60 protein-coding genes and 5 pseudogenes (1 of these 65 running past the window's edge) are annotated in these 57,671 nt (G+C 44.8%); 52 read left to right on the forward strand and 13 right to left on the reverse strand.

Annotated elements, in window-relative coordinates; translation table 11 throughout:
• Positions 1–190 precede the first annotated feature (190 nt).
• From JCM12259_RS05095 to JCM12259_RS05170, 15 genes and pseudogenes are all read left to right on the forward strand, one after another.
• Positions 191–682, forward strand: a complete 492-nt coding sequence (locus tag JCM12259_RS05095) for a helix-turn-helix domain-containing protein (protein ID WP_025065658.1) — start codon at positions 191–193, stop codon at positions 680–682.
• 467 nt (positions 683–1,149) lie between these two features.
• Positions 1,150–2,679 carry a DUF7833 domain-containing protein gene (locus tag JCM12259_RS05105; RefSeq protein ID WP_025065659.1) on the forward strand — a complete coding sequence of 510 codons (1,530 nt, stop codon included), beginning with the start codon at positions 1,150–1,152 and terminating at the stop codon, positions 2,677–2,679.
• A 38-nt stretch (positions 2,680–2,717) separates the two neighbouring features.
• On the forward strand, positions 2,718–3,743 hold the full coding sequence (locus tag JCM12259_RS05110; RefSeq protein WP_025065660.1) for a toprim domain-containing protein: 1,026 nt from the start codon (positions 2,718–2,720) through the stop codon (positions 3,741–3,743).
• A 10-nt stretch (positions 3,744–3,753) separates the two neighbouring features.
• On the forward strand, positions 3,754–4,371 hold the full coding sequence (locus tag JCM12259_RS05115; RefSeq protein WP_025065661.1) for a hypothetical protein: 618 nt from the start codon (positions 3,754–3,756) through the stop codon (positions 4,369–4,371).
• A 169-nt stretch (positions 4,372–4,540) separates the two neighbouring features.
• The gene (locus JCM12259_RS05120) at positions 4,541–5,119 is read left to right on the forward strand and encodes a hypothetical protein (RefSeq protein WP_025065662.1); all 579 of its coding nucleotides are present in this window, start codon (positions 4,541–4,543) and stop codon (positions 5,117–5,119) included.
• An 11-nt stretch (positions 5,120–5,130) separates the two neighbouring features.
• Positions 5,131–5,643, forward strand: coding sequence for a hypothetical protein (locus JCM12259_RS05125; RefSeq protein WP_025065663.1), 513 nt, complete (start codon positions 5,131–5,133; stop codon positions 5,641–5,643).
• Between the two features lie 179 nt (positions 5,644–5,822).
• Entirely contained in the window at positions 5,823–6,053 is a 231-nt protein-coding gene (locus JCM12259_RS05130; protein ID WP_234396551.1) for a hypothetical protein, read from the forward strand.
• A 22-nt stretch (positions 6,054–6,075) separates the two neighbouring features.
• Positions 6,076–6,678, forward strand: coding sequence for a MerR family transcriptional regulator (locus JCM12259_RS05135; protein WP_004345409.1), 603 nt, complete (start codon positions 6,076–6,078; stop codon positions 6,676–6,678).
• On the forward strand, positions 6,675–6,998 hold the full coding sequence (locus tag JCM12259_RS05140) for a hypothetical protein (RefSeq protein ID WP_025065664.1): 324 nt from the start codon (positions 6,675–6,677) through the stop codon (positions 6,996–6,998). The genes JCM12259_RS05135 and JCM12259_RS05140 overlap by 4 nt, the downstream gene beginning before the upstream one ends.
• 10 nt (positions 6,999–7,008) lie before the next feature.
• Positions 7,009–7,359: a hypothetical protein gene (locus JCM12259_RS05145; RefSeq protein ID WP_025065665.1), complete on the forward strand. Its 351-nt coding sequence runs from the start codon at positions 7,009–7,011 to the stop codon at positions 7,357–7,359.
• Positions 7,359–7,571 (forward strand): hypothetical protein, encoded by a 213-nt coding sequence (locus JCM12259_RS05150; protein WP_007410651.1) that lies wholly within the window; start codon positions 7,359–7,361, stop codon positions 7,569–7,571. The genes JCM12259_RS05145 and JCM12259_RS05150 overlap by 1 nt, the downstream gene beginning before the upstream one ends.
• Before the next feature lie 3 nt (positions 7,572–7,574).
• Positions 7,575–9,169: pseudogene (locus tag JCM12259_RS13930) on the forward strand (DNA cytosine methyltransferase).
• Positions 9,170–9,208: 39 nt separating this feature from the next.
• A complete protein-coding gene (locus tag JCM12259_RS05160; protein WP_025065666.1) occupies positions 9,209–9,661 on the forward strand; it encodes a hypothetical protein in 453 nt (150 codons plus the stop codon).
• Between the two features lie 388 nt (positions 9,662–10,049).
• Positions 10,050–10,829, forward strand: coding sequence for a ParA family protein (locus JCM12259_RS05165; RefSeq protein WP_021590301.1), 780 nt, complete (start codon positions 10,050–10,052; stop codon positions 10,827–10,829).
• A gap of 10 nt (positions 10,830–10,839) precedes the next feature.
• Positions 10,840–11,199 carry a hypothetical protein gene (locus JCM12259_RS05170; protein WP_004345402.1) on the forward strand — a complete coding sequence of 120 codons (360 nt, stop codon included), beginning with the start codon at positions 10,840–10,842 and terminating at the stop codon, positions 11,197–11,199.
• Positions 11,200–11,315: 116 nt separating this feature from the next.
• Here JCM12259_RS05170 and JCM12259_RS05175 read toward each other — a convergent pair whose 3' ends face one another.
• A complete protein-coding gene (locus JCM12259_RS05175; RefSeq protein ID WP_025065667.1) occupies positions 11,316–12,344 on the reverse strand; it encodes a toprim domain-containing protein in 1,029 nt (342 codons plus the stop codon).
• A gap of 100 nt (positions 12,345–12,444) precedes the next feature.
• A complete protein-coding gene (locus tag JCM12259_RS05180) occupies positions 12,445–12,978 on the reverse strand; it encodes a hypothetical protein (protein WP_025065668.1) in 534 nt (177 codons plus the stop codon).
• A gap of 741 nt (positions 12,979–13,719) precedes the next feature.
• Between JCM12259_RS05180 and JCM12259_RS05190 the strand changes: the two genes are divergently transcribed.
• The 23 genes and pseudogenes from JCM12259_RS05190 to JCM12259_RS17205 all read left to right on the forward strand — a co-directional run bounded on the left by JCM12259_RS05190 (position 13,720) and on the right by JCM12259_RS17205 (position 33,067).
• The gene (locus JCM12259_RS05190) at positions 13,720–14,247 is read left to right on the forward strand and encodes a hypothetical protein (RefSeq protein WP_004345395.1); all 528 of its coding nucleotides are present in this window, start codon (positions 13,720–13,722) and stop codon (positions 14,245–14,247) included.
• Between the two features lie 3 nt (positions 14,248–14,250).
• Positions 14,251–14,607, forward strand: a complete 357-nt coding sequence (locus tag JCM12259_RS05195) for a DUF4134 family protein (protein WP_004345392.1) — start codon at positions 14,251–14,253, stop codon at positions 14,605–14,607.
• A gap of 51 nt (positions 14,608–14,658) precedes the next feature.
• Positions 14,659–15,047: pseudogene (locus JCM12259_RS13935) on the forward strand (DUF4134 domain-containing protein).
• Positions 15,048–15,057: 10 nt separating this feature from the next.
• On the forward strand, positions 15,058–15,354 hold the full coding sequence (locus JCM12259_RS05205; RefSeq protein ID WP_004345388.1) for a DUF4133 domain-containing protein: 297 nt from the start codon (positions 15,058–15,060) through the stop codon (positions 15,352–15,354).
• 33 nt (positions 15,355–15,387) lie between these two features.
• Positions 15,388–18,303 (forward strand): TraG/VirB4 family ATPase, encoded by a 2,916-nt coding sequence (locus JCM12259_RS05210; RefSeq protein ID WP_021590360.1) that lies wholly within the window; start codon positions 15,388–15,390, stop codon positions 18,301–18,303.
• Positions 18,304–18,316: 13 nt separating this feature from the next.
• Positions 18,317–20,950 (forward strand): coiled-coil domain-containing protein, encoded by a 2,634-nt coding sequence (locus JCM12259_RS05215; RefSeq protein ID WP_025065670.1) that lies wholly within the window; start codon positions 18,317–18,319, stop codon positions 20,948–20,950.
• Positions 20,951–20,986: 36 nt separating this feature from the next.
• Positions 20,987–21,799, forward strand: coding sequence for a hypothetical protein (locus tag JCM12259_RS05220; RefSeq protein WP_025065671.1), 813 nt, complete (start codon positions 20,987–20,989; stop codon positions 21,797–21,799).
• Positions 21,792–22,571 (forward strand): DUF5045 domain-containing protein, encoded by a 780-nt coding sequence (locus tag JCM12259_RS05225; RefSeq protein ID WP_036888580.1) that lies wholly within the window; start codon positions 21,792–21,794, stop codon positions 22,569–22,571. Before JCM12259_RS05220 ends, JCM12259_RS05225 begins: the two co-directional genes overlap by 8 nt.
• A gap of 52 nt (positions 22,572–22,623) precedes the next feature.
• Positions 22,624–23,804: pseudogene (locus JCM12259_RS13940) on the forward strand (hypothetical protein).
• A 12-nt stretch (positions 23,805–23,816) separates the two neighbouring features.
• Complete coding sequence (gene traK, locus JCM12259_RS05235) at positions 23,817–24,434, forward strand: conjugative transposon protein TraK (RefSeq protein ID WP_021590309.1); 618 nt, start codon at positions 23,817–23,819, stop codon at positions 24,432–24,434.
• A 20-nt stretch (positions 24,435–24,454) separates the two neighbouring features.
• Complete coding sequence (locus tag JCM12259_RS05240; RefSeq protein WP_004345368.1) at positions 24,455–24,778, forward strand: hypothetical protein; 324 nt, start codon at positions 24,455–24,457, stop codon at positions 24,776–24,778.
• Positions 24,779–24,932: 154 nt separating this feature from the next.
• Positions 24,933–25,757 (forward strand): conjugative transposon protein TraM, encoded by an 825-nt coding sequence (traM, locus tag JCM12259_RS17845; RefSeq protein WP_441294694.1) that lies wholly within the window; start codon positions 24,933–24,935, stop codon positions 25,755–25,757.
• Positions 25,730–26,002, forward strand: a pseudogene (gene traM / locus JCM12259_RS17850) (conjugative transposon protein TraM); the annotation flags it as partial. The gene traM (JCM12259_RS17845) and the pseudogene traM (JCM12259_RS17850), both read left to right, overlap by 28 nt.
• A 123-nt stretch (positions 26,003–26,125) precedes the next feature.
• Positions 26,126–26,974 (forward strand): conjugative transposon protein TraN, encoded by an 849-nt coding sequence (traN, locus tag JCM12259_RS05250; RefSeq protein WP_004345365.1) that lies wholly within the window; start codon positions 26,126–26,128, stop codon positions 26,972–26,974.
• A gap of 13 nt (positions 26,975–26,987) precedes the next feature.
• Entirely contained in the window at positions 26,988–27,521 is a 534-nt protein-coding gene (locus JCM12259_RS05255; protein WP_025065673.1) for a hypothetical protein, read from the forward strand.
• Positions 27,522–27,533: 12 nt separating this feature from the next.
• On the forward strand, positions 27,534–28,307 hold the full coding sequence (locus JCM12259_RS05260; protein ID WP_025065674.1) for a hypothetical protein: 774 nt from the start codon (positions 27,534–27,536) through the stop codon (positions 28,305–28,307).
• A 14-nt stretch (positions 28,308–28,321) separates the two neighbouring features.
• On the forward strand, positions 28,322–28,924 hold the full coding sequence (locus JCM12259_RS17180) for a hypothetical protein (RefSeq protein ID WP_234396552.1): 603 nt from the start codon (positions 28,322–28,324) through the stop codon (positions 28,922–28,924).
• Complete coding sequence (locus JCM12259_RS17185; RefSeq protein WP_234396553.1) at positions 28,921–29,658, forward strand: hypothetical protein; 738 nt, start codon at positions 28,921–28,923, stop codon at positions 29,656–29,658. Before JCM12259_RS17180 ends, JCM12259_RS17185 begins: the two co-directional genes overlap by 4 nt.
• 33 nt (positions 29,659–29,691) lie before the next feature.
• Complete coding sequence (locus tag JCM12259_RS17190) at positions 29,692–30,231, forward strand: M23 family metallopeptidase (RefSeq protein ID WP_234396554.1); 540 nt, start codon at positions 29,692–29,694, stop codon at positions 30,229–30,231.
• A complete protein-coding gene (locus JCM12259_RS17195) occupies positions 30,222–30,542 on the forward strand; it encodes a hypothetical protein (protein WP_234396555.1) in 321 nt (106 codons plus the stop codon). The genes JCM12259_RS17190 and JCM12259_RS17195 overlap by 10 nt, the downstream gene beginning before the upstream one ends.
• Positions 30,542–30,826: a hypothetical protein gene (locus JCM12259_RS05275; protein WP_004345359.1), complete on the forward strand. Its 285-nt coding sequence runs from the start codon at positions 30,542–30,544 to the stop codon at positions 30,824–30,826. Before JCM12259_RS17195 ends, JCM12259_RS05275 begins: the two co-directional genes overlap by 1 nt.
• Positions 30,827–30,836: 10 nt before the next feature.
• A complete protein-coding gene (locus tag JCM12259_RS17200) occupies positions 30,837–31,916 on the forward strand; it encodes a hypothetical protein (RefSeq protein WP_036888581.1) in 1,080 nt (359 codons plus the stop codon).
• Between the two features lie 35 nt (positions 31,917–31,951).
• Positions 31,952–33,067 carry a hypothetical protein gene (locus JCM12259_RS17205; RefSeq protein WP_234396556.1) on the forward strand — a complete coding sequence of 372 codons (1,116 nt, stop codon included), beginning with the start codon at positions 31,952–31,954 and terminating at the stop codon, positions 33,065–33,067.
• Between the two features lie 140 nt (positions 33,068–33,207).
• Here the strand turns inward: JCM12259_RS17205 and JCM12259_RS05285 are convergent, their stop codons facing one another.
• From JCM12259_RS05285 to JCM12259_RS05320, 9 genes are all read right to left on the reverse strand, one after another.
• Positions 33,208–33,657, reverse strand: coding sequence for a hypothetical protein (locus JCM12259_RS05285; protein WP_025065675.1), 450 nt, complete (start codon positions 33,655–33,657; stop codon positions 33,208–33,210).
• 64 nt (positions 33,658–33,721) lie between these two features.
• Positions 33,722–33,871 carry a hypothetical protein gene (locus tag JCM12259_RS16915; RefSeq protein WP_004345356.1) on the reverse strand — a complete coding sequence of 50 codons (150 nt, stop codon included), beginning with the start codon at positions 33,869–33,871 and terminating at the stop codon, positions 33,722–33,724.
• A gap of 43 nt (positions 33,872–33,914) precedes the next feature.
• A complete protein-coding gene (locus JCM12259_RS05295; protein ID WP_025065676.1) occupies positions 33,915–34,160 on the reverse strand; it encodes a hypothetical protein in 246 nt (81 codons plus the stop codon).
• Positions 34,161–34,182: 22 nt separating this feature from the next.
• Positions 34,183–34,542: a helix-turn-helix domain-containing protein gene (locus JCM12259_RS05300; protein ID WP_025065677.1), complete on the reverse strand. Its 360-nt coding sequence runs from the start codon at positions 34,540–34,542 to the stop codon at positions 34,183–34,185.
• Positions 34,539–34,850 (reverse strand): type II toxin-antitoxin system HigB family toxin, encoded by a 312-nt coding sequence (locus JCM12259_RS05305; RefSeq protein ID WP_025065678.1) that lies wholly within the window; start codon positions 34,848–34,850, stop codon positions 34,539–34,541. Before JCM12259_RS05305 ends, JCM12259_RS05300 begins: the two co-directional genes overlap by 4 nt.
• A 142-nt stretch (positions 34,851–34,992) precedes the next feature.
• Entirely contained in the window at positions 34,993–35,343 is a 351-nt protein-coding gene (locus JCM12259_RS17515) for a DUF4942 domain-containing protein (protein ID WP_262499171.1), read from the reverse strand.
• Entirely contained in the window at positions 35,310–36,425 is a 1,116-nt protein-coding gene (locus tag JCM12259_RS17520) for a class I SAM-dependent methyltransferase (RefSeq protein ID WP_262499172.1), read from the reverse strand. Before JCM12259_RS17520 ends, JCM12259_RS17515 begins: the two co-directional genes overlap by 34 nt.
• 16 nt (positions 36,426–36,441) lie before the next feature.
• Complete coding sequence (locus tag JCM12259_RS13975; protein ID WP_036888582.1) at positions 36,442–36,906, reverse strand: MutS N-terminal domain-containing protein; 465 nt, start codon at positions 36,904–36,906, stop codon at positions 36,442–36,444.
• Between the two features lie 18 nt (positions 36,907–36,924).
• On the reverse strand, positions 36,925–37,161 hold the full coding sequence (locus JCM12259_RS05320) for a hypothetical protein (protein WP_004345345.1): 237 nt from the start codon (positions 37,159–37,161) through the stop codon (positions 36,925–36,927).
• A gap of 747 nt (positions 37,162–37,908) precedes the next feature.
• On the opposite strand from JCM12259_RS05320, the gene JCM12259_RS05330 reads away from it, so the two are divergent.
• The 6 genes from JCM12259_RS05330 to JCM12259_RS17225 all read left to right on the forward strand — a co-directional run bounded on the left by JCM12259_RS05330 (position 37,909) and on the right by JCM12259_RS17225 (position 47,070).
• Positions 37,909–42,354 carry a zincin-like metallopeptidase domain-containing protein gene (locus JCM12259_RS05330; RefSeq protein WP_025065680.1) on the forward strand — a complete coding sequence of 1,482 codons (4,446 nt, stop codon included), beginning with the start codon at positions 37,909–37,911 and terminating at the stop codon, positions 42,352–42,354.
• A 43-nt stretch (positions 42,355–42,397) separates the two neighbouring features.
• A complete protein-coding gene (locus JCM12259_RS05335; protein ID WP_007411850.1) occupies positions 42,398–43,852 on the forward strand; it encodes a glucosaminidase domain-containing protein in 1,455 nt (484 codons plus the stop codon).
• 29 nt (positions 43,853–43,881) lie between these two features.
• Complete coding sequence (locus JCM12259_RS05340; protein WP_004377499.1) at positions 43,882–44,493, forward strand: hypothetical protein; 612 nt, start codon at positions 43,882–43,884, stop codon at positions 44,491–44,493.
• Between the two features lie 105 nt (positions 44,494–44,598).
• Positions 44,599–45,507, forward strand: a complete 909-nt coding sequence (locus JCM12259_RS17215) for a hypothetical protein (protein ID WP_234396557.1) — start codon at positions 44,599–44,601, stop codon at positions 45,505–45,507.
• A 13-nt stretch (positions 45,508–45,520) separates the two neighbouring features.
• A complete protein-coding gene (locus JCM12259_RS17220) occupies positions 45,521–46,081 on the forward strand; it encodes a hypothetical protein (RefSeq protein WP_234396558.1) in 561 nt (186 codons plus the stop codon).
• A gap of 83 nt (positions 46,082–46,164) precedes the next feature.
• Entirely contained in the window at positions 46,165–47,070 is a 906-nt protein-coding gene (locus tag JCM12259_RS17225; protein WP_234396559.1) for an ArdC-like ssDNA-binding domain-containing protein, read from the forward strand.
• A gap of 146 nt (positions 47,071–47,216) precedes the next feature.
• Here JCM12259_RS17225 and JCM12259_RS05350 read toward each other — a convergent pair whose 3' ends face one another.
• Positions 47,217–47,819: a hypothetical protein gene (locus JCM12259_RS05350; protein WP_021590339.1), complete on the reverse strand. Its 603-nt coding sequence runs from the start codon at positions 47,817–47,819 to the stop codon at positions 47,217–47,219.
• Between the two features lie 17 nt (positions 47,820–47,836).
• Positions 47,837–48,598: a DUF4099 domain-containing protein gene (locus JCM12259_RS05355; RefSeq protein WP_021590365.1), complete on the reverse strand. Its 762-nt coding sequence runs from the start codon at positions 48,596–48,598 to the stop codon at positions 47,837–47,839.
• Positions 48,599–48,812: 214 nt separating this feature from the next.
• Here JCM12259_RS05355 and JCM12259_RS05360 point away from each other — a divergent pair, with 214 nt between their 5' ends.
• The 8 genes and pseudogenes from JCM12259_RS05360 to JCM12259_RS05390 all read left to right on the forward strand — a co-directional run.
• A complete protein-coding gene (locus JCM12259_RS05360) occupies positions 48,813–49,826 on the forward strand; it encodes a glucosaminidase domain-containing protein (RefSeq protein WP_025065681.1) in 1,014 nt (337 codons plus the stop codon).
• A gap of 57 nt (positions 49,827–49,883) precedes the next feature.
• Positions 49,884–50,375, forward strand: a complete 492-nt coding sequence (locus tag JCM12259_RS17230; protein ID WP_234396560.1) for a hypothetical protein — start codon at positions 49,884–49,886, stop codon at positions 50,373–50,375.
• On the forward strand, positions 50,324–51,073 hold the full coding sequence (locus JCM12259_RS17235) for an OmpA family protein (RefSeq protein WP_234396561.1): 750 nt from the start codon (positions 50,324–50,326) through the stop codon (positions 51,071–51,073). The genes JCM12259_RS17230 and JCM12259_RS17235 overlap by 52 nt, the downstream gene beginning before the upstream one ends.
• 22 nt (positions 51,074–51,095) lie before the next feature.
• Complete coding sequence (locus tag JCM12259_RS05370) at positions 51,096–53,642, forward strand: hypothetical protein (RefSeq protein WP_025065682.1); 2,547 nt, start codon at positions 51,096–51,098, stop codon at positions 53,640–53,642.
• A gap of 20 nt (positions 53,643–53,662) precedes the next feature.
• Positions 53,663–54,159 (forward strand): annotated as a pseudogene (locus tag JCM12259_RS16110) (PH domain-containing protein).
• Positions 54,137–54,880, forward strand: a complete 744-nt coding sequence (locus JCM12259_RS05380; RefSeq protein WP_025065684.1) for a hypothetical protein — start codon at positions 54,137–54,139, stop codon at positions 54,878–54,880. Before JCM12259_RS16110 ends, JCM12259_RS05380 begins: the two are co-directional and overlap by 23 nt.
• Positions 54,877–55,596 carry a hypothetical protein gene (locus JCM12259_RS05385; RefSeq protein ID WP_004345326.1) on the forward strand — a complete coding sequence of 240 codons (720 nt, stop codon included), beginning with the start codon at positions 54,877–54,879 and terminating at the stop codon, positions 55,594–55,596. The genes JCM12259_RS05380 and JCM12259_RS05385 overlap by 4 nt, the downstream gene beginning before the upstream one ends.
• A gap of 5 nt (positions 55,597–55,601) precedes the next feature.
• Positions 55,602–57,671, forward strand: partial view of a type IV secretory system conjugative DNA transfer family protein gene (locus JCM12259_RS05390; protein ID WP_025065685.1) — the 5' portion only. Its footprint extends 174 nt past the window's final position; only the first 2,070 of its 2,244 coding nucleotides appear in the window; the start codon lies at positions 55,602–55,604; the stop codon falls past the right edge of the window.

Raw genomic sequence — 57,671 nt, forward strand, 5'->3', positions numbered from 1 at the left:
GGCCGATGTTCAAGTTAGAAGTACAATTTGTTAAAAGTGTTAATTGCGCGTTTGGACAATAGACTTTAAAACATTGATAATCAGTAGGTATTGAAGTCCTAAAACTTCAAGAAAGACACAACTGTTGATGCACAAAAAATAGAGGGAAAGAAGAGATTCTGACCCGTTTAACACTTTTTGCATCAACAATATGGGAAAGCAATTAGATTCCAAACAGCGGCAAGAAATTGCCAAGCTCCTTCAAGAGGGGAAGAATTTCAGGGAAATTGCTGAAGTTCTAAAGGTTGACCGTACCACGATATTGCGAGAGATTAACCGCAATGTCGGAGACAACGGCGTGTATGATCCTGAATTAGCCGAAACCAAGAGACGAAGGCGAAAAAAACTCCAATCCGTATCTCCCGGTGCTGTTGCGCAACTTCCTCCCAATGTCAGGGAAGAAGTTGAGAAGGTATTGGCTTTTGAGACTCCGCCTGTCAAGCGAAGGCAATTAATCGTGGATAAGTACATAAACGAATATGGCCCGGTAATAGAGAAAAAACTTATTTCTCCAATGGCAGCCATGCGTGCGCTTGCAAACGAGTTCTACATGAGTGTAAGTACAGTGTACTATCTTTTGAAAAGGGAGGGTATCTACCGAGATAGAACCAACCCTGTCTGTATGCCTTCTCCTAAAGGATAACCTTTAAAAGCGGATTTTCATGTATTACATCGTAAAAGAAGTCCATGTGCGCAAGAAACCACTATGGTTGGTTGACTTGCTCTTTCAGATAACCCCATCCTTGTATCGGGAGAAAGGGTCAAAGGAAACGGTTGTTGGTAAATTCAACACAATTCTCTCTCTCATCTTAGATGCCCGGGTAAGGTGGCATCATGGTAAATCCTTGTTATCATCTATTCAAACCATTACCCACGATGAGACATGTATTTGGATCAAAGGAAACCGAGGCTCAAAGTTTCTTTCCTTTCGAATAGAATCAGACAATTGACTTTTAAAAGAACAGCAGTATGGAAATAGATAACAGTAGAAAGACAATTACAACATTTGTCCTCGTAGATCCAACCGGTAAGATCTTTGACGATTTCGAGAACATCAATGAGAATATAGAAGTAAGGGCGATAGCCATTGAACCCCAAAATAGCTGACCTATGGGAGATTACAAATGGATTTGTCTTATCAGAAAGTTCTATAATTGTTCTTTCTATAATGACAGCAACGCCGTGCAAATGTTCCTGCACATTTTTTTGAATGCTCAAAGGGAGGATAAGCCTTACTTTGACAAAATTACGATGAGAGGGCAGTTTCGCACCTCAATTAAAGACATCATGGGTTTTTTGGAGATAAGCCGTAAATCCGCCCGGCGTTCTTTAGATAAGCTGAAGGCGGCAGGCATTATCCATGTTGCCTCTCTAAGACGTAACGGTGTTCTCATCACCGTTCGTGAATTTTCAAAGTTCCTGTCTTTGGAAAATGTGAGAGGTGGCTGGGTGAAGCTTTATTACGATCTTGACTTCCAAGATTTCTTTGTGAACGCACAGGTTCTTCATATTTACCTTCATTTACTTCTTCATACTTACTCGGAGAGTGAAAACTATGAGGATCCGCTATGGTTTGACATGAAGAAGATCAGTGCTTCAACCGGCATTCCTGTAGAAGGCATTAAAGAGGCCCTCCAGAAGCTACGCAAGCTGGGCATCCTGAATATTGGTTATAACGGTCAGAAGAAACTTTCTTCCGTTCGTTTGATAGAGTTCTCCGATTATGTCAAGGACACCTGCCCGGTAACATCAATAGGTCCCTCTGCCAGTCATGTCACATCAGTCGAAAGTTTCTCTGATTTGGAAAACTCCTCATCTAATGGAGCTGCCATTATAAGTTTCGAAGACGGGGGGATAAAAACTGAACAAAAGGAGCCAAAAGAAGGGCCAAAAGATGCCCAACAAAATTCTGTACGAAACAGTTACGAAATGTCTACCAAGTCTTTTGTAAATGACGGAAATACAGCTACTTACAAACCAAAAGGTCAAAAAGAGGGCCAAAAGAGGGAACAAAACCGTCCAAAAGTTGAAGCCACCAAAATGCTACCAAACAGTCATGGGGGCGGCTACGCGCGTGATCCTATTATAAAAGAGAATAAAGATAAGAGAATAGAGAATCTTCATTATTATAATTATTCGTCCGCACGAAAATTTTCGTCAATTGAAGAATTGGTCTTTGATGACGAATGGGTGCGCTCGATGCAGCTGCTTTATGGCTTCCCGGATAAGGAAACGCTCTATAATGCCCTGACTTTGTTCTTGGCGAACTTGAAGTGTCGCAAAGAAGAAGTTCCAAAAGGACTGGAGGGGTTCCTTGACTATTTCTGCAACTGGTATAAACGAAATGAAAAGAAGCTGCTGCATAAACTGAAGGCGCAAACACCGTCTAAAGACTATGCAAAAGTTCTTTGGGACAAGTGTATGTCTGCCTTTGCCAAGATTGTAAGCGAACGTGCTTTTGCATCGGTTTTCCAACAAGTCTCTTTTGAGTCCTTCGACAATGTGGCCAAGACGCTGACACTTGTTCTTCCGAATAAGCGAATATTTGAGATATTGGAAGCTGATTACCTTGATACTGTTAGAACGGTGTTACACAAGTTTTTCGGTGCAGGGTTACGGCTTCAATACCGCATTGCATAGGGTCAGAACTACAAACCATTTAAGATTGAATTACGCTTATGAATGAAGCTCAAAGAATATTGCAGATGACCGATGGGGGCTTGGCAGTGTTCATTCACTACCTTGGTGAAAAGTGCCTTGCCCGGACTTTCCGTAACCCTTTCAGGGAGGACAGCCGCCCTTCATGCCACCTGTATGCCAACAGAGGCGGATATGGCAACGGCCAATACTACCTCCAAGACTTCGGAGACAGCAGCTTCTGTGGCAACTGCTTTACGATAGTGGGAAGGCTGTGTAATATCAACCCAAAAACCAACTTTCGCGAAGTGCTTCAAGTGATAGACAGAGACCTTGGACTTGGCATTTTTGATGAACAACGAAGTGAGCACTATGTGTTGATGAAAAGAAAAGCCACACCCTCACAGAAGTACAAATGTTCTTCCATAGCGAGTTTTGAGGTCGTGACACAGCCTTTCATGCCATGGGAGGAAGAGTATTGGGGGCAATATGGCATTGGACTTTCAACGCTGGAACGTTACAACGTAAAGAGCATCAGCAGTTGTACATTCAAGAAATCGTCCGGTGGAAACTTTGCCGTTTACGGTTCAAAGGCTATTCCGACCTACGGATATTTCTTCGATGACGGACGTAGGCTGAAGATTTACAGGCCTAAGGCAAAGACACGTTTCATGTATGCCGGTCACTTCCCAAAGCCCTATATCTTCGGGCGTGAGCAACTGTCTGAAGAAGGATCACTCGTTTTCGTCACAGGTGGCGAGAAAGATGTCATGTCGCTGTCGGCGCATGGATTTCCGGCCTTGACATTTAACAGCGAGACGGCCAACATTCCCGAAGATGTAATGGATGAACTTTCCCAACGATTCCGTCGAATCATTTTTCTCTATGATACAGATGAAACCGGGCAAAGGGAATCTGCTTTGCGGATACAACAGTACGGCGAGAAATACAACGTTCAGAAACTTGACCTACCGCTGTCCGGAGAGAAATCGGAAAAGGACATCAGTGATTTCTTCCGTCTGGGGCACACCGCAGAAGAACTGCAAGCAATGATAGAAAAGCTATAATTATCGAAAAATGAAATTAGAAAAAATAAGTAAACCTATATTCAGGCACGCAGGAGGAAGCTCCGATAATATTCGGATCAGAACCTTGACAGATGCTGCCACGCCAAGTATAATGGGCATTGATGTTAAGGAGTTTCCGGAGGTTCATTCGGTCTCCTACCGTTTTCTCTCCAAGACCTATCACGGGGTGGGTGTCATAAACCAGAACAACGGGATAGAATTTGTTGGCCAAGACCTGACGGACTCCCCCATGACGTTGAATAGTTCCGGCGTGACTTTTCTTCCCATGGAGAAAGAGCACAGGAGCGACAAGTTGTGTATGTTCGCAGACATGATGGATTATTTGGCCTACCAGACCTTGCAGAAGAATGGCTTTGTCAGGCTGCCTTCAGACTGTGATTTCATGATTATGTCGGATGTAAGGAATTTCATCCATATCTCGGTCGAAGGAGATGACTATGATATGGTTTATCTCTACTTTCCCAATGATGTCATGGGCTGCACCATAACCAAGACATTAAAGGATCGGTATGGCAAGCATGCCATTGAGTGTAATCCCCTGTACAAAGGTTATAACAACCTGTTGCAGTTCGTAAAAGCCATTGAGATCACCACAAACAGCAAATAGAGCCGTATGGTATATGTCATAATCATCCTTGTCTTGCTGATAGCTTTGGGAGTAGCTTTCTATTATGAAATCACCCATAGCTACGACGATGACAAGTTCAGGAAATGAAAGATAAAGGGATTGATGTAAGTGCATCCTTTCCAAATATAAAACGCTAACAAGTAAAAGTATGATTAATTATGTTTTAAGTATTGAAACCGGAGTTACGGATCTAGTCCGTACCCCCGAGTACTATCAGACAGCCACTTTTGTGCAAAAGAAAGAAGAGCTCTTGGCTCTGATTTATCAAAAGAAGAAACTCAAGCCTTTTGCCAGCATGAAGCTCATAAGGAGTATCAGTTTCTTTATCAAGCGCTCCATCAGCCTTTGGCAGTTACAAGGTCTTGCAAACAAGATAGAAACGATGTTCGGCCCATCTTGTTTCCAAATCTCCATCGACAGAGAGAACAATACCGTTCACATGCTCTGTGGCTGGATAGATAAAGAGACAGGTGAGTGCATCGTGCTGAACCGTACAGAACAAAAGAGGCTTTCCGTCCTGATCCTGGATTATTTGGACTTGCCACGTCCCCGGTGCGCCGACATGTGGTTGAGATACTTTCTGCTGAACAAATTTGACAATGACAATTCTGTCTTCAGCAGACAGATAGAGTTTCTTGAAAGGTCTGAATATGAGAGTTTAAGTTATCCGGTATTACGGGATAGTCTCAAATACGTGGAGATGGTATGTAAAGGATTACTGAAATAAAAAATACACTTATGAGATTTTTAAAGATTTATTTGGCCAGCAGCTGGCGGAACAAGCATTTCGAGAATTTATTGAACGTCCTACGGATTCAGGGTTACTATACCTATGACTTCAAGCATCCCGAGGACAATGAACTAAGCGGATTCAGTTGGGAGAAAGTCGATAAGGACTTCAAGAAGTGGACTTGTAGGGATTTCAAGGAAGGGCTTCACCATCCCGAGGCTGTCAAAGCATTTGAAAAAGATTTTCACGCCATGCAGGAAGCGGACTATTGTGTCCTCCTCTTACCGTGTGGCCGCTCTGCCCATTCTGAAGCCGGTTGGATGAAAGGGCAAGGCAAGAAAGTGTTTGTCCTTGATATGTCCGAGAAACCAACGCCCGAGCTGATGTACCAGATGTTTGATGCGTATGTGACGAGACCGATTGATTTGGTAGAACACATTGAAGCAGCATTCCATAAGGACAATATGCTACTTAAAGAAAATTTCAGCACACATGGACAGAGTGACAAAGAGACGGACTAACCTCTTGTATAATTTAAGAAAGAAAGGAGTCAGATGTTTGACCAAGGAGCGTATGATTTTCTTTCCCTATGGAGAGGACCCCAATGAAGTCAGGCAAATTGTCTGTTTATGCAACGAGTATCATTTCCATGTACAATTGGAACTTCAATAGCACATTTAATATTAAAAGTATACACAGAATGAAAAAGATAAAGGATTTAACCGTAACAGTAACCTATACTGTTGGTTTGCATGACGTAGAAGTCAGCGAAAAGGTTTATGATGATCTAAACGCCTTGGCAGATAAAGGGCGTGTAAACTGTGATCTTATGAATTTGGACGAGCAAGTATGTACTGGTTTCGAGTGGCTTTCTGATCATATTCACGAAAGTGACGCTTGTGATTGGAATTATGAAGTTGATATGGAATAATCTTAAATGTGGCCAATAGAAAATGAAACATATATATCTTTTTATAGGTGCTGCCATTATTACCTACCTCTTAATATCGCTGGCAACATTGGATTTGATGTGGTGTGTGCACAACACTCCTTGGATATGGATAGCGGTAATACCACTCTTTCTATTCTTATATTTCTTCGTATTCATGTGCTTTCATGAAGAAATGGGATTTAGGGAAGATCGCGCAATGCAGCAGACTCTCGCGGTAGCCAAAGCCAACAAGCTGATAGAAAAGTTGCAAGAGCAACTTCCAAATATGTTCCAAGGATTGGTTGATATGTCAATGGCAGAGATTAGAGACAGTCTTAGAGCGGTGAATGAAGAGCAAGCTCGCAAAGTTGCTACCCTTTCAACTGATATTTACAACGTGCTGGAACGACGTCAAAAACTTCTCGACCTGGAACGTAAGGTCAAGCAACATAAAGGACAGCCTATGCTCTTGACAAAAAGAGAAACAGCGTCCTTGTTACTTGTTGATTATTCTACCCTTAGAAAATGGGCAAGGAAAGGATTTCTTGTCCCCACAAGGATTACTCCCCACCGTGAGTTATATCGTTATAGTGATGTTCTAAAAATATTGGAGGGCAAGGTATGAAAGATATACTTAAAGTTTTAAAGAAATATCCCGATTATACGGTGATTGCACATGCCACGGGCTTATGCTGTCCCGAAGGCGACATGGATTTCATGAGAGACAACCCCCTTCTTGTAGGGTGGTGCGAAACGAACATTGGCCACATGATGGTCATGGAGTGCCCCAAATGCTTCACGAAATTCAGATACCACGCAACAGGACATTGGGACGACACCCTTGACGAGTTCAGGGAGAGCATAGAGGACAAACTGTATCACGACAGTCTGTCGCCTGTGCACTTTGCCAACGCAGCCGAATTGTGGAAAATGATTACTAAATAGATTAAAGATTATGATACAGATTTGTACAACGAAAGAGCAGTCACAACGACTGTTGGATTTAGGAATACAGCGTAAAACCGCCGATATGTTTTGGCCTTTGAAATCTTCTTTCCCCGAGGTCTGCAATGATGGAGACCAGTACCAAGCCGACTATCCTGCATGGTCACTTGGATCATTGATAAATCTGCTTCCAGATGTAATTTTTGCTCCCAATCGCACATTTAGATTAGAAATAAGGAATAGAAGTATTTCTTATGTAAATGGAGATTCCCTTTTTAAAATAGAGGAAAATAAAGGTGTCTTTGAAAACTGTTTCTCCATGATAGAGTGGCTTGTTGAACATAAATATTTAAAACCATGATGAATAAGGGATTAGAACACGAGTTTGAGCAATTAGGTAGGACAAAGAAATGCAAGTTCATATCGCAGCATGTAGATTTGGCTTCTCCTGAAGCTATTGCCAAGTATGTAAAAGGGTATCTTTTTGACGTACTTAAAGATGTTGGTGATGATGAGTATATCGCCACATATCTTCGGAATAAAGGTTACAAGGTAGAGGGTAATATAGAATAGCAAATGGAAAACATCAAATTACTCTATATAGACTTGTTCTGCGGAGCCGGTGGAACTTCCACCGGTGTTGAACATGCAAAGTTAGATGGAACAAAGTGTGCGAGGGTAGTCGCCTGTGTCAACCATGATGCGAATGCAATCGCATCGCATCAGGCAAACCACCCCGACACATTACACTTCACCGAGGATATTCGCACACTTGACCTTACCGGTCTTACAGCCCATTTGAATCGAATGAGAATGAAATATCCATCAGCTTTAGTTGTCCTATGGGCTTCACTTGAATGCACCAACTTCAGCAAGGCCAAAGGCGGCCAGCCACGCGATGCAGACAGCCGGACGCTTGCAGAGCACCTTTTCCGTTATATCGAGCAGCTGGCCCCAGACTATATACAGATTGAGAATGTGGAAGAGTTTATGAGCTGGGGGGACATGGACGATAAAGGACACCCTATCTCAAAGTTAAAAGGATGCAGCTATGTTCGTTGGACAAATAAAGTTATCTCTTACGGCTATCATTATGATTGGCGTTTGCTGAATGCCGCCGATTTTGGTGCATATACCTCACGCAAGAGGTTTTTCGGTCAATTTGCGAAGAAAGGCCTCCCCATAGCTTTTCCTGTTCCAACATTCTCGAAGAATGGTGACAGTGGCATGTTTCATGCTACAAGAAATGGAAGCCTGTTCGTGAAGTGCTTGACATGGATGATACTGGCCAAAGCATCTTTGATAGGAAGAAGCCACTATGCGAGAAAACCTTGAAGCGAATTTACGCAGGCCTAATCAAATTCGTCGCCGGTGGAAGGGAAACGTTTCTTGTTAAGTATAATTCAATGAACCAGACAGGAAAATACACAGCTCCAGGAATTGACGAGCCTTGCCCAACTGTCGCTTGCCAAAACCGTCTGGGTATTGCCAATGTCAGCTTCATGTCCAAGGCATTCAGTGGAGATCCGTATTCCAAGAACCAATCGATAGACATTCCTGCCGGAACTGTCACCACTAAGGATCACCATTTCTTTATTACTGCTTACTATGGTAATGGAGGGAACCATTCTGTTGAATCGCCATGCCCTACGCTTACCACAAAAGACAGGCTGGGATTGGTTTCAAGTCGTTTTTTGGCAAATGAATATTCCGCTGGTGGTCAACTTTCCAGCATTGATTCACCTTGCCCTGCAGTATTGACAACACCGAAGCAAAAAGTAGTTGACTGCTTCTTGATGAACCCACAGTTCAACTCTGCAGGTGGAGATATCAATAAGCCGTGCTTCACTTTGATTGCCCGGATGGATAAGATGCCCCCTTACCTTATCTCCACAGAAAAAGGTATCGGTATAAGGATATTTGAAACGGACAGTGAAATGACTTGCAAGATAAAGGAGTTCATGGCCATGTACGGAATCATAGACATCAAGATGCGCATGTTGAATATAAATGAGCTGAAACGCATCATGGGTTTCCCTGACAATTATATCCTTGTGGGAACCCAGGCCGAACAGAAGAAGTATATCGGCAATGCCGTTGAAGTGAACATGAGCAGGGTACTCTGCGAGTCGCTTTGCGCAGCTCTTATTTCTAAGGCAATAGCAATATAGAACTAACATCCGAAAGATAAGACAACCAAAAGAATAGATATGAAAAGAACTATTTTCACACATCACTTAAAAAAATATGCAAAAACCATTCAGGGAAAATCCAACAACCAATTAAGAGGATACATGGATGGTTATATCAAAGCTTTGGAAGTTGTCGAAGGCAAGCTTCTTGGGCTTGCCCCCCAGACAGTTGATCAAGATTTTCAATCCAAGGCCTACAAGTGTTTTTTTGAAGAAATACAACATATGGTTAATCTGGAGGCTTGTGTCGTAAAGGATGTAGAGAAGTTTGTTAAAACTTACAAAGTTCCTACCGTAGGTGTCAAAGAATTGTCCACAAGGGAATGCTTGGATATTCTCTACGAAGTTGAAGATTACTTTTGGGGAGACCGTAGTGGTTTTGATAAGATAATGCACGCTCAAATGGTATTCGCAAAGGAACTCCGTAAGAGAATAGCAGCACTACAACCAAATATTAAAACTCAAAAATAGATCGTTTATGAATCCAGAATGTAAACTTTCCTCTTCAGGAGTCAACCAATCGCAATCAGGTAAAACTTTTTATTATGTTGCCACATGCCTATTGCTCTTGCTGATGGTCAATAAGCCATACAAAACCTCTGCAAAGGGTTTCCGTCTATATCTACGAAAGTGCAGGAGAGTCAGCAAGCTGCTCCTTGCTCAAATACTTTGTGGAATCTTCAAGTTAATAGATAAATATATAAAATCCCATAAGACAAAATAATTAAGCATAAAAGTTTTGTAAAACAAAATATATTATGTATCTTTGCAGGCGTATAGCCGTATATACAGCTATACGTATATAAGTCAATAAAGGAATACGATAATACGTATATATAAAAAATATAAATCAAACGGTATGGAAAAGCAAGCAAATATTATCTCATTTGCCAACCACAAAGGAGGGGTTGGCAAGACTACCACTACTGCCAGTGTAGGTTCTATCCTTGCCTCTATGGGAAACAAGGTGTTGTTGGTGGACATGGATGCCCAAAGCAATCTTACTACCTCCCTGTTAAAAGATAATCAAGTTGATCAGACCATCTATGATGCTCTTTCCGCCTCTTGCAGGGGTACGGCTTACAGCCTGGCAATCTATCCGATAGCAGAAAATCTTGACATCGTTCCATCTTCATTGCGTCTTGCATCTGCCGACCTTGAACTATCTTCTGTCATGGCGAGAGAACACATCCTTACAGACATATTACAGGAAAAGAAGGCTGATTATGACTACATCTTAATAGATTGTCCCCCATCTTTGGGGCTTCTTACTCTTAACGCAGTTACAGCATCAGATTTGGTTGTCATACCTCTGCTTGCAGAAGTACTGCCTTTCCAGGGTCTTACTATGATCAGCGATTTTGTCAGAATGGTAAAGCAGAAGCTAAATCCAAAGATTGAGATTACCGGTATTCTCCTCACTCGTTGGGAAAAATCCAATTTGAGCAGACAGATCGAGGATGGTCTTAGGGCCAAGCTTGGCGATAAAGTGTTCCAAACCAAGATCCGAAAGAACATCAAGATTGCCGAAGCTCCTCTGGAAGCCGTCAATATTGTTGACTATGATCCGAAGAGCAACGGAGCTGCTGATTACAAGGCTTTCGTAGGAGAACTTTTAGACAGGACAAAGAACCTATAAATTTACATTTATGAGCAAAGGTATTAACAAAAACTCCATGAGCAGTCTTTTGGAAGGACTTACTTCTGTCAGGAGTACAACTCCGGAAGATAATCACCAGCCAAATCCAAGCTCCAATTCAAAGGAGAAAGTAACATCCATCCCAGGGGATAAACCGATATCTAAAGGTGGTTCAAAGGAAAGAATATGTACCTCCGTCGATAAGAACGTCATGAATAAGATACGTACCATATCAGAAACAGAGGGTATTCAAATCAATGAACTTATTACCTTAGGTCTTGACATGGTTATATCTAAATATGAAGAGACGCATGGGGCGGTGCGACCTAAAAAGATTAACAAAGGCAATATAGACAATATCTTTCGTTAAGGCTGGAAGTCCATACTACCATCTTTAGTACACATAGGAAGGACGAGCAATCAGTAATGGTCACTCGTCCTTGTATGTTTATGCAAGCAGAAACACCGGAATACATAATATGGAATTTATAGTCTTTCACTATTCAGGATAGTAGCTAATTGTTCTGCGGTGTGCCCCAGACGGAAGAAATCACTGATGTCCTTTTCCGATTTTTCACCTGAAAGAGGAAGCAGGACTCTTCTTACATTATATTTTCCAGTATATTCCTGTACTCGCTTTTTCGACTCACTTTGTCCTGTTGCATCCATATCATAAAGGATAACAATTGTCCGAAACCTTCCGGCAAGTTGTTGCATAAGACTGTCAGGGAGCTTGGCAGTCTCGCTATTCAGGCATATCGCATGGAACCCATGTGCTGCCAACGACATGACATCTTTTTCCCCACTGGTGATGAAGATATATTCGCCTTGTGGCGGTAGCTGTTCCCAACCGAAAATGTATGGTCTCGGAAGAACACCAGCATAGAGAAATCTGTTTTTGGAGCAAGGAGAATAAATCTTGATACCATCATTATTATTAAAGAGGTATCCAAAAGCCGGATACTTTGCTGTTCCATAAACAGTAAATTTCTTTCCATTCTCTTTTGACATTCTGCATGCCAAAAGGCTTGCAACATGATAGTCTTCCAGCGTATCCTGACCAATTCCATAACGCTGCCAAAAACACAGTTCCTCCATGGTAAAAGGCTTTTCCTTGTATTGGAATGAAAGTGTGGAGGAAGTCTCCGGCTTCTGTCTCTTTACAAGTCGTTTATAGATGGTTTCTGTTTGTGGAAATGGATTATTGAACAATCCCAGGCAAAGCTCTTTGTCTATCACCTTCAGGATATCCTTAAATGCAGTCTTTACATTCATATTGCACAGTCTGGCCACAATGACAAAGCAGTTGCCACAGAAGCTGCTATCGCCAAAATCCTGTAAATAATACTCCACTTGTCCGTATGTGTTTTTATTCGCATACAGATGGCATGATGGGCGGCTGTCTTCCCTGAAGGGATTTTTAAAGATTCTCTTCAGGCATATATCGCCTAAGTAATGTGTAAACACATCCAGTCCACCACCAGTCAGATAAAGTATTTGTTGTCTTTCGTTCATTTTTTCTTGTTGGAATGTTAGTTGATCATATTGCCCGTCAAGCCGATAGCACAGCTAAAAATGTAATACAGTGAATGAGATTGTAGTCTACGGTGAGCTGTTAATCCTCATTGTCCCAGTCAATCAGTCCGATAGCATAATGATGCGTATCAAAGTAGTAGCTCATGGAATGCAGTTTTATTTCCTCATACAAGCTACCCTGATATGTCACCACGGCTTCGTCTTCTCCAAGAGCGCAAATAGCGTCATACACCTCTCGACGTTCTTTCAGAAAATTCTCTACATCATCGAAGTTGTCGAAATCTGATATGATTTCCTGCACTTCGTTCTCGTAATAATTATTGGCATCATCGGCTGTAAACAACAGATAGTCGTCACCATAGTCCTCGGCTGTGCGAGTAAAAGGATCGTATGCCCGATTACCTGTTCTATACCAAAGACTCCAACCATCGCGTTTGTGGAAGATCTCAATACAGAGATTATGCTGTTCTGCATATTCACATGCTTCTTCCATAGAGTCAAAGCCGATGATGGCCTTTTTCAGATAGCGTGGATAACCATTACGCTCCGATGTCGTTTCAATCAACTCAAGGCCAGCTTTTGCCGCCAAATCAATAAAATCAAACTGTGTCATATCATTTCCCCGTCATGCCGATAGGTCAGCTTTAATTGTTTTATGAAGTTAATATTTTATTCTGGGCATCCTGATTCTCAACCTTTTTAGGTTTTTTGTTTCTTCGACCCGAACTTTTTTTTATCATTCCGGTGTAACCGTCATCTCGAACCTTTTATGTGCAAGGTGAAATCGTGGGCGTTAAGGGAACCTAAGGCAAACAATTGGCCGGTAAAAGTTTTCAGGAAACCGTAATCTATGATTTCGGAGGGTCATGAAAAGTTTTCCGCCAATAAGGAGCATTCCGGTGTTTGCTGTGTTCCCTGCCTGCGATACCTTTGCAGAATAAAAGTCGAAGATGACTACAAGCGGATGAAAAGTGAGGTCGAAACCAGAAACGGAAATGAAAAGATAGATAAAAGTGAGTGTAAAATAAACACCGAAGGTAAGTCAGACAGATATATTGTTTTTCATGCGTATATATGTATTATTGTATATACGCCAATATGTATATACGGTAATAAGTATATAAGAATGATATAGGAATAACAAGATAAGAGGAGCAGCACCCATGACTCATCTAATTTACTCGTTTTAGCAAAAATCGGAATAGTTCATAATTTTAAAGTCCCGAATTTTAACACAAAAAGGCCGTAAATCCGCCTAAAACATTTTGAAAATGTTAATATAAGAGTTTCTTTTTTTTAAGGCTGTCTTTCTGATATTAAGTCATTTATTTTGTAGCCAATAAATAAAAAGAATATGGGATCATTCGGTATATACGCAATCGTAGTGACATTCATCTTTGTTATCTATTATGTAGTCATGATCTGCCTGGATTTGTTCGGCCCGAAAGGAGAGAAGAAAGAAAGTGTAGAAGTTATTCGCGCCAGCGTGCCTATTAACAATGCGGATGCCACACCAGCAGTCTCACCTGTCAGAATCAGTGAGACCGGTGAAGGCAAGTATCAGATAGAACGCCCCGGTGAAGAAGAACCGGAGAAATACGGACATGAGACAGAAGAAGCATCTTACAATAAGGCCAGTGAAGGTGCGGAGACTTCTCAATTTGATCAGAATCCTCTTACGGCTGAAGATATTGCAGCGTCCGACGCCGAGGAATTGGCCATGCAGGCAAAAGCCAAGGCAGACTCGATAAAGCAGAACTTCAACAGTGTGTCTCCGGACATTCAGGGAGCTGTGTATGTAGACGAGTTCGTTGAAGATTATGCAGCCGCCTATTTGAAAGCCAAGAGGGAAGACGAGCAGGCTGAACAATTTAGTTTCTAAGTTATGAAGACATTCAAATCCAAGACATATTTGCTGTTGTCGGCATTACTGTTGCTCACGCAACCCGTCATGGCCACCTGTGGTACGACGGATTACAGTGGCAATTCAGGCCGGTTATATAATATGGTGGTATTCATCTTGACATGCTGTACAGCCGTATTGTATCTGCTTTATGCCATAGCAGCCCTTTTATCCATATACAGCGCGACGAGCATCTATATCAAGATGCAGGCAGGGGAAGAAGGATTTACGAAAAGCATCATTATTTTGGTCGGCAGCTGCCTTTTCCTGCTTATAGCGACTATCGTCCTTCCAGCCTTCTTTGGTTTCCAGTTCGGCGTGACCGACAGACTTTGGTAATTGTTTTATTACATATTATTTATTAATTATTTATTTAAAAAATCAAAGACAATGAATCAGACTTTGTCAGTAATGGTAAGCGGAGCCAAGAGCTTTTGTATCTCCGCAAGTAAGAAAATCAAGGCCGTAGTGATGGACCCCCGCTTTGTAGCAGTTATGCTGTTGCTGGTCGTTTGCACGGTAGCAGCAGATGCCCAGAGCATGGACTCCGGTGCACAGGCAATCGGTAAGGCAACTGATGCGCTGAAGAAGTACATCCCTGTTATAACGAAGTGTGCTACGTCATTGCAGGTATTGTTGCCATTCTCGGTGCCATCTCCGTTTACGTCAAGATGAACAACGAGGAGCAGGATGTCAAGAAGAGCATCATGATGATTGTCGGTGCCTGCATCTTCTTCGTGGCGGCAGCCCAGGCATTGCCACTGTTCTTCGGACTCTAAGACGAGGAATATGGCAACAGTCAAAAGCGACTATCCCGATTACCCGGTATTCAAGGGGCTTCAAAAGCCTCTTGAATTTCTGGGTCTTCGAGGAAGATACATTGTATGGGCCGCTGTCACCGTTGGCGGAGGTCTGTTGTCATTCTTGATTGGCTATGTGATTTTCAGTTTTCTTGTTGCATTAGCGTTGCTGACAATTTTTCTGTCAATAGGAGGAGTCTCCATTTTTGTCAAGCAACATAAAGGTCTCCATTCCAAGAAATCCCCGAAAGGTATCTACATTTTCAGCCATTCAAGACATTATTAGAATATTCATATTGATTGTAAGCAAAACAAATTCATGATTACCCTAATCGTCATATTGGTCTTTACCTCCATCTTGTTGGGAATATACATTTCCATCAAAGCCTTCGGTACTGGCAGCAAACGCGCCAAGGTGTTTGAAGACATCTACTTCAGCTTTGAGGATGTCAATGAGATCGGTGTGGTCTACACAAAAAAAGGCGATTATTCAGCCATCCTTAAGATGGACAATCCCGTCAGGAAGTACTCTGCTGATACGGACGGTTATTACGAGTTCACTTCCCTTTTGGCATCCGTCCTACAAGTGTTAGGTGAAGGATATGCCATTCACAAACAGGATATTTTCGTCCGTAAGAACTTCAATATGTCGAGCATCGCAGGAAAGGACACCGATGTGAGAAAGCGTTTTCTTTCCGATGCCTATTTCAAGTTCTTCAACGGTCGTCCCTATATAGATTCTGAAACCTATCTCACCATCTCCCAACGTGGTCGAAATGGCGGTTTGAAGGCATACGATGCCGACAAGTGGCGCGATTTCCAAGTCAAGATACAGAAAGTCCATGACCGTCTGAAGAGCGAGAACATCAACTGTCGCTTTCTCACTGGTGACGAATGTCAGGAATATACCGAGCGTTTCTTTGCTGTTGATTTCAATAACGAGGTTGTTTCTATGAATGACTTCAAGGTGGAGTCCGAGAAGATCGGCATGGGCGATGACCAGTTGAAAATCTACAGCCTCTTGGATGTAGATGATCCCGGTCTTCCCGGCACCCTTCGCCCTTATGCCGACATCAATGTCAACAACTCCGTCATGCCGCAGGATCTGCTTTCCGACCTTAGCACACTCCCTGATGTAGACACGCTTATTTACAATCAGGTCATCTTTCTTCCCAATCAGAAGCGGGAGATTTTAAAATTGGAGAAAAAGAAGAACCGTCATGCTTCCATTCCCAATCCGAATAATCAGATTGCCGTTGAAGACATCAATAACGTACTTAATGAAGTAGCTCGTGACGGAAAACAATTCGTCTATGCCCATTACAACCTCATTGTAAAGACCTCGGCAGACAGAAACCTGCAAAAGATCACCAACTGTTTGGAGAACCTTTTGGCAAGATACAGCATGCACCTGTCAAAGCGTGCCTATAACCAATTGGAGTTGTTCGTTGCCAGCTTCCCCGGCAACTGCTATGAACTCAATGCCGACTACGACCGTTTCCTGACACTTTCCGACCCTGCACTCTGCCTTATGTATAAGGAGCGTCAACAGAAAGGGGATGACACGAACCTGAAATGTTACTACACAGACAGGCAAGGCGTACCGATGCCTGTTGACGTGTCAGGCAAGGAAGGAAAGATTAGATATACCGACAACTCCAATTTCTTTGTCCTTGGCCCTTCCGGCAGTGGCAAGTCCTTTTTCATGAATACCGTCATGCGGCAGTACTACGAGCAGGATACCGATATTGTCATTGTAGATACCGGCGACAGCTACGAAGGTCTTTGCAGCTATTTCGAGGGCATATACATCACCTATTCAAAGGAACACCCCATCTCGATGAACCCTTTCAAGATAGAGAAAGCCGAGTATGAGCAGAACTTCCAGGCAAAAAAGGACTTCCTTAGGAATATCATCTTCCTGATCTTCAAGGGAAACGGCGAGCCCACAAAGCTCGAAGAAACCATCATCAACCAAACCCTCATAGAATACTTCGAAGAGTATTTCACCCCATTTGAAGGCTTTACCGAAGAGCAGCGCGACAACATGCGCCATGTCATGGAGCTTGAAGACAAACGTACCGGCAAGTATGAGGAATACGAACAGGAGCTGGAAAAACGTTACGGAGTATCTGATGATATTGACGATATAGAAGAAGATGATGACGATGAAAGGAAGAAACAGCGCGACCTCCGTCTCCGTGACAAGCTGCAAGCCGTCATCGACGATTCCGCCGCTACTGAAGGAGAAAAAGACAATGCGAAGAGCCAGCTGCTCCGTCGCCTTACTCCCGAACTCATAGAGAGTAAGTATCTTCAGCGGATCAACAGGAAAATCGACAAGATAGAACGCCAGCGTAAGAAGATGAGGGTTACGGAACTCAACTTCAACACCTATTATGAGTTCGCCATTGAGCGTATTCCTCAAATCATGAAGCAGGATCAGGTTAAATTTGCCATCAACGAGTTTGCCACGATCCTAAAGCCGTTCTATAAGGGAGGGGAGATGGAATACACACTCAACAACGAAATGGATTCCTCCCTGTTCAATGAGAAGTTCATCGTATTCGAAATTGACAAAATAAAAGAGAATCCCGTCCTTTTCCCTATTGTCGTGTTGATCATCATGGATGTCTTCACGCAGAAGATGCTCTTAAAGGAAGGCCGGAAATGCCTGGTCATAGAAGAAGCATGGAAAGCCATTGCCACCCCTGTCATGGCCACCTATATACAGTATCTATACAAGACAGCCCGTAAACACTGGGCCATGGTCGGCGTGGTAACGCAAGAAATACAGGACGTTACCGAGTCCAAGATTGTTAAGGAAGCCATCATCAACAACTCCGGCGTGTTCATGCTACTTGACCAGAGCAAGTTCAAGGACAAATTCGATAATATCAAAAAGACCTTGGCTCTGACCGACATCGACTGCAAGAAGATTTTCACCATCAACCGCTTGGAGAATAAGGAAGGCCGTTCCCCATTCAAGGAAGTGTTCATCAAACGTGGTCAGGAAGGCGATGTGTACGGCATTGAAGAACCGCCGGAGTGTTACATGAGTTACACGACGGAGAAGGTAGAGAAACTTGCCCTGAAACTCTACAAGAAGATTCTCCAATGTGATCATCAACACGCCATTGAAGCCTTCGTGCGTGATTGGAAACGCTCCGGAATCAAGAGTTCCTTGGAATTTGCACGGAAAGTACTGAAAGAAAGAAAAGTGTTAGACAATTAAACTCATCAATCATATGCGTCGTTTCATCGCTATCATCCTTTTGATCCTCTCGGTGACATCCATGTCAGCGCAGTCGTATCATGCCATCAACATTGATGCGAAGACCGTGGCAGCCATGACCGCCGCATATGCGATAGAGGAAGAGACAGAACGGAAGACAGCCTCTGATGTAGACTCCATCTTAGGACACTACACCAAGGCCAGTCTTTCCACAGCCGGCATCTACCTGTCAAAGTTGAAAGACAGGAACGCCATGCGTGAAGTCGGAGTTTTCGGCAGCGATGAGAACTACTATTACCAACGCATTCTCTATTTGGTGAAGGACGGCATCATGCCCAAGCTCATTGTCGTTGCAGCCAAGATGGTCAAACAGCCCGACAATGCCCTCTATTGGGGGCCATACTTGTTCAAGACCACCAAGAATGTCGAGCAGCTCTGCAAGCAGTTTGAACTTGTCGTTACCAATGGAAAATTGTCGTTCAAGGATGTAACTTTCTTGGTTGTCAACGAGAAGCTGCAAAAAGTCTTCGACTTGGCCCAGCTTGGCAATGTCAACTGGAAAGAACTCTTGGAGAAAGTCGGAGATTTCAACATCAAAGCAGCCAAGGAGGATATCAAGAACGACATCGGCAAACTCGGAGGTGTACTTGCGACCGCAGGAAAAGGTGCTGTGGACAGCAATATGAGGGACTTCTCCGCCATTGGCAGGATCTTCAAATCCAAGCCAAGTGAGATTTACCAGTTATATCAGACTTTTCGGAGCAAATATGAAAGCATCCGCAATGCCGGAAATGTCAAGGCCATTTTGATGAGTGTCATCGGTTCGAATAGTGCAGATGCCGTTTCACGTCTGTTCCAAGTAGACAATTACAGCATCACGGGTTATGTGAGCAACTATATCAAGGAGTTGCAAGGCCAGCACTACAAGCAACGCTGGTATATCTATTCAGAGGATAAAGGTCAGAAAGTGGTTGCTACCTACCATCCCTCCCATCCTTCGAATACGAACAACAGCGATCATTGGGACAACTGGCTCTTTAAGGAGAATTATATGAGGACCGGTACGCCAGACTATCCCACGCTCACCACTTCTGAATACAATCAGTTGAAGGCTGCTGCAGAAAGTGCCACTGGCTGGAGTCCTACACGAAAAGGTGAATATGAAAGGAACAATCCCGGCCATACAATAACCCTAAAATACGAAACAGCCTCCTACACTTATTCATATGATAAAAAGGGAGGTACTTTCAGCCATTCAAGACATTGGCGAGGCAAACACTGGACAGTGTATATGACGGTGACAGACTCATGGAACATCAAGCACGAGGTGCATGAAGAGATTTTCGATTCCGAGTCTATGGACGAAGAAACATTCAGAAAGCGTATGGAGAGCCAACTCAAATACTACAACAGCTTGGAGAGCGACAAAGCCGCTTCCCAACGCGTTGTGTATAAGTTAGGCTTCGATGCCAGGAAATACTACACCATAGCAGACGAGAACAAGATGAAAGGCTGCAACTCCGTAGTGTTTTTAGCCAAGTGCGACGATGGTGCAACCCTTGCAGAGGGGTCATTTAATTGGAAAGAGAATGGAAATCAGGGAAGTCACTTGGAAGACCCCAAATCGAAGAATTTCGCTTTGGACTATACACAGGTGAGCACGAATGGGGCCAACGAGCTACAGCAGAAAAAGAAAGGCTGTCAGGACGAGATTAATAGCCTTGAAAATCAGATTCGCTCCATGGACAAACAGATGAGTTCATTGGTCTTCCAGATGAACCAAGCCAAGATGGCCCACGATAACAACAAGGTTGCCGCGCTCCGTGCACAATATGACGCTATCAGCAACAACCAAGCTGCATTGAAACGTCAGCTTTCGCAGGTTCAATCCAACTTGGCGCAGATAGACAACGCCATAGCGGAATACTATAAAGATCTTAGTGAAGATAATGGCGGTCCTTACCGAATCAATTCCAATATGAGAGAGTTGGAGAGTCTGTTCCAGCTTTCCTGGCAAGATGCCGGAGAATGGGTTAACGGCGATGGCCAATACACCTTTGTCCGTCATGCCTATTGCGCACAGGTAAAGAGCCAGGTGACTTATACGGCAGTCTTGAAGCTCCAATCGAAGCCCAAGCATTTCCTTGGCATCCGCATCCACCGTGCCATATTGAGTGTCGATTACAAGCTCTCTGCCGCCTATTCAGCAGAGAATGTCATAGAGACGATGAATCTTGATATGAGCCTGTCCGAAAAAGAGCGTGCCGCGAAAGTCAACGAGCGTCAGAAACAGTTGATGGAAGACATGCCGGACTGTTCCATCACGGTGAGATACAACTATGCCAAGAATATGCCTAATGAGGAAGGTTCAGATGCCATCCATCTGCTTTGGGCAAGCGACCGGTTAGATGTGGCAAGGGATGTGGAATATCAGCTTAGCGTCATCTATTCCCAGTTAGTTCTTTTGGAAAAGGTCATGAATGACCGCCAGACTATCAAAGATTTCCTGACTAACCAACTGTTGAATCCCATTACGAGAAAGTCCCGTGGCACTATTGCCGAATACGCCTTAGGGCGATGGACGGACGCAAGTGACAAAGCCAAGAAAGTTTCTTCAAGCCCCACTTCTCAAAAAGCAAAGCCATAGGCAGCAATTAAGACATTAACATAGATAACAGCAGACATGAACAAATGGATATACATATCGTTGATGAGTTTATGCCTTCTTTTCATTCCAAAAGAAACCAAGGCAATAGACTTACCTACTGACCCTGCCTCTTTGGAAGCCATGATCAGTAATCACAAGACGGTTAAGGCCATGTTGGAGTTACGTGCTCTCGCAGAGGAAGGTGTGCGTGCCTATCATAAGAAGAGTATGAAGACAATGGAAGACTATACTTCGGTTAACAAGAAGTTGGACAGATACAGGAAGTGTTTCGACATCATCGACCTCATTCTGAACGGTACTGCAACAGGCTTCCACGCTTACAACAGCTTTGGCAACTGCAAAAGAAACCTTTCCGCCTATTATAAGCTTTTGGACACCTATAAAAAGGAAATTCTCCTGCATGGAGCCGTTTGGTCAAGTGACACCATCATCCTTAATGCCAGCCAACGAGCTGTCGAAGGAGTCTTTAAGGGTGTTTCAGAGCTAAGGAAGTCTTATTTGGAGTTGTCAGAACTCGTGTCAGGTGTAAGAAACTGTACTACGTCTGATTTGATGATTATTCTTAATGACATCAATGATTCTATTGATAAAATAGAAAGTAGCATCAGGCATTCCTACATGGAATTGTGGGCATATATGACCGTGAGGATGGGATTTTGGAAGAAAGAGTTCTTCATGGCAAGGACTGTCAAGGAAATTGCCACTGATGCTTTGGGACGATGGCTTGGCAACTCCGTCCAGGCATTTCAATGTTTGGAGCAACACAGGTCATTCCAGCACGCCCCATTGGGTGGTGGCGGTATCATAGGAGGAAGACACTATGACTAAATTCAAAAGAATACATATCCTGCTTAGGAACAGGATTACGCTCTTGATAGGACTGCAGGCAACAGTTCTTCCGGCTTTCAGCCAAGGTTATGTGCAAGTCACGAAAAACCATGAGGAGTACATCATGCAGCAGTTCACCACAATGGAAACCGGTGCAGGGGCTTTGACCCCACGCTACTATTACAACGCATTCCACAAGAAATATCAAAGGACAGCCAATGCAGAGAATAAGCAGATTTTCCGTCTTCACATGAAAGCCCGTGTGGCAGACGAAAAGGTCTATTCCGACAGCATCAAAGCCTTGACCTCCCGTCGTGCCAAGGTGGAAGCACAGAATATCGTTGACCGCAGCCCCATGACCGATATGGCATGGACGGTCGAGAAAGGCAAGATAGAGGGCAAGTTGGACATCTTTCAGAAGAACATCAATAAAATCATGCCCTACGGTGGAACGGCAGAAGACTATCGCCAATGGAAGAACATCTATAACTGCCTTCAAACCGCCATCAAGATTACCCGTGAGTCCTATCAGGACTTAGGACGCAGGAAAAAGGAGTACATGGCCATCTATAGGGATGTTGTCAGGCGCAATTACCAACTAACTCGTCAGTTGCTCGCTTGGAACAGCGTAAAATCCGCAAAGGAGATGCAGAAGAACAGCAAGTCGCCCCAGCGACTTTCATCCATCAACACGGTAGCTTTCGATGCCCTGAACCGTTGGAAAGTGGCGATGGCCGTAGATGGTTTTTCCAGCAAGAACTACAAAAAGTAGAAGATAATAAAGTATAAAACAAAATATAAGCTAACAAGTAAGAAAATCAATTATGGCATTCAGTTCCTTATTATTACAAGCACAGCCATCAGGTTCGCTTCAAGGATTGTCGAATACGATTTCCGACTTATCCCAGACTATTGGAGTTGATCTGTTTGAGGAAGACATCGACAACGTTGTCTTTCAGACCAATGAGTTTTTATGTAATCCAGATTTTATCGGGACACAAGGTCCGTTCTGGTGGATACTTCAAATGAGTATGGCATTAGGAGCCTTGTTCTCTATTATCGTAGGAGCCAGCATGGCTTACAAAATGATGGTTAAGGGTGAAGCCGTCGATGTATTCAAGATACTCAAAGTAATGGGTATTGCGCTCATCATGATTTTTTGGTATCCCCCCAGCATGACCGGTATGGGCAGTGGCAATGGCAGCATCTTGGATGCCTTAGCCTATATACCCAACTGTATAGGAAGCTACACCCACGACCTCTATGAGGCAGAAGCCGTGCAGGTCAGTGAAAAATACAACGAATTGATGCCATTGCTGCAGAAACGCGATACGATGTATCAAAAAGCGGCAGAAGTAGAAGCAGCATCAGAAGGATTGCAAAATGATGCAAGTATTGATGCTTTAACAAAATATACCTCTGGTAGCGATGCCGTTGAAGGTATCAAGCTGCTGCAAGGGCCAAAAAGTCATCAGTCTTTGCCGGTCTCATCATTGGCTTTGATAAGATAGTAATGTTTCTTGCGCTGGTACTGTACCGGGTCGGCTGGTGGGCCACCATATTCTGTCAGCAGATACTGTTGGGCATGCTGACCATCTTCGGCCCTATCCAATGGGCGTTTTCCGTCCTTCCAAAATGGGAGGGAGCATGGGCCAAATGGCTCATCCGTTACCTGACAGTCCATTTCTATGGAGCCATGCTCTATTTCGTAGGTTTCTATGTGCTGCTGCTGTTTGACATTGTTATCAGTGTTCAGGTAGAAAATCTTACCGCTATTACATCATCTACTGGTACAATTAACGGCTATATACAAAATGCCTTCCTGACTTGTGGCTATCTCCTTGCAGCTTCCGTGGTTGCTTTGAGATGCCTGAACTTGGTTCCAGACCTTGCCGCATGGATGATCCCTGAAGGCGACACCGCCTTCTCTACCCGCAACTTTGGTGAAGGAGTGGCATCCTCCGTCAAGTCAAGTGCCATGTCCGTTATGCCCCGAATACATTAAAATAACAATGCTATGGCTGTATTAAAGAAATTAGAAAACAAGATAAAGTTGGTGCTGATTATTACCAGCCTGTTTTTGACAGGTTGTGTCGTTATCAGCCTTGGGAGTCTTTTTGTTGCCAGAGGCATGGTCGCTGATGCCCATAAGAAGATTTATGTCCTTGATGGCACTGTACCTATTCTCGTCAAACAGACTACGATGGACGAGACTTTTGAAGTGGAAGCAAAAAGCCATGTGGAAATGTTCCATAATCTCTTCTTTACATTGGCTCCCGATGACAAGTATATTGATTATACCATCAAGAAAGCCATGTACCTTATAGACGAGTCCGGTCTTGCGCAGTACAACGCCTTGAAGGAAAAAGGCTTTTATAACAATATCATCGGAACGAGTACGATATGCAGCATTTTCTGTGATTCCATCAAGTTAGACAAACAGAAGATGACCTTTACCTACTATGGCCGCCAACGCATTGAGCGTCGTACAAGTATCTTGATGCGTCAGCTCATTACCGCCGGAAGCCTAAGGAGGGTTCCGCGCACTGAGAACAATCCTCACGGTTTTATCATCTTTGGCTGGAGGACGCTTGTCAATAAGGATCTCTCCGAGAATCAGAAAACCAATTTCTAACATTAAAGTATTGAACATTTATGGGACTGAAGAAAATCATTATGGGCGAACCTATGCCAGACAAGAACGACCCGAAATATAAGGAGCGTTACGAAAGAGAAGTGGAAGCCGGTAAACAGTTTGCAGACAAGAGCGGTTTGAGTTGGCTGGCCATGAAGATACAGACGTTGGCCAACCGCCATCGTGTAGGTTTCCTCGTTACCGTATTCGGTATTGTGATAGGTTGTTTTGCCATTAATATCTTCAATATGGTACGTAGCTACAACGCTTCTAAGACTCACCGATCTACTGCCGTAGAGCAGGTAGATTCCGCATTACATCAAAGACGTATCATAAATAGATAGTAAAATGGATGTAAAGAAAATTAATTTCAAAGACCGAAAATATGTCTTTCCCGCAATTCTATACCCGTTGATTTTGTTTGTGGGATATTTCATTATTGATACTGTAAATACTGATGTATCCGATAATGACCCTCGTTTGAAAACAACGGATTATTTGAATTCCGACCTTCCCGCAGCCAATACAGACAGTGTATTGGGTGGCAAGTTGGACAATGCCGAGCGTGAGTATGGACAAATCAATGACCTTTCGGGTGTTGAGAATATTGAAAACGATAGGGATTCTATCAATAAAAAAGAGGATTACAACTCGCAATACAGTGCCCGGGAAGCGGAAATGGTTCAACGGCAGCAGGAACGGCAACGTGCGCAGCAGGAAGAACAGCGTAGGATACGAGAGATGCAAGATCGTGTCCGTCGAGGTAATGCCCACTCTCGCAGTTCTTCGTCAACCGATAATTTTGTCGCTCCTGTCAACGACTCCGAGATTGCACGTCTTGACCGTAGGAGAAGACAGCGTGAAATGGAGAATATGAATGACGATCTTAATGGCGTCGCTTTCGGTTCCCCTTCACGTCGTGGCAGATATGGCAATGAAGACAGTTATGGGGGTGATGGGGAATATGGTCTGCCCGTAGCCGGTTCGCAGAACGGTGCTAACAACCTATCTTATGGAAATAACGGCTCTTTGGCTTCTTCCAGAACGGACGATAATGTTCGTGGGGCAGGAGAACAGCCGGAGGGAGTACCTGAAAAGGTAGTCAAGAAAAGAAAGATTTCTTCTGACTATTTCAATACCATTTCCTCTTCTTCCACAGAAGAGTCCAAGCTCATTAAAGCCATCATCGACGAGGATGTGAAAGCACAGGAGGGCAGCCGTGTGCGCCTTCGCTTGTTGGATGATGTGGAAATTGGCGATATGACCGTCAAGAAAGGGACTTATCTCTATGCCAGATGTCAGGTTTCGGGCATCAGCGAGTGAAAGGAACCGTGCAAAGCATTTTCAGCAAAGAAGAGATTATCCGCGTCAGCCTTTCCATCTATGACACGGACGGTCAGGAAGGGCTTTATGTTCCATTGTCCTCCTTTAAAGAGACCGGCAAGGAAATTCTTGGTTCAGCTACGCAGGGCGGAACGAACATCGTAGACAACACCACCTCTTCAACAGGTGTCAAGGGTTGGGCCAGCCAAGCTGTACAGAATGCCTCGCAGCAGGTGATGAATGCCGTAGGCAAAGTCATTCGCAGGAACAGGGTGAAGCTGAAGTATGGCACGCTCGTTTATCTGATAGACGGAAGCAGCAAGAGAAGAGACAAAGAAAGTAAAACGCTAACAAGAAAAATAAAAGACATGAAAATTTTTAAGAAGAAAATCATTGCAGTCTTGGTAATGTGTACCTCTGTTCTAAGTGCACATGCACAAAAGACTTATTCTGACATGGAAGTGTTGACGGTAAACGAAAAAGTTTCTACCATTGTCACGGCTTCCGAACCAATACGGCTGGTCGATATATCTACCGATTCTGTGATAGGTGATAAGCCTTTGGATAATGTGATACGTATAAAGCCCGTGTCTGGCAATCATGAAGATGGTGATGTATTGGGTATTGTTACAATTATCACCGAGCGTTACAGGGTTCAATATGCGCTCATCTATACACACCGTCTTGAAGAAGCCGTTTCAGATAAAGAAGTGGAGCTTGTGGAACGCAATGCTTTTCATAATCCTGAAATAAGTATGTCTACTATCGACATGGCTTCTTATTGCATGAAAGTCTGGAACACTCCGGCCAAATACCGAAGTACATTCACCAAAAAGGATAAGATGATTATGCGTTTAAATAATATCTATGTTGTCGGCGAGTACTTCTTCATTGATTTCTCCGTGGAGAACAAAACGAATCTGCCATTTGATATAGACGAATTGCGTGTAAAGCTCCAGGATAAGAAGCAGGAAAAGTCCACCAATGTACAGATTATTGAATTGAAACCTGCATTTATTCTTGACCGCTCTGTAAAGTTCAGAAAAGGTTATCGTAATGTGATCGTCCTGAAGAAGATGACATTCCCCAATGATAAGGTGCTTACATTGGAGTTGTCAGAGAAACAGATTAGCGGTCGGGCCATTTCACTGAATTTGGATTATGAGGATGTATTAAGTGCCGATTCTTTCGACACGTTACTTTTGAAAGAACAATAAGAAAGGGAGCGTTATGAAAATCCATAAAGAGTTTTTCCATTTTCTGTCTTCAAGGGCAATAGTTTTTTTTCTTTTCAGTCTGTTTGGCGTCTCTGCTATGGGGCAGGGACATGGTAACCATTTAATGGTTGGCATAGGGGCATCCTACCCGAAAGGATTTGAAGCTACACTGGCATATGAGCATGAAATGAACTATCACAACGCAATGGAGTATTTTGCGAACTACTACATTCAGTATGAGACTGACCCTGAAGCAGGTTATGTCACCAAGAAATCTTTTTGGCACAATTACAATATTTGGAATGTCGGTTTTGCCTATAAGCCCTGCGTGACACGTGGCCGTAACCATCATGGCAACATCAGAATCGGTGTGAGTGGCGGCAGTGACTTGCACAAGTTTGTCGGTGTTGGGTCTCTTGGCTACGAACATACCTTCAATCTCTATAATGGCTGGAGTGTTTTCTTTCAGGTAAAGGAAGATGTAACGATGCGAGGCAAGGATTTATTCCGTACCGGTGGAGCCGTCGGCGTTAAGATTCCATTATAAACAAAGATAGATATGAACATATACAAAATGCTTATGGCGATTATGCGTGTGATAAGACTTTCTCGCAGGATCATGCGTGTCTCTTATAGAGTACGCCACCAGTCTTCACATAAGAGATTTCGCCACAAAAACAGAGCAGTATGGGGACTTGCCGTATTGGTTGTTCTCATGGCTTTTAGTTCATGTGACGATTATCAGCCTGCCGACAATGCAATCCATGTAGGATATATCTTGTGTGAGAACCATAGTTGTATGGATCCGGAGACCTACTTTTCTCAAACTACCCATAAGGCCGTGGGGGTTGTTTTTGCAGAACAGACGGAAGACCATCCGCTCATGGCAGTCATGTTGAAAGAGCTTAATGAAGTCTTCTGTGATTCTGTTGGCCTTTCCAACGGAACGAGCGGCAGCCTTACCGCTTTTGACGGCTCTGCCAATACACGAGCCATGCAGAAGAGTTATAATGCCGGGACAAAGAAAGGCAGCCCGCTGGCCATGAAGCTCTTTACTTTCCATGCTGGTGGTCAGAGTGACTTCTTACCCAGCGTTGCGGAACAGCGTCTACTGAATGTCTCTGCCAGAAGCATCAATCCCGTCATAGAAAGATTAGGTGGTACGCCGATAGCTTTAGATGGAGACTGTTGGTATTGGACTTCCACTGAAGTAAGCGAAAATAGCGGTTTACAAGCATGGCTTTGCTCCTCTGCCAACGGTGGTATCATAGAGACCCCGAAGACGGAAAGCCATAAGGCACGTGCGATCGTTCAAATAAAATATTCTAACTAAAAATACAGAAGATTATGGGCTGGATGAAAGAACTTGGTAAAGCAGCCGCCAAAGTTGCAGAAAAGCCGCTTGCCAAGGTAGGAGTTAAGTTTGCAGAGAAATCAGCGGAAAGTGCCGAAAAATCTGTCGGTAGGGCTTTGGCCAATGCAGCTATGAAGGAAGGGCGTTATGCCAGCAAGGCCAACTATACCAAGTGGATAGAGTCCATGGGAGGCAAGGCGACCAAGGTGGAGTCAGGTTTTAAGAGTTGGGAAAAAAGCCTGCCCCAATTCAAGACCGGTTTCAAGTCTGCCGAGCATATCGGATCTAAAACCGCTCAAAAGACAGAACGAATCATGGTCGATGGCACCAAGGCAACCGGACAGGGTGTTGTCCATTCTACAAAAGCAGCTGAAAAGGTTGCTGAAGAGACAGCGAAAAAAGCAGCCCTTATCAATAAGGAGACACTTAAGAATGCGGCAAAGGTTGGTTGGCGCGAAGGTGGAAAGGTAATCAATAAGACAGCCGGATGGGCAGGTCAATATGCAAAATATTCGGCAAACCACCCTGTGGCAAGCCTTATTCTTTCTTCCGTTGCCTACCGCCAGCTGACAGGCGCACCCTGCTACCGGACATGATGAAGTCCTTAGGCGGTGAGGATGCTGCCAAAAAAGGTCTTGTCGGTGTTCTTGGAGAAACGACATTGGGCAAGAAAGTGGACGGTCAAGGAAACGAGGTCGGCATGGTCGCAAATCTGACGGATGTCCTTTTCGGTGATGGCACTTATGGGAAGGTCAGTTCCGGGGTAGGTTCCGTTGCAGGTGAAGCTGCCGGGGTATATCAAGGCGTTAAAGGCGGCGTTTCCTCTGTCTTGGGTGAAGGGGCTCATCTCTACGAGACAGGTAAAGAGCAGATTGGTCAGTATTTTTCGGGTAATGGTATGGTATCGAACGGCAACGGAGGTTACTATGATCCCACGACTCCCCAATATCCGTCAACATCCCAAATAATGGGCTTGGGAATGACACAAGGTGTTCCACAACAAGGAGGACTTACAGGTACGATGGTGAACGGTGTACATTCCATTGCCAATGAACTTACGGGAGGCAATGTCTCAAAGATGAATTTAGCATCCCTGGCACTTTCATCTTACATGATGTTCGGGCCTTTTGGTTGGCTTGGCAAGATGGCCAGTCTGATGTTGGGCGGTATGACCATGCGCAACATCAACCATCGACAATCGGAGAGCCAGCCTATGCAGCAGATGCAACGTTATGCTGCCGCACCAGCTGTATCAGCAGGACAGTCTGTATCACAGGTAGATTTCCCAGTATCGGAAGAACCGGTGGTGCGACGCTCCCGTGGAATATGAAGTTAAAAATTAACAAGCTAACAAGTATAATATATGAACGCAACAGATTATAAGGACATGCTCATGGAGTCCGCAAGCGGCTTCATGATGCCTTTTGCTTTAGACGAAAAAGAAGAGCTGAATGTCATCCTCCCTTTCGGTGAACAGACCCATCCCAAGACAGGAGAGAAGTTTCAGCACCAAGGTGTTGATTATGCCGTCAAGGACAAACCCTTGTATGCCATCGCAAGCGGCATGGTCATTGGTGCCGGGCATGATGCGGTTCATGAGAACTATATCATCACCAGATACGGTAAATACGAGGTTACCTATGGGCACATTTCCGAGGCCTACACTCCCTATGGTACGAATGTAAAGGCCGGGCAAGAGATTGCCCATGCCGGTGAGTTCCTGCACATGGGAGTCCGATTTAACGGCAAAGAGCTTGACCCTGACAATTTTATTGCCATGATTTGGGCAAACATACAGCAGTTGGCCGCCATGGGTATTACCCATCAGCTACAGCCGAAGTCCTGGGGAACAAGAAGATTGTCACCAAGTATGACGATTGTCAGGATGAGATCATGGCATTGATGCTCCGTTGGCTGCCCACTTACATGAACGAACTTCGTACAAAGGCCTATACGCCTCCTAAAAAGATGGAAGCATCGCTGAAGAATATCCTCTCGAAAGCTGCCGACAAGAACTACTTTTACGAGACGATTCCCGACTTGGGCAATCCTTTAGGATTATCCGGGCGTAGTGCCCCTTTGGTAGAGAAGATTCAGGAAATCCTGATAGAGGACTTTCTTGGATTCTTGGCCGTCCGTCAAGGTATCTATCCCCAGTCGTGGGACGAGTCTCAAAAAAAAAACTTTCTGAAGAAGCTGCCGCCAACGGATTGATGGAGGATCCTTTGCAAAATCTTGAAATAGACATTCATAGTTACGACATCAGCCGTGAGGCATCCATCTACTTCGACACGACGGGGACTCGCTGTTGGACGAAGGCATGGTTCAATGGCAGGGAGAAAGGAGAGAAATCAATAGAGATCACTCGCCAGCTGGCAGTAAAGTTCATCAATGACGAAATCTTGTTGGATGATTGGCTCGCACGTTTCTATCCCAAACAGATGAACGTCTGCCACAAGGCTATCGAGCAGGCACGCAAACAGTTATTAGGTATATAAAAACCATCACATGGCACGTAATAATCAACATTTCGGAGAGTTGGAGTATTGTTTTAACCAATACTTCAGCAAGTATTGTGCTCCTGTCATCGCCAAGGATTACAGATATTATCACCGTAAGCAGACAGAAGAGTTCTATAAGGCCTACAATGAAATGCCGGCTAATATCGGTGCCGGATCCGTCATGCAAGGAATGATACGTGTACAGACTGCAAATGTGAACGCATCGTCTTCAGGGAAATGGAACAAAAAAAATCTCGACGATTTTATTGGTGGGGTCGTAAACAAGATTGTTGCCGGCAAGAACTTCCAAAAGGACTGGGGGCATTTGATAGACAGGTATCGGGAATCTCTTATCGCCAAGTTAGGAACAAAAGGCTACATAAGAGTTGAGGAGGAGTTGGAAAAGGTGGAAAAACGGAAATTCGTCGATCCCGCAGTCCACTATGGACAGATTCGTTTTATGGAGCTGCTCAAAGAGCATTTGGCCAGAACCGATATGCCCAAGTCCTCTTTGGAATATATCCTGAAAGAGGGTGCCAACAGTTCTATTATGATGACATTGGCCGGTAGGTTCATGCGTGGTCGCGACCTCTCACCTGCAGAAGAAGAGAATCGTGAGCTGGGCAATAAACTCTATAAGCCGTCAAAAGTGGAGAAAGCCGGGGCTTTTGCCTTTGGAGCTGTTATAGACGCACCGGCATTGGATGTTGTCGGTTCTGTAGCTGCCGTACCATTGAAAGCTGCTGCCAAGGGAGCAGCCGGATATGCCCTGAAGGGAGGTGCGGTAAAATTCGGAGGTTGGCTGGAAGAAAAGGCCGCTTATAAAGTAGCTACTAAAGCTTCCTATGTAAAAGGATTGATTTCAGGTGCAGCTGTCGATGCCGGATTCAACTATTGGGCTTCTTCCAAAATCAGCCTTGATGCAGCCAAGAAGCAGTACAGCAAAGCGGTTTTCGGCAATGAGGATACATTGGGGAAATACCAAAAGGGTGCATTGGGATATAGGAAGAGCGGTACCGAATACATTTCCAATGTAAATGATGGCTTGGGTAAAAAAATCAAGGTTGCCCCGATACGCCTCATGTGAGTGATTCCGTCACTCATAAAGATTCTGGTCAGTTATTGACAGCGACAAATGGCAATTCAAGAAAGCTCTTGAAAACCATTACCACAGCGTTAAGCCATCAGGCTCTGCCTTACGATAGCCGCGCACCCATCCCCGCTTGGATGCTAAACAAGACAGCCAAACAATGCCGTGCTTTTGCCACCTCGTTTTTTTCCATTGCCAAGCAGATGTCGACACAAGGTTTGCCGGTTTGGAATCTGAATGGCAGAAATATGACACTTGCACAAGTCTCACAGCGTGCCGGCGATTATGCAAGGGCTGCTGTTCAGATAGACAAGATAAATGCCGAGAAACAAGTGGCAAGAGCTGCGGTATATAGCCGGAATCACCAGGATTCGAGACAAGAGAAAAGAGATCATTATGACACTGGGGCATATAACGCTGTCAGTCAATCTGCCTCGCAGCCTGTTGTTTCAAGTGCAGTGTCCTCTTCAGAACCATTAAACACCCAACATTATCAAGACATGGCCATGGGGACGCAACAAATAAAAAATCCAATGTCAGAGACTTCTCCTTATTCCAATATGCTCCAGACATCAGGATGGGGTAAATATTTGGATAATGCAGGGTTGAATGGATTTAGTGATGTGACAAAGAACCTTGGCTATGTCTTTGCAATGCTTCCTGATATGCTTATCAGTATGTTTACAGGAAAATCTTCCTCGTTCACCATAGGGAACAACATACTACCTTTAGCAGCAGTTGCCGCTGGAATGTTCAGCCATAATCCACTGTTAAAGCTCATGCTGATGGGTTTTGGAGGTGTCAATCTCTTGAACAATGCCGGCCACGAAGCCTTAGGCCTATCCACTCCTAAAGCCACTCCAAGAAACTACAAGCAATATGCCGACGAACCTCTCAATCCAAGATTAAATAATGTTTTTATGAAAGGCCGTTCTTTGATTGCAGATATAGACAATCGACCTGTTGTCATTAACATTTCTGACACGGCTGTCGACGCATATGAGAAAAAAGCCATACCTTTAAACACGTTAGCAAATGCCGTATTAAGGAAGTATGACGAGAACAGATCCGTGGCTTCAAACACTTATGACAAGAGTTTGGCAGCATTAGAGAGTCAGGAACAACAGCGTAGTTATGGATTGAAATAGATTTTGTTTACAATATTACTTGTTAGCGGCCCCTGCTGGCGTAGTTAGTTGCGTCGGTGGGGGCTTTATTTATGCACAAAAAAGATTGGGTCGGAGTTCTACTTCACAACCATATAATAGCAGCTTACAAGTGGAGTAGCTTATTTATAATCTACTTTTAAAGTCTGTTCACTTAGATTTAGTTGAACTTTTGGAGCTACTTCTTCATAGGTTGTGTTTGCTTTTACAAGTTTCTCCAATTCTTCGAAAGAGGTTTTTCGCCTAACAATCCAATTTCCTATACCCGCAGCGGTTCTTGGCTCAAGCAATTCCCATCCTTGTACCTCTAAATATGCCAGCCCTTCCATCATATTTCTGACAACAACATATTTACCTTCGCTATTTTTTAAGATACTTGGGCGTTGCTGACCGTTTTCTCCTGGTGATATTAAAATAACGAAGCATGGTTCTCCCGTAGCTTTATTTGCCCATCTCACCTCAATCGAAGCATAAATATAGTAATTTTGTAAAACCTTAGAGTTTGTCTGTGCCCCACTTGACATTGTCCAGCACATCATCATCATTATAAGAAATAATTTCAGCTTCTTCATCGTGTTGTATATAAAAAGTTATGAGTACGCCGATTAAAGCGTACCCACTGGTTAATGATTCTCGTTAAAACAATTTCTTGTGATTGTCGTGTGACCATCCCATAGCATCCTTGTAGTTGCTATTCTTCTTTCCGCCTTTTCGACGGGTGTCACCACCCACAATAGCTTTCAATCCTGCTCCCAATATCAGAGCCGATGCTACTAATTCTAACATAGTATGTTTCCTTTCTTTTTATTTGAGTTTCACTTATTTTTGTCTATACTTTAAGTCCTTCTGACCGTTCCGTCTCCAATTCCAATTTCGCCTCCGGGTTTAACGCCAACAGCATTTGTATTCTGTCTTGCAGTCTCCCGATGGTTTTTCGGATATCAACCACATTGTCTTCAGGTATTTCTTTGAGTTCACGGATAATCTCCATGTATGAGTTTATCTGTCCCATCGTATATGTGACGGACAATGTGTTCTCAATATGTTCTCTGTCAACTTCAATTTCAAATGCCATAATCGTTCTTCCGTTTTATTGGTTATAAACTTAGCATTGCTTCAGGCATGATGTCGAGCACCCTGCAAATCTCTCCTGCCGTGGCCAAAGTCGGTTCGCTCTTTCCCTGGGTGAAGTCGCTTATCCTGCTGGTGCTTAGTCCTACGGCCTGGGACAGTTCTTTTTGTGTCATTCCCTTAGCTTTCAGCCCTTGCTTTATGACTTCTGCAAGCGTGAGTTTCTCTATTGGGTGATGCTTTTTCTCATATTCTTCCACAAAAGTACTCATGATAGACAGCTCCATACTCTCCGGTGATGTCGGCAGCGTCGTGTCAGTGACAACCTCCAACAGTTCCTCCACCCGTCTTTGGGCATACTTATATTGAGCCTCTGATATTTTCATATAGTTCTTTTTACATCCCTCTCATCAAGAAGTGTCTCCCGGTCAGAAGCGGATTCCACAAACCGCACATACACACACCCTGTATCGAAATATATCGAGGCGGCTACCTTGTATTTTCCTTCGCCAATGCTGAAGACATATAAGCCTTTCTCTCTTACAGTATCACCGAAGTCTACCAGTATTTGGGCAAAACTCCTGTAATCCCTGTTCCTTATGGTGTAGTACCACTGTTGCAAAGGTATCTTTGCTTGTTCATATTGTGGTAGTCCATAGAAGTCCTTAATCTTCTTTTGTGAGATAATTCTCATTAATGACCTGTCTTTATCTGTTACAAAGATATGAAGATGTTCCTAAACTACAAAATAAAAGAACAATAAAATACCGCAAGACAGAATTTTTTATATTCAGGGAGATTGCAGGTTGCCCTTGCAACCTCCCTAATACTCATGTTTATGCAGATTTCTTCTTTGGAAGCACCCATCCCCGCTGTTTGGCCACTTCACGGTTGAACTTCATCCACACCTCTTCATCTTTAAACTCAAAGTGCATTGTTCCTTTCTTAAAGCCTTTACACTTGAAGAACCCCCACTCGAAAGTCTTTCCCCATTCCAAGTTGTTATCTCGTACAAAACGGTCAAGGCTTCCGATGCAGTCGTAGTTCCTACCCGTAATGAAGCAGAGAGCCTTACAAACGTCCTCCATTCTGTTTGCCATTCCTCCATATCCAAGATCGAGATAGTCTCTCGGCCATTTGGGGTCATAGGAAGTCATGTATGGAACGATAAACTTACGGTTGACCATATAGTTTGCGTTTGTCTTCCATTTCTCCCCGGCAGTGAATTCTCGTCAGAGAAAGAGCAAATCAGGTCGAATGCTTCGAGTAACGCTGTGTTCATCCGCTGCCCCGTCGTCTGGATTACCATGTTCAGCACCTGATAAATGTTGTGCATGGTAAAGGGGACGTATGTCTGCTGCTCCACGAACTTGTTTATCTGTTCCCGTAATTTCTGCGTGGCATACTTTTCCATATTCAGCTTTCCGAATATCCGCCTCCAATAATACTTCTGCAACTCTTTTTTGTATTGCTGCCGGCTGATACGGACAACGCTATTGGAAGCATCTACCACGGCAAACCTTACTGGGAGATACCCGTCACTCTTTCCACCGAAACATGCCACGGAGTTGATTTTCTCCGCTGCAGCCATCGTCTCGTCGAAAAGCCTTACAGCTGAAATATAGCGGTTTACCATGTCACGCACCACATTATATTGTACCAGCCCTTCCGTCTCGTTAGCATCGAGCGAGTCCTTTTCGTTGGAAAACATATAACCGTTAAACTCGTCTTGCCCCTCACCCTCTTTATACAGCTTTATCAAGCTGACATGTACATCCGTCCTGCGCTCCGCGTCGTCAAACACTCTGCCCAAGAACTCCTTGCACCCATAAAGCTCAATCGTCTCTATCAATTTCTCTTTGGTGGCGTTCCGTTCCCAGCCTTGATTTACGCTTTCGCTGTTACACAAGGCAATGATGGTGCATCCTGCCGGAGCAATCTCAAACGCATGAAGGATATGTTTTGCTCCTTCTGAAAAGGGAGGGTTCATTACGATATAGTCCACATGACTAATTTGTTCTGAAGAAACGGTCAGGAAGTCATCCGCTATAATATCGCACTTGCCATTTAAAAGTTTTTTGATGTTAGTGTCCTTTTCGCAAGCAATCACCTTTCCGGCTCCGTTCTTTTTGAGCCAGTCAACAATGTTGCCTTTCCCTGCTGATGGTTCAAGGATCGTCTTGCCGACAAAATCCTCACTCATCATCATCGTGTTTATAACCTCGTCGGGAGTCGGGTAGAAGTCTGCGTTATTTGTAAAAATGTTCATCTTGTCTTATTTTAAATTATTCGTTTATCAATTCTCCATTCTCGCCAATCCAAAGCATTGCCCCCTCACCGTTCCAGTAGAAGTCGAACGCCCTGTTCAGAGGGTTGTATATACCCTCGACAATAGTTCCCTCTTTAAGACCCTTGATTTCTGCCAGATACCACTTGCCGGCTTCGGTAAGAACTTTCACCCTTGCTTTTGTTTTGTACCTCACAAGATCTTTGGTGTCATATACAGCAACCTTATAACCATCACGAACCAATCTTGGCAAATAGGCGTCAAGACAATGATGTGGAAATTCCACAATATTAACAGGGGTTTCTGCAATGTCCGACCGGGAGTGCATGTCCGTTCCAAGGCACTTGTTTCCGGCAACGGCATCCTTTTCAAACAGGAAGTAACAATCTCCATCCCCAATCAGCAGTAAATGTTCAGGATGTTTTGCTTTTATCTCCTTATAAAGTTCAAATATCTTTTTCATACTTTTTATTATTTTGAATTAAACGGTAAAATCATTCACGAACTGGCGTTCAATCATGACTTCAAAGTCCCTATTGTTGCATGAAGTCTGTCTCCACTGGCTAAGCTGTTTCGCATCTTCTTCGGTTAATGAAAGGAAATCTACCATCTTACGGATAGTTTCTTCCAAATTCTCACCAATGTAAACAAGTTTTCTTGTCTCGACAGAGTGCCAGGCATCTGTCTGATAAACCAAATAAATAAGCTTCTTTTCCATTTTCTAATTGTTTTATGAAGTTAAAATTTTATTCTGGGCATCCCGATTCTCAACCTTTTTATAGTTTTTTCGTTTCTTCGACCCGAACTTTTTTTTTATCATTCCGGTGTAACCGTCATCTCGAACCTTTTATGTGCAAGGTAAGCTCGCAGGTATTAAGGGAACCTAAGGCAAAGAATTGGCCGGTAAAAGTTTTCAGGAAACCGCAATCTTTGATTTCGGAGGGTCATGAAAAGTTTTCCGCCAATAGGACTTGTTCCGGTGTTTGCCGTGTTCCCTGCCTGCGATACCTTTGCAAAATAAAAGTCGATGGATGACCGCAAGCGGACGAAAAGTGAGGTCGAAATCAGAAACGGAAATGGGAAGATAGATAAAATTAAATGTAAAATAAGCACCGCAGGTAAATCAGAAGATGTGTCTTCAATACGTATAGCCATATTGCTTTATAACTGCCAATACATATATACGGCTATACATATATACGTATTGCCGCATGGCTGACTCAAAGAACAGCCTTTTATTCTCGCCTTGCTACTATATGATTAGTTATAGAAGGACCAACAAAAGAGAGTCAGGTAGGGCAGATTTCTTGGTTTACACAAAAAAACAAGAGCCATTTTTAACACAAAAACCGCCACGATGCCGAAAAAAGGTTCTGAAAACGTTAATATAAGAGTTTCTTTTTTTTGAGGATGCTTTTTTGACATTAAGTCGCTTATTTTGTAACAATCAATAATCATAAAAATTATGGCCGAGACTGAATACAAGCATCGCAACTCTTCCGCTGGAAGAAAGAATAAGTCAGATGAAATTCTGAAGAAGTTCGCAGACATGATGGTTAAGATCATCAAGAAAGCCAATGCCAACAACTGGAAGAAAGGTTGGATGGGTGTCAACGGTTCCATTCAGGGACTACCGCAGAATATCAGCGGTCGGACGTATTCCGGTGGCAATTCTTTTTTTCTTATGTTCAATACGGCAGAGAAAGGATACAAGACACCCGTCTATATGACCTTTAAGCAAGCCAAGGAGCAGAATCTCCATGTCAAGTCAGGTGAGAAATCCGTTCCCGTCTTCAAGTGGGGCTTATCCATCAAAGATGAAAACGGCAAGAGGGTGTCAGAGGAAGACTATAACGCCATGTCCCAGGAAGAGCGTGCCACGATGGACGTTCGTCCTTTCCCTAAAATGTTTCATGTCTTCAACATCGACCAGACCAACCTTGAAGAGGTCAATAAAAAGAGGTATGATGCCATTGTAGCACGTTTCCAAACACCCGAACAAGAGGTCAAAGACACCGAGGGGATGTATGTCAACGAAGCCCTTGACCGTATGTTCGAGCAAAAGGCGTGGCATGCCAATATACAATATGACAAACCTGCCGACCAGGCCTTTTACCGCCCATCGACGGATACCATTGTTCTTCCAATGAAAGAACAGTTCAAACTTGGACAGACTCCCGAAGAGATCTATCACGACGGCATGGAGTATTATTCCACGGCCTTGCACGAGATGGCCCACTCGACAGGACACGAGAGCCGGCTTGACAGGAAATTCGGTGCCCAAGGGACAGACAACTACGCCCATGAGGAACTGATCGCAGAAATGACTTCCGCCCTTGTCGGCAGCACCATGGGCTTTGACAGAAAAATATTGGAGAACAACGCCAATTATCTAAGTGGATGGTTAAGCAGACTTAGGGACAAGCCCGAGACCATTACAACCATCATGACTGACGTAGGCAAAGCCTCGGATATGATTATAGAAAAAGTTGACGAACAGCGGATCGCCTTGAACCAGACTCCCCTCAAAGCCGGCAATTTGGAGGGGCTTGATGAAGAACTTTCGGAAACAAAGACAAGGGGTAAGACCCTATATGACCTTACGGAGCAGTGGAGTAGTATCAATGCACAATATCCGTTTTCTGTTGATGATGAAAGAACAAGACAGATAGCAAAGCGTATAAGGCAGGCGGAGCAGGTCATTACGGCTTATAATGCCAACGTAGCCGCCGCATATGGCGATGAGTTTCTGTTCTCCGAGAAAGCGAAGACTACCATCATTCCGCATGCCGTGTATTCAGGCCGCGAACTTCTGGCAAGGGAAGTCCAAGGGGAACTTATCACGGCAACCGTAGCAGAACATCGTAAGATCCCCGTATGGGAAGCCTATGAAAAAGAGAAAATCAAAGACGGGGACTTTACTTACCCTGATACCGCCAATGAATATGGCAAACTTCTAAAAGACGGACTGGGAGAGGTTTTAGACAGGGTTACAGAAGCTCGTTTTGTAGAGGATGAAAACGGCTTTTCCGGCCTTACGGCCAAAATAGATGGTAAGGAACTCCAAATAGCACCAAGAGCATTGCCAGAGGAACTTGTAAATTGGCTGATAAACACTCCAACCGAGCAGCAGAAGACAAGGTACAATGGTTATGTCAAGGTTATACACAGTGGCGAACCCGTGAATATAGCCGCAGCTTATACCTATTCTGACCTGATTCCGCAAAAAGTAGCCTTGCAAGCAGAGAAGAAAGACATTTCGATTGAAAAACAATCCTCTATTTCTATGACAGAAGAAGTCCGAGGGGAGGAAGATGAAACGGAAAACGTCTCTCTGTCCGAAGACAGTAACCCACAAACCGATTTAGCCGGTGTAGCTGAACATATTATGGAAACGAACCATGTATCCAAGGGTGTAGCCGAAAAGATGGCCGCCCCGATCGTCGAAGAACAACAAACCGCCGTAAATGAAAAGAGGCAGAAGGCAGCACAAGCCAAGCAAGAGGCTGTCAAGAAAGCCGATGAAGCCCGTAAGGCAGAGGATGAGCGTCGCCGTGAAGTCGAGGAACAGAGACGGCGTGAGGAAGAGAATAGAAAAAACGACAAGGATGGTGGTCAAGCGTCCAAGATATTCCTGCATGCCGCCTTGCTGCTTGGAGCCTTGGAACTGGCAAAGGGCAACAAAGGCGTGTGGATGAATAAGGCTGGCAAGAGCAACGCAGAGTTTCTTTGGGCAAAGACACCAATTACTCCGTATAACAATCTGATGATGAACCTTCTGTCCGATCAGAAGGGCTACCGTTCCAATGTTTATGCCTATTTCGACGAGCTGAAGGATGCGGGCGATTCTGTCAGAAGTAATGAGAAGGCACTCCCTTTCAATTGGACGCGTTGGGATTACCAGAATATTGCTACTAAAGAGGTTATCACCAAGGGTGAATATCAGAAACTTCCCGAGGAAGAGAAGTCGCTCTATGTCAAGCACCATAGCCGTCAGACCCAGCAGATTTTCAATATTGACCAGACTTCTATGACCGGCAAACAGATGTACGGTGATTTGCTGAAAGAGACCGGTGCCAAGTATGAGGAACTCTCCGAACGGGGCGTGACAAGTATGATAAAGTTCTCCGAAAAGCTGAAATCAAACCATCCAACGGCCATTGTCGTTGCGCGTGACGATAACCAGTATCATATTTACGGTAATGATGCCACCAGAGCAGCTAAGATATTAGGCTTACCGGTAGGGCAAACAGAGGTCGATGGCCAAAAAATCAAGTCCACGGGTTTTCCTCTTGACAGAATCGACGACTTCCTGCCAAAGCTCGTTCAAGCCAAGCAGTGGGTTGTCGTTGCCGATAACCTCGACAGTGCAGAACTCATAAGAAGAGTAGCCAACGAAAAGGACGTGTTGAACAAGGCTTATTCAACCGCCCAGACCGTAGCCAAGTCCGCAGGAATAGGTTATGAACGCGTCATGGTGCTGCAAGATGCAGAATACGACAAGCAAGCCGACAAGATCATTGTCAGCGGCATGACGGATATAGATAGCGGCAACAGCCGGCAGGCCGCCATTGCGAAAGCCAATGACATTTACCGTGCCATTGTAGCAGCCACAGGCAGCGAGCAGCGTTTAGACCGCCTGGGGCGCAACAATCTCCTCCCCTGCGACGATGCGAAATACGAGAGATTTGTTCAAGACCTATCTGCCGGAATCCTGATGGCACGTCAGGGGCTTCCTGCAAGCCTTTCGAAAGAAAGCATGCAACATATCGACTATTGGCAACGCGAGATCAAGGAAAATCCCAAATTGCTTGGACTGTTGGAGAAAGATGTCAACAATGCCGTCGAGTCCATCGATAAGCACATGCAGAAGCAGATTGTCAAGTACGAAGATATTCGTAAGGACTTGCCCCTGAAAGACTTGGCCGTCAGTGAGAGACAATATCAGATTTCCACCGATTTGGCTAAGCTCCCGGATATAGATTCAAAAGAAATCGTCATTGTCAGAGATACGGCAAAAGGTTCAGCCGATGTCATTCTTCCTGAAGGGGCTTCTCTTGAAGACAACGTAGAGATCTCGGGCATTCGCAAAGATCGTATCAAGATAGCATTAGGACACGAGGGCATCACCGATGTCAAGTTCTATAATGCCGGTGGTGCTTTAGGACTAAAAGAGCCTGACGACTACTATAAGGATAAGACCGTTTCCGTAGACCGGTTGAGACAATATGAGTTCAGTCAGCATAGAGATATAGATGTGAAACCGCAGATCGCGGCAGCAGCCTTGCCCAAGATTGAGATTTTCACGCCTATCCGTGACGAGAAGGGACAGTATGCCTTTTTCTTCAAGGCAGAGAACGAGCCATCGTTCTCCGTCTATCCCAATGACACCCACAAGAAGCTGTACTTCGATGTCAGGGGAACGGACAAGCAGAAGGAGATACACAATGCCCTTGCACAGAAATACTACTCCGTTGCCAAGCAGCATCCTGAAATCAAGGTAGATCTTATCATGCCCAAAGTTTCTAATGTAGACATGAGCAAGATAGAGCGTCCGACCATTACGAAAGACAGGGAAGACCCCAGCAAGAAATATGTCATGGCCACCATTGACGGTAAGTTCATGAAGAAAGAAATCACCAAGTCGCAGTGGGACAAGATGTGGTTGGCAGATGACATGTCTGCCTACAAGAAAGCTGTTGCCGCTGTTGTCTTTGCTCCTTTACTCAAAGAAGACGTGCAGAAGGAGCAATCCACAAGTATGGCAGCACGGTCAACTTCGACAGAAACCGTTAAAAAGGAACAGGGTGCAGAAGAGAAAACTGCAGAAGGAACTTCAGATTCGATTTCTGAAACGGCTACCGAAAAGGAGGCGGAGACCACCCGGAGAGAAAGTACCTTTCGCAGATAAGGAATAATGCAGTAATCATCAGACATGACACATTACCAGAAACATGGCCATATCCACCTCTGATTTCATCAACAGATATGCTCCTCATGCCATGGAGCAGCAGATTAAGTACGGCATTCCCGCTTCTGTCATTCTCGCCCAGATGGCTATCGAGAGTTCATGGGGCACTTCTGCCCTCGCCCGGAACGATAACAATTTCTTCGGTATCAAAAAGGGTTCATCGTGGACAGGCCGGGTGAGTTACTATGACGATGACCAAGCGCATGAAGCCTTTCGTTCCTACGACAACGTGGGGCAAAGTCTTAGCGATCACTCTGCCACCTTACTCCAACCCCGCTATCTGCATCGTTGTCCTACGGACAGTACAGATCACTTGGGTTGGATAAAAGGGATCAAGGCCGGTGGTTACGCCACGGCAAGCAATTATGTAGACAGCGTAGAAAGTCTTATCCGTAAATACGAATTAGACAAATTCGACCGTCTCGCCGTACAGAATGCACAGCAGCAAGGTTTGCAGATAGGTTACATGAGAGGCCGTCAGCCCGACACCCCGCAAGCCATCCCTGCCGGTATTCTCCTCACGCCTCTCCAAGGGCGTTGGTGCATGCCCATCAACCTGGAGGGTTTGAAGGTAACGGGAGTGTATGGAGAGAACCGCCCCGGACATCATCATAGCGGCATAGACCTTAGCACTGGCGGCAAGTATCTTCCCGTTTATGGAACAGAAGATAACGGCAGGGTCATCGCCGCCAAGCCCAACAATGGTGCTGCCGGTAACATGATTACCGTGGAATACAGCCGTTCTGACGGCAGCCGTCTTCAGTGTACCTATATGCACCTTAGTGAGATTGGGGTTAAGGTCGGTGATGCCGTCAATGCAGGGATGCAACTGGGCTATTCCGGTAATACAGGACGCTCGACCGGGCCACACCTCCATTTTGAGACCAAGTTCTATAATGCCCAGGGAACACTCCAGAGTTATGATCCGGCAGAATACATTGCCGAGCTCTCGTTCCGTGGAAATCTCCCGGCAGTGTTGAATAAAGGCGGACAGAACTTAGCGGCACGCTATTCCTCTCAAATGGCATACAACAATGCTCCGGCCACCGGTATCGAAGGGCAGCCTATGGATACCCAAACACAAATGTTGCTTGCCAATATCACTAAATCAGACGATCCTAACAGATGGTTGGAATATCTGATGAACAAGAATGGCGATAGTGCAGGGCTGTCCGGTGGAAATCCTGTCTCCAATCTTATCTCAACCCTTTTCATGAGCATTCTGACGCTTGCCCAAGATTTGAAACAGGGAGACGAAGACATGGGCGAGTCCCAAACCTCCAAAGAGGCAAAAGAAAACAAAGAGACAAAAGAAGCTGCCACCCTTAGAAGGGACAGGGAAAGTATCAATGTCAAACGGCTTGCCCAGACAGCCTCTTTGAATTTCGATTCCGAACTTCCCGAAGAACAGCAGACAAACGCCATCCGGCGAACTTAGACAAACAATTCACCAAAATAACGAGTAATATGATTAAATGCAATGTCACAGCATGCGGAATCATCAGCAATTCTGCAGTAGAGAAACAGAGTAAGGACGGAAAGTCCTTCATTTCTTTCAGTATCACCATCCCCATTGCCGGCAGCGATGGTTCCGGCGCGGAGCTCCAAGTCTTCGTTTCCGCTCCCGGCAATAAGGAAACTGCCGAGCGGTATTCCACCGGGCGTAGGGTGAGAATGAACGGTACGCTCTATATCAGACGGATAGACGACCGTACGTATTACAATCTCCGCACCGATGAAGGAATAGAGATCGTCAAGTCCACCGAAGCAGATTCGCTCACAGGGTCTATCGATTTCAAAGGTAAGATAAAAGGGGAGATTACGGAACGTACCAACAAAAATGGGCACAAGTTCCAGACCTTTTCCGGCGTGTCGCAAGACAAGGATGGAGAAAAGAAAGGCTGGGTTTGGGTTCGCTTCCTTTCTCCGACTTCGATTCAGCAGGAATTCTTCAAGCCCGAGGCCTATGTTGAAATAAAAGGAGAGTTGCAGTTCCATATCTATCAAGGCAATGTCAACATCGAGTGCCGTACCAGCAGTATCGAGCCCTGGGAGTTGACTGCCACACAGAAAGAATAGTTGCCATAATATTGAAGTTTACATGAACACCGGCATTATAGAGCGTTGATTATTCAAGTCTTTATAGGCCGGTGATTTTATTCCGTACAAAAACCTAACAAGTATATGAGTGAAAATGACAATCCAGCAGGAATCTTCGGCAACCGTCTGTTAGGCGGCTGGAGTAAGATATTTGGCAAAAAGCACGATAACGATAAAGGTGAAAAACAAGGACATGACCATGATAAATTAAAATTAAAGCCATTCCCGCCCAACCATTTCTTCTCCCAGGAAGAGCTGTGTTTCCTTGCAAAGAATCAAGAGCAGTGTAGCCGTCTTCAGAGTTGGGCTTTGCAAATGAGCTTATGGGCACGATCCAAGTCCAACGAGCAGGACAGGAACAACCCGCAGTTTTTCCCGGCCGTTCAATGGCAGGACGGTTTGATGAGCACATGGATAGACTCGGAGGCAACGCCTGACAGCATAGACCAACAGGCTGACCGTCTTTACCAATTACAGCTGGATGGCTATAAAATGGATGCCGCTTTTGTAAGAATGGTAGAGGCAAGAGCTTGTAGAAGTTTAGTGGGCAACCTCTTTGTGGATGAGAGACAGAATGAGACCGCTGCACGAAAAGGCGGTAAGCACTTTATATGGATTAAAGCCGTTGTTGACAAGTCTGGTGAGGACTTGGCTTTGTCCATATATCATTACAACAAGATCAGCCACCATCATGAATCAGAAGAAACAGTTTCATACAAACAGTTCAAGCCGCTTCTTGAAAACAAGGAGATGACAGCCCTTGGCGGTGAGGGGCAGCGCAAATGGAACGATGAAGCCACCGCAAGAGACATGGCGGAGGAAAAGTTTACAGAGTTAGTCTGTCTGATGAGACGGAGCAATATCTGTCAGGGGATGTTCCCTGCCCACAGTTCCATCTCTATACGCCAAGAGGATGGAAAAGACTATGTCCCCATGGCATGGGCTATCAGGGGATGGGATAAAGATAGACTTCGATCCCCAAGTATCCATTAGTAAAAGTTCACTTTTGATTACCTCCAATGATTCCTACCGGTTTGTCGACGTGTTGGACTATATAGATAAAACGATAAGTGAGCAGGATGCCAGTCAGGAACTGCTGACCTTTGTCAGGATATTCGGCAAAGACTTTTGTGGAGACAAAGTGCTCTCTTCCGGAAAGTATCCTCTTTGCCGGATAAACGGCATAGAGATAGACCGTGTAACGGCAAAGGCTTCGGACACAATAGTCGCCTTCAACAATGATACTTTGGAAACCGTGACGCTTTCTTCAGAAGACAGGATAACCCTGTTAAAAGCAGTCATACGCCGTTCGGATGAACTACTGACAGGATTGAAGTCCGACCTTCAGAGAACAACGGACGAAAAAGTCCAGGAAATATTGCAGGACAGGCTAAATAACATCCATCAAGGGCTGTCAGCTTATAATACTTGCGACAATTACCATACTTTGGATGAGTTATGGCAGCATATCACCTCAATTTTCAGGGTGAAGCAAAGCACGGAGACGGCAACGGTCGTCCCTGCATCAGCAGTCAAAGTTATAGAGCTCCGCAATCCACCGAAGTAAGGGATAAAGAGCCCTTAGTCCACAATCAAAATGAAGTTCAAAGCGTTCAAGAACCTATTGCTAAAAGTGATGACGGCATCAAAATGCCCAAGCAAGTTGACGAAGCCCCGTCAATTGAACCTAAGAAAAGTCAGATGCCGGAAGGCTATATCCGGATTGAACCATCTTCCAAAGGCAGGTGGCACACAGCAGAAATGCTCCGTAGGGAAGCCTATCGTGTTTATGGAAAGCTGTTAAGTGCAAAACTTAAAAAGCAGCTTGATAATGACAACAACCCTTGGGTTTCAAAACAGATGTTGACACCAAGAGATATCAAAGGCACTGTTTATACCGGGCCGAATGCCATCATGCTTGCGTTATGGACAGAACAGCAGGGGTTTGAGCTTCCTTTCTTCATTACTGAAGAGGAGCTAAGAGCGAACGAACTCGGTATTCTTCAAGATGCCAAGAGCCTCTTTATCCTCCATAAGAACGGAACGTCAAGGGTGTACAACATTGCACAGACCACCTTTCCCGTTACCCAAAGGCGTTCCTATGAGTCTCTCAAACTGAATATGATAGCAACAGAGCGCAAGAAGACTTCAGGGTATCAGTTCCTCGACGCTGACGGCTTTTGTAAAACAGCGTTGAAGTTTGATGGTGTCCCCGGCCTTTCTATCTATGATTATGCCGAGAAGGTCATCCATATAGCCCCGAAGAGCAATTTTGAAACCGAGGACGACTATTACCGTGACTTGGCCGTGGCCATGGTGGAAAGCACCCGTGAAGTTGATTTCGATACGCTCCGTCTGGACACCTATCTCTTTGAGAATCTCGTCTCTCATCTGGGTAGTGGTATTATCAGCCAGAGTTGCCGTTTTAATGCCACCAATCCCGAATATTCCCGGATATGGAGAGAGAGGTTAGAGAACAATCCTGAATACACCAAGAGAATCTTGGAACAATCAGACGCAGCTTCAGGCCAAGTCCTTCAATCGGCATTGACATAGGACTATCAATAATCAGTCCCGGTTCATGTTTAATTATGGCAAATTCGCCATAATTAAAATTGGGATGATTAAATGAAAAAGGCGGCCTGCATCCCTGCAAACCGCCTTCTGACATTATTTAATTAAAGTTTATCGTCTTGTTTTATTCATTCTTTCTCCGCTATTTCAACAGCTTGAAGGATTGTCCGTTTGATGACATCATGTTCGAGTCTTATGGGATGTACATGACCACCATCAGCAATGGCACCATCAATGAAATAACGGATATTCCACCATTTCTTGACATTATTTTTAGTAATCTTAAGAGCCCGAGCACAAGCCTTTTTAGATTCGAGAGGATTTTGATACCGCCATAATGTTATTTTTACTGCGTTCTCGGATGTTTTTAAAGAATCAAGTTTACCTTTATCCTTTCTCCACTCTTGGAACAGTTCCACTGAAGAGAGATTGCTTTCCTTGTTTTGGTTACTACCATTGGTCATATCAGCATTTTCCAACGCCTCGTTGGAAACCTCGTTGATTTTATCCCACACTTCTTGTGGCCAGTCGTTATCATCAGGCTCATCACCATAGCGAAGCTCATTGATGAACTGTTCCGCTCCGTCTTCATCACCTTCATCGAAGCCCAGTACCTGGCACCACTCCTTATAGTCGTCTACCATTTCCTGGCCGTGCATTGTGATACACTGCAGATTTGTTATTTCCTCTCGGTCGAGTTTACCAATCAAATCTTTTACTACTTTTGCCATATTGTAAAACTTTAAGATTATCTGTGTATACCTCTGCTTCTCTGCTCCGCTTTCTGCGAGTTCTCATCTCCTAAGTGGTAGAACTCCTTTTGCATTTCTTCTGTATAGTCCTCTTCAGGAACATAGTTCTTGAAAGAGTTGTCCGATTCCTTGACCCAACATCCGTAGATGCCGAAATTATATGTAGGCAACTCACGGGAAGCAATACTGTCATATTCCTCCCTGTCACCACTTACCACCTTGATGCCACCGTCAGCGAGGAAATCCAGCCCGAAAGTGAACCGTCCTTCCTGCTTGTCTATTGAAATTACATTGCCGGTACACATCTGTGCCACTTGTTCATTGGAAAGTTCCATCTCGTTTTGAAGTGAAGCCAGATTATCCTCCATTAGAGAAACGGGAATATAGAAAACCCTGTTTGTCTTGTCGTCAAGCTGTACGAAACACTGTTCCTTACCCGGCATTTTGGTTATGATGATTTTCCCGCTTCGCAGCGTGTTCTGTTCCTCTGGCGTGAAGTCCTCCAAATCAGCCATTTCGCTTCTCGGGGCAATCAGGATGTCAACAGTACCACTTCTTCTTTCAAGTTTAAGACGGGCCTGAATTGTTCTCTGTATGCCGTCACCCAAATCCACGCTGACGGGTAAAATAGGAGTCCAATGTCCCTCCAATAGTTTTTTCATCACCATTTCAGGCAGGTCATCCACCATTTCTTGAGACAGCCCGATACTTGCAAATTTCTCGTATGGTATCTCATTCTCATCAAAAGTTGTTCTCATAATTTTCCTGTTTATTGTTTTTGCAAAGATAGTTTCTTACTTGAAAAGTCCGTTCTCCAAAAAAATAAACCTTTTATATTAACATTTTTCAAAACGTTTTTGGGCGGTTTTACGGTGTTTTTCGTTTTTGAAATGTTAATATAAGACTTCCTTTTTTTTCGAGCCCACTATTAAAACGGTTTATTTTATTTTTGTAATCATAAAATACGAGTAGATGGTTATACATTTTAGACATATCTTCATGGCTGTTTTGAGTCTGTTCAGTCTCTTTTGTCATGCACAAAAGAATACCCCCGATGCCAGTCATCAGGATTACTGGATAGACAAATACCTTAGTGTCAGTTTCCCCTTACAACGTGTCGAGATCAATTCTGCGTTCGGTATTCGTAAAGATCCATTCACCGGCAAGGAAAAAGAACACTGTGGCTTGGATTTGAAAGCTCATTATGAGAAAGTCCTTGCCATGTTTGACGGTTACATCGCAAATATAGGCTATGACTCCGGATCCGGCAATTACATCATCATGCGTCATGGTGATTACACCATCAGCTATTGTCATCTTTCTCAAATTTGGGTAAAGAAAGGAGAGAGAATCTATGCGGGAGACCCCGTTGGCGTCAGCGGTTCTTCCGGTCGCTCGACGGGGCCACACCTTCATGTCACCAGTCGGTTAAGGGGACGGCTCGAAGACCCCTATAATCTTCTTACTTACATAAGAGACGTAAAGTTGCAATGTATTACTGCTCTCCATGTCAGCGAGGAGACTCTTCTTTCTCCTGACGCATTTTTCAAGAAATATGCCCATGCCGCCATGAGACAACAGCAGAAATACGGCATCCCCGCTTCCGTCATCCTTGCTCAAATGGCACTTGAAAGCCGTTGGGGAAACAGCAGTTTGGCCCAGGCAGGATTCAATTACTTCGGCATCAAGGCCAACAGGAACTGGCTGGACAGCGGACTTCCATACAGTGTCCATGACGATGATCGCCCTAATGAAAAATTCTGCAATTTTTCCTCTCCGGAAGCCAGCATGGAATATCATTCAAGACTGTTGATGAGCGATCGCTATAAGCAGTGTTGGAAATACAGTTCCACGGATTTTCACAATTGGCTCGTTTCCATCAAGTCTGCCGGATATGCCACGGCAAGGGACTATGTACAGAAATGCGAGCGCATCATCATGAAGCACAAGCTCTATCTCTACGATGTAGCCGCCGAACGGCTATAATACTATATAAATGTGTATAAACAAAGAAAAAGCATAATGAAAAAAATCTTCTTTTTATTGTCAGCCCTTACATTCATAGGGCATGGTATCCACGCACAGGTCGTGTACGGTAATGATGAACAATTCTATGTGAACTCCCTGCACGAGATTTCGGCAAGCTCTGCAAGTCATCCGACAGGCCTGCCAAGTCCGATAGACGGTCAGGCGAAGTATAAGCTGTCAGGATTGGGCGATAACTGGTTTGTCTCCGCGCAGGGCGGTTTTATCTCTTTCTTGGGAGATCCCGTCTCACACACGGACTTTAACGGTAGAACCAAGGTGGGGGTGGAACTTTCCATAGGGAAATGGCACTCGCCGTATTTTGGGACACGACTGGCCTATCAAGGCTTTAAGTTTGTCGATTCCCAACGTGCCCCCCAGTCCTTCGGCAGCTATCATACAGACCTACTTCTTAACGTGTCTTCCTTCTTCCGACCTTCTTTTGAGAAGCCGGCGAAATGGAACATAAGCCCTATATGGGAGCTGGAATTATCCGGCATAATCAGTTGAAGAAAAATTCCTTTGCCTTTTCCTACGGCATCTTGGGAACTTGCAGCCTAAGTGAGCGTATCAGCATCTCTGCCTCTTTTGGTGGAACGACAACCCGTCGGGATTTTGACGGATATGGAGAGAAAGGCCGTTTAGGAGACAACCTCCTTTCGGGAAGTATCGGTTTGTCCATCGGGATTGGACATTTAGGCTGGAAAGTCAAAAAACACAAGTTGGTGTCGGCGAATGAAGATGTATTGCAGAATCCGACAATAACCGATCTGACCACCTATCCGCGCAATAATTACAGTGGCCTTAAATCGCTTCAGGAAAGACTTGCCAACAAGAATACGGAGAGTGTTTCCGGGAATGACGATGAGAACATTGCGCAGTTTGACGCTCCAATCCTGTTCTTCTTCAAGCGTAATACCACGGAGCTTGTCGACAAACAGCAGTTGGTCAACATTCAGGAGATTGCAGCTGCCGTCAAGGAGTATAACTTGGAAGTACGTATCGTAGGTTCCGCAGACAGCAAGACAGGAACACCCAAGCATAACAGGAAACTTTCCATCAAACGCTGCCGCTATATTGCCAAGCTGCTGATAAATGCCGGTGTACCGAAATCGAAGATGACCGGAGCGACCAGAGGCGGTATCAATCTCTATAAACCTTATACGGCCAACCGCCACACCTGCGTGATCCTGTATAAGCAGAAGTAAGAAGAATTTAAAACAGAATGATATGGCCATTTTAAGAAAGAATACCAACTATGGTGTAACGGACATCTCACCGCGCCTGCAGGACACCCTCAATGCCAACGGCATGCAGGCTCATATCACCATGACACAGACCGGTGATTATGAACTTGTCACCTTGTCCCATAATTCATCCGAACCCAGACGTTATTCTCTCGACCAACAACAGGTTGAGAACCTGATGAACGGAGGTACATCCGCATGGGACAAGAAGGCCTACAACACCTTTGTCGGCATCGTTAAGGAAGATTATTATATCCCTGGCTCATTTGTCGCAGCCCGCAATGCCAACAGTCCTGTCAACATGGGACTTGACGGGCACAGGCTTGCCCCGGGAGAATATGGATACAGAGAACCGCGTTTCTTTTACCCTTTTGAAGGGCCGAGATACGGGCGCTTTGACAGCATCATAGACGGATTGATGGGACTTGCCCATGGTGGGCGCATCAGGCGCATAGACGGAAGACCATTCTATGCCAGCAGCGCACCTGTCGTTATAGACCGTCCTGACGGGCGTTTGCGTCCCGGAGAGATGAAGACAGGTGCCTATGGGTTCTATGATAAGGGTATGAAGCAGAAACAGGACGTTCTTCAGTCCATGAGTATCAGCGAACAGCAGCTTCCCAAGGTGGAACGTCCGAAAGGACAGTCCGTTCCCCTTAATTCCATCAGTTCACCGGTTTATATGTCGGCAGAGAAATTTCAGCAGGTACTGTCTTCGCACGGTATTGTCATAGATGAAAAGAAAAATCTGCTGACCATCAAGTCTGCGTCCGTTCCTACCAACCTTGAATACAAGCTGAACCCTGACGAGACGAAGAAACTCATGAACGAAAAATTCAAGTACAGCGACAAAAGGGGTGTACACAACAAGGATGGCGTATCTGTCAATGAACGGCTTGCCATCCTGAATGCCGTCATAGGGAAAGACTTTACCGATAAGATAACCGTAGAGATGCTTAACAGCAAGGACTATGTAGACATTAAGCTAAAACCTGAAGTGGAAAAAGAGCTGGGACTTCATCAGGAAGCAGCCAATCAATATATGGCATCCAAACTTGACATTATAGACATGAAAGACATGCGCGAGGACTATCGGAGCGGTTTCTTAGATCGCTGGAACTCTATCGGTGTCGTTGACGGACGTGGCCTTAATCCAAACAAAGGTTTCTATCTTCCGGTAAAAGACGGACGTGCAGTCTCTGTCGGTGAGATCCAGGTGTCACCTGTCAATGACGGCAAGGGGGCGACTACGTTTCGCATGACTGCCGTAATCAACAATCAGTTGATGTCACATGACATCTCCAAGGAGGACTATATCAAGTTCATCAACTATAATGACGAGTACCGCCTGAAGCTGTTCGACAAGGTTTTTGATGAAGTCAAGATAAAGGACGCGTCCAACGGTGTCTTGGAAGATCCCGTGCGTTCTGGCAGGATTGAGGATGCAGACGGTGTTGCCGTATTGAACGGTCATTACAACCTTGTTAATGACAACGTTTCCGCTGCAATTACAGGAGCGATGGCCTACAAGGATCAGATCTCCGGCAATTATATATTGAATATGCGGGAGAGCAAGGATATTGGTATGTGGTCATATAAGATTACCGAAAAGCAGTATCTTGCTTTCAAGAATGCAGATGATGACGGCAAGGCAAAGCTGCTTTCCACCATCATTCCCATAACCGATGAAAACAAGCAGCCTTTGTCTGTTGTCAAAGAAATCCGGCTGCCCCTCTCCACCGCAGAGAGACGCGTGTCTTCTTATTCGGAGAATATAGATATGAAGGACGCATTGCAAAGCGGTGCCGGAAGACCATACAATGAGCGTATGGCAGATGCGTTGAACAAGACGATCTTTAAGGATACGGAACATATCAAGGCCACAGCCCTGTCAGGGACAGATATAAAAGCCGTCACCCAAGGCGAAGCGAAATTGGTGGCAGATGGAAAAGCTCAACCCACTTTGGCTGAATTACGAGAAAACGTAAAGATTGCCCTTAAAGGAGAAGCCGGCGTAAACGGACAATCATTGGAGAACTTGAAGCCCAACAAAGAATGGGTCAGAAGCGGCGGCCATGGCAGGGCAACCGAAGTCGGAGATATTGCCGTGGAACGCTTGCGTGACGCAGAAGGCAAGGTCATAGAAGGAAAGTACAAGATGACCGCCGTCATAGACGGTAATGTCTTTTCCCATGAGATCACCCAAAAAGATTTCGACAAGTTCCGCGCCATCAACGACACCCAGCGCATGAAGCTCTTCGATAAGATATTCCCCGAAGTGGAGATGAAGACAAAAGCGGGCCACGGCTTCAACTTGGGAGCTGCTATCCTTGCTGCCGTCTCCGTGGGAATGGATGTTGTCGGTTCTGTCATGGCAGAGCCACGTCCCCGCCCTGAACTCTATGCAAGCCGAAATGTCTTCTCCAAGCCCGGTGTAGCCTCTCCCGAAGCGGTCTCTGCTGCCCTTTACGAGTCAGAGAGTGAACATCTAAGAAGAGGGCCATCGGAAGGCAGGGGAATGGGCATTTAATCATCAATAACGTCCGCAACATGTTCAATCATGAATTTATGCCCTTCCAAACGGTGACCATCCGTCCCCATTGGGGGCAGTTCTGCATCAATGAACTGCCGGTAATCTTGCTGTGCCTGGCAAGTTATTGGATAAGCAGCTTTATGGAGTTTCGTTTCCATGAGCTTTTGATATGGCCGGCATTGTTTCTTACTTTCTACCTGTTTTTTCAAGTGGTCTATATGGCAAGGATCGAATATGTCCTGACAGGGGAGCAGCTAATCACCCTTCACGGTGTGCTCTCCCACTCAACGGACTATATCGAGCTTTACCGTGTCGTCGACTACCGGCAGCACCAGTCGTTGCCCCAGCAGCTCTTCGGTCTGAAGACCATAACCATCTATTCCGGAGACAGGAACAATCCCCAGCTGGATATGATAGGCATCAAGGCAAGGTGGATATTGTCAGCGAGATACGCAAACGTGTGGAGTTTAACAAGAAAAGGAAAGGTATTTATGAGATTACAAACAGGCCTTAGGTGCATTTTCTTATTGACTGTTCTCGTTACTGGAGTCATGACTGTGTCAGCACAAGGTGCATCTCAATCCAACCCGCTTGAATATGCGGCTATTGCTTCTGGAGAAACACTTATTGACAATCAGATAAAGAAGCAGTCAAAAGCCATGACGGCCCTTGCTGTGGAGCAGGGAGCCATGACGGTGGCCAATACCAAGATGAAACAGTGGGAACAAAAATACAATTCCTATTTGAAGACAGCTTCCGGATATGCTTCCGCCATAAAAGCTGCCACCTCCCTTTATGCCGACGGGATGCAGACGCTCACGGCACTATGGGAAGTCCATACGGCATGTAGAATCAATCCCCAAGGAATTGCTGCTTCCCTGTCGATGAACAATCTCTATTTGGAGACGGTGACAGAGTTTATCCGTACTTACAGGGCATTGAAGAATGTAATTGCCAAGGGAGGGGAAGGCAATATGCTCAACGGTGCGGAGAGGACGCAGATGCTGTGGAATCTGACAAACAATTTAGAACGGTTGAACAGAAAACTCCGGCTGTTGTCAGTGAGTGTCACAATGCACTCCTTAGATGATGTGTGGAACAGGGCCATCACGGGTAAGATTAACAAGAGCAACAAGGTGCTGGCCAAGGAATCGTCCAAGCGGATGTGCAGGGCAATCAGCAATGTTGCCAAGTTTTATAAATACAGACAGACACATAAACCATGGGGACAATGAACAGCATCAGGCGGGCAGCCATCAGCGTCATTTTAGGATTTTCCCTTTCCATAAGCCTGTTTGCACAGAATGGGCCGGATGGTGTCAGGGCCGGGATGTTTGCCACTTATGCCAAACAGGCAAAGAAAGCCTTAAAGGCGCAAGATGTTTTGTTGGCAGGAAACCTTACAGGACACAAATATTTGAAAGAGGAAGTGGCAGCGACAACGAACTTCCAACGTCAGTTCAACGATTACCTTAACAGCTTTGATGACATACTGACCGTGGCAGCCGACATATACGGCATTTACATGGAAGTGGATGAAGCAATGAAAAACGTGAAAGTTGTCAAGGGTATTGTCGTGCGGCAACCGGCTAATGTCCTGGCGGTTGCTCTCTCACAGTCAAAGAACAACATCTATACTGACATTATCGAGAACGGTCTGAAACTCGCAGCAGACATCGAGCAGATTCTGCCGCTGAAAAAAGATCAGGACAAGAATGCCAAGATGACCCAATATGAACGGCTCAAAGTTATGGACAACATCCGCCTGAACTTGCGTACGCTCAACAGGAAGCTCCGTAATCTAAGCCGTTTGATACATTACACAACAATCATGGATTCATGGTATGACCTGAAAGGAACCGGAAAGGAATACCAGCCTCGCAAGATGGGATCTATAACAAAAGATTGCCTGAAGACTTGGATGAAACATGCCAAAGGCGTTAAATACTAAAAGCAATGGAAGAAAGTAAAGAAATACAGGGAACGTACAGTATTTTCAGGACGACCATATATGTATCACTCCTCTTGGAGTTCTTCATGTATGCCTTGGATCCGGCCGCGTTGAGCGGATTAGGAGGTATCGTGAACAGTTTTCATCACCGGCTCGGGGTGCTGTCCATGTATCAGTTCCTGCCCTACTCGAAGATGGTTACGCTCATGCTGGTAATCATCACCTGTATAGGCACAAAGAACAAGAAACAGATAGAGTTCGATGCGCGCAAGATGGTATTCTACCCACTCGCCATCGGCTTTGGCTTAGTAGTGGCTTCTGTGCTTGTCTATAACAGTGATTGGCATGTCAGGTTATGGATCCTGAAAGCCAATGTGTGGGTTTATATGGCCGTGTCTGTCATAGGGACAATACTTGTCCATACTGCTCTTGACAATGTATCGAAATATTTCAAGGATGGCATGCTCAAAGACCGGTTCAACTTTGAAAACGAAAGTTTCGAGCAGACAACAGAGCTTGTCGAGAACAAGTATTCCGTCAATATCCCTATGCGCTACTACTACAAGGGCAAGTTCAGGAGGGGTTGGATCAATATTGTCAATCCCTTCCGAGGCACATGGGTTGTGGGCACGCCCGGTTCCGGAAAGACATTCTCTGTCATAGAGCCTTATATCCGTCAGCATTCGGCCAAGGGTTTTGCAATGGTTGTCTATGACTACAAGTTCCCGACGCTTGCAACCAAGCTCTATTATCATTATAGGAAAAATCAGGTGCAAGGTAACCTGCCAAAAGGCTGTAACTTCAATATCATTAACTTTGTCAATATTGAGTACAGCGCACGCGTCAATCCTATCCAGCAGAAGTACATTGCAAATTTGGCTGCAGCACAGGAAACAGCGGAGACACTTATTGAGTCCCTTCAAAAGGGACAGAAGACTTCCGGTGGCGGTTCCGACCAGTTCTTCCAGACATCCGCCACCAACTTCCTTGCAGCCTGTATCTTCTTTTTCGTCAACTATAACAAGAAGCCTTTTGACGAGAACGGCAATGAACTCTTCCCCGAATATGGTGAGGATAAGGAGACTCACCATAAGCGGTTGACAGGAAGAGTCTTCAATGATGCGAAACAGATTGGCAACAAGGAATACCAGGTGCAACCGGCCTATTGGAAAGGTCAGTATTCTGACATGCCTCACGTGCTCTCGTTCCTGAACCACTCCTATGATGAGATCTTTGAAGTCTTGAAGACCGATCCGGAGGTCTACCCGCTTTTGGGGCCTTTCATGACTGCCTTTGACAATGGTGCCATGGAGCAGTTGGAAGGTATGATAGGTACGTTGCGTGTGCAGACTTCACGCTTGGCCACCAAGGAATCCTATTGGGTGTTTAGTGGGGACGATTTTGATTTGAAGGTGTCAGATCCCCGACATCCAAGTTATCTGCTTATTGCCAATGACCCGGAAATGGAGAGCATCATTGGAGCACTCAATGCCCTGATTCTGAACCGTCTTGTCACCCGTGTCAACAGCGGTATGGGAAAGAATGTCCCGGTAAGCATCATTGTCGATGAGCTGCCGACACTCTACTTCCATAAGATAGACCGCTTGATAGGAACCGCCCGAAGCAATAAGGTTGCTGTGACATTAGGTTTTCAGGAACTGCCGCAGTTGGAAGCAGATTATGGAAAGGTGGGCAAGGATAAGATTATTACCACCGTAGGTAATGTCGTTTCCGGCTCTGCACGCTCAAAAGAAACGCTTGATTGGCTGTCGGGCGACATCTTCGGAAAGGTCGTACAACTCAAAAAAGGCATTACCATTGACAGGGACAGAACATCCATCAATCTCAATGAGAATATGGACAGCCTTGTTCCTGCCTCCAAAATCAGTGATATGGCTTCCGGATGGCTGTGTGGCCAGACTGCCCGGGATTTCGTGGTTACGAAGACAGGCAGACGGGACTCGATGGATATTCAGACTGCTGAAGAGTTCAGAACCACCAAGTTCTTTTGCAAGACCTCTTTTGACATGGAACAGATCAAGGCAGAGGAAACAGACTACAGCAATTATCCTATC

It is taken from the genome of Hoylesella enoeca JCM 12259, assembly GCF_000613405.1.
GTDB lineage: Bacteria > Bacteroidota > Bacteroidia > Bacteroidales > Bacteroidaceae > Prevotella > Prevotella enoeca.

Bases quoted from the DNA above. Each gene is read 5' to 3' on its own strand.
- JCM12259_RS05095 (WP_025065658.1), top strand. From the start codon at position 191: ATGGGAAAGCAATTAGATTCCAAACAGCGGCAAGAAATTGCCAAGCTC.
- JCM12259_RS05105 (WP_025065659.1), top strand. From the start codon at position 1,150: ATGGGAGATTACAAATGGATTTGTCTTATCAGAAAGTTCTATAATTGT.
- JCM12259_RS05110 (WP_025065660.1), top strand. From the start codon at position 2,718: ATGAATGAAGCTCAAAGAATATTGCAGATGACCGATGGGGGCTTGGCA.
- JCM12259_RS05115 (WP_025065661.1), top strand. From the start codon at position 3,754: ATGAAATTAGAAAAAATAAGTAAACCTATATTCAGGCACGCAGGAGGA.
- JCM12259_RS05120 (WP_025065662.1), top strand. From the start codon at position 4,541: ATGATTAATTATGTTTTAAGTATTGAAACCGGAGTTACGGATCTAGTC.
- JCM12259_RS05125 (WP_025065663.1), top strand. From the start codon at position 5,131: ATGAGATTTTTAAAGATTTATTTGGCCAGCAGCTGGCGGAACAAGCAT.
- JCM12259_RS05130 (WP_234396551.1), top strand. From the start codon at position 5,823: ATGAAAAAGATAAAGGATTTAACCGTAACAGTAACCTATACTGTTGGT.
- JCM12259_RS05135 (WP_004345409.1), top strand. From the start codon at position 6,076: ATGAAACATATATATCTTTTTATAGGTGCTGCCATTATTACCTACCTC.
- JCM12259_RS05140 (WP_025065664.1), top strand. From the start codon at position 6,675: ATGAAAGATATACTTAAAGTTTTAAAGAAATATCCCGATTATACGGTG.
- JCM12259_RS05145 (WP_025065665.1), top strand. From the start codon at position 7,009: ATGATACAGATTTGTACAACGAAAGAGCAGTCACAACGACTGTTGGAT.
- JCM12259_RS05150 (WP_007410651.1), top strand. From the start codon at position 7,359: ATGAATAAGGGATTAGAACACGAGTTTGAGCAATTAGGTAGGACAAAG.
- JCM12259_RS05160 (WP_025065666.1), top strand. From the start codon at position 9,209: ATGAAAAGAACTATTTTCACACATCACTTAAAAAAATATGCAAAAACC.
- JCM12259_RS05165 (WP_021590301.1), top strand. From the start codon at position 10,050: ATGGAAAAGCAAGCAAATATTATCTCATTTGCCAACCACAAAGGAGGG.
- JCM12259_RS05170 (WP_004345402.1), top strand. From the start codon at position 10,840: ATGAGCAAAGGTATTAACAAAAACTCCATGAGCAGTCTTTTGGAAGGA.
- JCM12259_RS05175 (WP_025065667.1), bottom strand. From the start codon at position 12,344: ATGAACGAAAGACAACAAATACTTTATCTGACTGGTGGTGGACTGGAT.
- JCM12259_RS05180 (WP_025065668.1), bottom strand. From the start codon at position 12,978: ATGACACAGTTTGATTTTATTGATTTGGCGGCAAAAGCTGGCCTTGAG.
- JCM12259_RS05190 (WP_004345395.1), top strand. From the start codon at position 13,720: ATGGGATCATTCGGTATATACGCAATCGTAGTGACATTCATCTTTGTT.
- JCM12259_RS05195 (WP_004345392.1), top strand. From the start codon at position 14,251: ATGAAGACATTCAAATCCAAGACATATTTGCTGTTGTCGGCATTACTG.
- JCM12259_RS05205 (WP_004345388.1), top strand. From the start codon at position 15,058: ATGGCAACAGTCAAAAGCGACTATCCCGATTACCCGGTATTCAAGGGG.
- JCM12259_RS05210 (WP_021590360.1), top strand. From the start codon at position 15,388: ATGATTACCCTAATCGTCATATTGGTCTTTACCTCCATCTTGTTGGGA.
- JCM12259_RS05215 (WP_025065670.1), top strand. From the start codon at position 18,317: ATGCGTCGTTTCATCGCTATCATCCTTTTGATCCTCTCGGTGACATCC.
- JCM12259_RS05220 (WP_025065671.1), top strand. From the start codon at position 20,987: ATGAACAAATGGATATACATATCGTTGATGAGTTTATGCCTTCTTTTC.
- JCM12259_RS05225 (WP_036888580.1), top strand. From the start codon at position 21,792: ATGACTAAATTCAAAAGAATACATATCCTGCTTAGGAACAGGATTACG.
- traK (WP_021590309.1), top strand. From the start codon at position 23,817: ATGGCTGTATTAAAGAAATTAGAAAACAAGATAAAGTTGGTGCTGATT.
- JCM12259_RS05240 (WP_004345368.1), top strand. From the start codon at position 24,455: ATGGGACTGAAGAAAATCATTATGGGCGAACCTATGCCAGACAAGAAC.
- traN (WP_004345365.1), top strand. From the start codon at position 26,126: ATGAAAATTTTTAAGAAGAAAATCATTGCAGTCTTGGTAATGTGTACC.
- JCM12259_RS05255 (WP_025065673.1), top strand. From the start codon at position 26,988: ATGAAAATCCATAAAGAGTTTTTCCATTTTCTGTCTTCAAGGGCAATA.
- JCM12259_RS05260 (WP_025065674.1), top strand. From the start codon at position 27,534: ATGAACATATACAAAATGCTTATGGCGATTATGCGTGTGATAAGACTT.
- JCM12259_RS17180 (WP_234396552.1), top strand. From the start codon at position 28,322: ATGGGCTGGATGAAAGAACTTGGTAAAGCAGCCGCCAAAGTTGCAGAA.
- JCM12259_RS17185 (WP_234396553.1), top strand. From the start codon at position 28,921: ATGATGAAGTCCTTAGGCGGTGAGGATGCTGCCAAAAAAGGTCTTGTC.
- JCM12259_RS17190 (WP_234396554.1), top strand. From the start codon at position 29,692: ATGAACGCAACAGATTATAAGGACATGCTCATGGAGTCCGCAAGCGGC.
- JCM12259_RS17195 (WP_234396555.1), top strand. From the start codon at position 30,222: ATGGCATTGATGCTCCGTTGGCTGCCCACTTACATGAACGAACTTCGT.
- JCM12259_RS05275 (WP_004345359.1), top strand. From the start codon at position 30,542: ATGGAGGATCCTTTGCAAAATCTTGAAATAGACATTCATAGTTACGAC.
- JCM12259_RS17200 (WP_036888581.1), top strand. From the start codon at position 30,837: ATGGCACGTAATAATCAACATTTCGGAGAGTTGGAGTATTGTTTTAAC.
- JCM12259_RS05285 (WP_025065675.1), bottom strand. From the start codon at position 33,657: ATGAAGAAGCTGAAATTATTTCTTATAATGATGATGATGTGCTGGACA.
- JCM12259_RS16915 (WP_004345356.1), bottom strand. From the start codon at position 33,871: ATGTTAGAATTAGTAGCATCGGCTCTGATATTGGGAGCAGGATTGAAA.
- JCM12259_RS05295 (WP_025065676.1), bottom strand. From the start codon at position 34,160: ATGGCATTTGAAATTGAAGTTGACAGAGAACATATTGAGAACACATTG.
- JCM12259_RS05300 (WP_025065677.1), bottom strand. From the start codon at position 34,542: ATGAAAATATCAGAGGCTCAATATAAGTATGCCCAAAGACGGGTGGAG.
- JCM12259_RS05305 (WP_025065678.1), bottom strand. From the start codon at position 34,850: ATGAGAATTATCTCACAAAAGAAGATTAAGGACTTCTATGGACTACCA.
- JCM12259_RS17515 (WP_262499171.1), bottom strand. From the start codon at position 35,343: ATGGTCAACCGTAAGTTTATCGTTCCATACATGACTTCCTATGACCCC.
- JCM12259_RS17520 (WP_262499172.1), bottom strand. From the start codon at position 36,425: ATGAACATTTTTACAAATAACGCAGACTTCTACCCGACTCCCGACGAG.
- JCM12259_RS13975 (WP_036888582.1), bottom strand. From the start codon at position 36,906: ATGAAAAAGATATTTGAACTTTATAAGGAGATAAAAGCAAAACATCCT.
- JCM12259_RS05320 (WP_004345345.1), bottom strand. From the start codon at position 37,161: ATGGAAAAGAAGCTTATTTATTTGGTTTATCAGACAGATGCCTGGCAC.
- JCM12259_RS05330 (WP_025065680.1), top strand. From the start codon at position 37,909: ATGGCCGAGACTGAATACAAGCATCGCAACTCTTCCGCTGGAAGAAAG.
- JCM12259_RS05335 (WP_007411850.1), top strand. From the start codon at position 42,398: ATGGCCATATCCACCTCTGATTTCATCAACAGATATGCTCCTCATGCC.
- JCM12259_RS05340 (WP_004377499.1), top strand. From the start codon at position 43,882: ATGATTAAATGCAATGTCACAGCATGCGGAATCATCAGCAATTCTGCA.
- JCM12259_RS17215 (WP_234396557.1), top strand. From the start codon at position 44,599: ATGAGTGAAAATGACAATCCAGCAGGAATCTTCGGCAACCGTCTGTTA.
- JCM12259_RS17225 (WP_234396559.1), top strand. From the start codon at position 46,165: ATGCCCAAGCAAGTTGACGAAGCCCCGTCAATTGAACCTAAGAAAAGT.
- JCM12259_RS05350 (WP_021590339.1), bottom strand. From the start codon at position 47,819: ATGGCAAAAGTAGTAAAAGATTTGATTGGTAAACTCGACCGAGAGGAA.
- JCM12259_RS05355 (WP_021590365.1), bottom strand. From the start codon at position 48,598: ATGAGAACAACTTTTGATGAGAATGAGATACCATACGAGAAATTTGCA.
- JCM12259_RS05360 (WP_025065681.1), top strand. From the start codon at position 48,813: ATGGTTATACATTTTAGACATATCTTCATGGCTGTTTTGAGTCTGTTC.
- JCM12259_RS17235 (WP_234396561.1), top strand. From the start codon at position 50,324: ATGGAACATAAGCCCTATATGGGAGCTGGAATTATCCGGCATAATCAG.
- JCM12259_RS05370 (WP_025065682.1), top strand. From the start codon at position 51,096: ATGGCCATTTTAAGAAAGAATACCAACTATGGTGTAACGGACATCTCA.
- JCM12259_RS05380 (WP_025065684.1), top strand. From the start codon at position 54,137: ATGAGATTACAAACAGGCCTTAGGTGCATTTTCTTATTGACTGTTCTC.
- JCM12259_RS05385 (WP_004345326.1), top strand. From the start codon at position 54,877: ATGAACAGCATCAGGCGGGCAGCCATCAGCGTCATTTTAGGATTTTCC.